Annotated in this window: 58 protein-coding genes (1 of these 58 running past the window's edge); 42 read left to right on the plus strand and 16 right to left on the minus strand. The window is 27.0% G+C overall.

Annotation, left to right across the window (positions count from 1 at the left end; genetic code table 11):
- Positions 1–196: 196 nt before the first annotated feature.
- Positions 197–2572, minus strand: coding sequence for an endopeptidase La (lon, locus tag GQV94_RS03395; protein ID WP_200169555.1), 2376 nt, complete (start codon positions 2570–2572; stop codon positions 197–199).
- Positions 2573–2581: 9 nt separating this feature from the next.
- The gene (bamD, locus tag GQV94_RS03400; RefSeq protein ID WP_200169556.1) at positions 2582–3232 is read right to left on the minus strand and encodes an outer membrane protein assembly factor BamD; all 651 of its coding nucleotides are present in this window, start codon (positions 3230–3232) and stop codon (positions 2582–2584) included.
- 165 nt (positions 3233–3397) lie between these two features.
- Here bamD and fliW point away from each other — a divergent pair, with 165 nt between their 5' ends.
- Genes fliW through GQV94_RS03425 form a run of 5 tightly spaced genes read left to right on the plus strand, consistent with a single transcriptional unit; the run spans position 3398 to position 5978 of the window.
- On the plus strand, positions 3398–3787 hold the full coding sequence (gene fliW / locus GQV94_RS03405; protein WP_200169557.1) for a flagellar assembly protein FliW: 390 nt from the start codon (positions 3398–3400) through the stop codon (positions 3785–3787).
- 15 nt (positions 3788–3802) lie between these two features.
- Complete coding sequence (locus GQV94_RS03410) at positions 3803–4537, plus strand: pyrroline-5-carboxylate reductase (RefSeq protein ID WP_200169558.1); 735 nt, start codon at positions 3803–3805, stop codon at positions 4535–4537.
- On the plus strand, positions 4538–4837 hold the full coding sequence (locus GQV94_RS03415; protein WP_200169559.1) for a hypothetical protein: 300 nt from the start codon (positions 4538–4540) through the stop codon (positions 4835–4837).
- Entirely contained in the window at positions 4834–5526 is a 693-nt protein-coding gene (locus tag GQV94_RS03420) for a type II secretion system protein (protein ID WP_200169560.1), read from the plus strand. The genes GQV94_RS03415 and GQV94_RS03420 overlap by 4 nt, the downstream gene beginning before the upstream one ends.
- Entirely contained in the window at positions 5523–5978 is a 456-nt protein-coding gene (locus GQV94_RS03425) for a hypothetical protein (RefSeq protein WP_200169732.1), read from the plus strand. The genes GQV94_RS03420 and GQV94_RS03425 overlap by 4 nt, the downstream gene beginning before the upstream one ends.
- Before the next feature lie 3 nt (positions 5979–5981).
- Here GQV94_RS03425 and rpsR read toward each other — a convergent pair whose 3' ends face one another.
- From rpsR to rpsF, 3 genes are read right to left on the minus strand one after another with little or no spacing between them, the layout of a single operon-like run.
- On the minus strand, positions 5982–6242 hold the full coding sequence (gene rpsR / locus GQV94_RS03430) for a 30S ribosomal protein S18 (RefSeq protein WP_131162951.1): 261 nt from the start codon (positions 6240–6242) through the stop codon (positions 5982–5984).
- An 11-nt stretch (positions 6243–6253) separates the two neighbouring features.
- Positions 6254–6796, minus strand: coding sequence for a single-stranded DNA-binding protein (locus tag GQV94_RS03435; RefSeq protein ID WP_200169561.1), 543 nt, complete (start codon positions 6794–6796; stop codon positions 6254–6256).
- 8 nt (positions 6797–6804) lie between these two features.
- Entirely contained in the window at positions 6805–7182 is a 378-nt protein-coding gene (rpsF, locus tag GQV94_RS03440; RefSeq protein ID WP_200169562.1) for a 30S ribosomal protein S6, read from the minus strand.
- Between the two features lie 211 nt (positions 7183–7393).
- Here rpsF and GQV94_RS03445 point away from each other — a divergent pair, with 211 nt between their 5' ends.
- Positions 7394–8668, plus strand: coding sequence for an MFS transporter (locus GQV94_RS03445; protein WP_200169563.1), 1275 nt, complete (start codon positions 7394–7396; stop codon positions 8666–8668).
- Positions 8665–9666 carry a sugar phosphate isomerase/epimerase family protein gene (locus tag GQV94_RS03450; protein WP_200169564.1) on the plus strand — a complete coding sequence of 334 codons (1002 nt, stop codon included), beginning with the start codon at positions 8665–8667 and terminating at the stop codon, positions 9664–9666. Before GQV94_RS03445 ends, GQV94_RS03450 begins: the two co-directional genes overlap by 4 nt.
- Here the strand turns inward: GQV94_RS03450 and GQV94_RS03455 are convergent.
- The 4 genes from GQV94_RS03455 to GQV94_RS03470 all read right to left on the minus strand — a co-directional run bounded on the left by GQV94_RS03455 (position 9659) and on the right by GQV94_RS03470 (position 13441).
- Positions 9659–10513 (minus strand): VirK family antimicrobial peptide resistance protein, encoded by an 855-nt coding sequence (locus GQV94_RS03455; RefSeq protein WP_200169565.1) that lies wholly within the window; start codon positions 10511–10513, stop codon positions 9659–9661. The two genes, GQV94_RS03450 and GQV94_RS03455, sit on opposite strands and share 8 nt — an antisense overlap.
- Positions 10510–11613, minus strand: coding sequence for an RIP metalloprotease RseP (gene rseP / locus GQV94_RS03460; protein ID WP_200169566.1), 1104 nt, complete (start codon positions 11611–11613; stop codon positions 10510–10512). The genes GQV94_RS03455 and rseP overlap by 4 nt, the downstream gene beginning before the upstream one ends.
- The gene (gene pgsA / locus GQV94_RS03465; RefSeq protein ID WP_200169567.1) at positions 11610–12134 is read right to left on the minus strand and encodes a CDP-diacylglycerol--glycerol-3-phosphate 3-phosphatidyltransferase; all 525 of its coding nucleotides are present in this window, start codon (positions 12132–12134) and stop codon (positions 11610–11612) included. The genes rseP and pgsA overlap by 4 nt, the downstream gene beginning before the upstream one ends.
- Before the next feature lie 218 nt (positions 12135–12352).
- Positions 12353–13441, minus strand: a complete 1089-nt coding sequence (locus GQV94_RS03470) for a CinA family protein (protein ID WP_200169568.1) — start codon at positions 13439–13441, stop codon at positions 12353–12355.
- Between the two features lie 103 nt (positions 13442–13544).
- Here GQV94_RS03470 and ileS point away from each other — a divergent pair, with 103 nt between their 5' ends.
- The 21 genes from ileS to feoB all read left to right on the plus strand — a co-directional run bounded on the left by ileS (position 13545) and on the right by feoB (position 37873).
- Positions 13545–16301 carry an isoleucine--tRNA ligase gene (gene ileS, locus GQV94_RS03475; RefSeq protein WP_200169569.1) on the plus strand — a complete coding sequence of 919 codons (2757 nt, stop codon included), beginning with the start codon at positions 13545–13547 and terminating at the stop codon, positions 16299–16301.
- Between the two features lie 106 nt (positions 16302–16407).
- Positions 16408–17772 carry an Asp-tRNA(Asn)/Glu-tRNA(Gln) amidotransferase subunit GatA gene (gene gatA, locus GQV94_RS03480; protein ID WP_200169570.1) on the plus strand — a complete coding sequence of 455 codons (1365 nt, stop codon included), beginning with the start codon at positions 16408–16410 and terminating at the stop codon, positions 17770–17772.
- Between the two features lie 8 nt (positions 17773–17780).
- Entirely contained in the window at positions 17781–19238 is a 1458-nt protein-coding gene (guaB, locus tag GQV94_RS03485; RefSeq protein ID WP_200169571.1) for an IMP dehydrogenase, read from the plus strand.
- Positions 19235–19408, plus strand: a complete 174-nt coding sequence (gene xseB, locus GQV94_RS03490) for an exodeoxyribonuclease VII small subunit (protein ID WP_200169572.1) — start codon at positions 19235–19237, stop codon at positions 19406–19408. The genes guaB and xseB overlap by 4 nt, the downstream gene beginning before the upstream one ends.
- Positions 19401–20186: a carbon-nitrogen hydrolase family protein gene (locus GQV94_RS03495; protein ID WP_200169573.1), complete on the plus strand. Its 786-nt coding sequence runs from the start codon at positions 19401–19403 to the stop codon at positions 20184–20186. The genes xseB and GQV94_RS03495 overlap by 8 nt, the downstream gene beginning before the upstream one ends.
- Before the next feature lie 18 nt (positions 20187–20204).
- Positions 20205–22025, plus strand: a complete 1821-nt coding sequence (locus tag GQV94_RS03500; RefSeq protein WP_200169574.1) for a motility associated factor glycosyltransferase family protein — start codon at positions 20205–20207, stop codon at positions 22023–22025.
- Positions 22026–22163: 138 nt separating this feature from the next.
- Positions 22164–23459: a UDP-N-acetylmuramate--L-alanine ligase gene (gene murC / locus GQV94_RS03505; protein ID WP_200169575.1), complete on the plus strand. Its 1296-nt coding sequence runs from the start codon at positions 22164–22166 to the stop codon at positions 23457–23459.
- The gene (locus GQV94_RS03510) at positions 23452–23802 is read left to right on the plus strand and encodes a hypothetical protein (protein WP_200169576.1); all 351 of its coding nucleotides are present in this window, start codon (positions 23452–23454) and stop codon (positions 23800–23802) included. Before murC ends, GQV94_RS03510 begins: the two co-directional genes overlap by 8 nt.
- Positions 23795–26002, plus strand: coding sequence for an endonuclease MutS2 (locus GQV94_RS03515; RefSeq protein ID WP_200169577.1), 2208 nt, complete (start codon positions 23795–23797; stop codon positions 26000–26002). Before GQV94_RS03510 ends, GQV94_RS03515 begins: the two co-directional genes overlap by 8 nt.
- Positions 26003–26405: 403 nt before the next feature.
- Positions 26406–27962 (plus strand): HsdM family class I SAM-dependent methyltransferase, encoded by a 1557-nt coding sequence (locus tag GQV94_RS03520; RefSeq protein WP_234126357.1) that lies wholly within the window; start codon positions 26406–26408, stop codon positions 27960–27962.
- A complete protein-coding gene (locus tag GQV94_RS03525; RefSeq protein WP_200169578.1) occupies positions 27952–29619 on the plus strand; it encodes a restriction endonuclease subunit S in 1668 nt (555 codons plus the stop codon). Before GQV94_RS03520 ends, GQV94_RS03525 begins: the two co-directional genes overlap by 11 nt.
- A gap of 61 nt (positions 29620–29680) precedes the next feature.
- On the plus strand, positions 29681–30376 hold the full coding sequence (locus GQV94_RS03530) for an SIR2 family NAD-dependent protein deacylase (protein ID WP_200169579.1): 696 nt from the start codon (positions 29681–29683) through the stop codon (positions 30374–30376).
- On the plus strand, positions 30376–30975 hold the full coding sequence (locus GQV94_RS03535; protein WP_200169580.1) for a LysE family transporter: 600 nt from the start codon (positions 30376–30378) through the stop codon (positions 30973–30975). The genes GQV94_RS03530 and GQV94_RS03535 overlap by 1 nt, the downstream gene beginning before the upstream one ends.
- A 3-nt stretch (positions 30976–30978) precedes the next feature.
- Positions 30979–32076 carry a succinyl-diaminopimelate desuccinylase gene (dapE, locus tag GQV94_RS03540; RefSeq protein WP_200169581.1) on the plus strand — a complete coding sequence of 366 codons (1098 nt, stop codon included), beginning with the start codon at positions 30979–30981 and terminating at the stop codon, positions 32074–32076.
- 55 nt (positions 32077–32131) lie between these two features.
- Positions 32132–32323 (plus strand): sulfur carrier protein ThiS, encoded by a 192-nt coding sequence (gene thiS / locus GQV94_RS03545; protein ID WP_200169582.1) that lies wholly within the window; start codon positions 32132–32134, stop codon positions 32321–32323.
- Positions 32320–33129, plus strand: a complete 810-nt coding sequence (gene thiF / locus GQV94_RS03550; RefSeq protein WP_200169583.1) for a thiamine biosynthesis protein ThiF — start codon at positions 32320–32322, stop codon at positions 33127–33129. The genes thiS and thiF overlap by 4 nt, the downstream gene beginning before the upstream one ends.
- On the plus strand, positions 33119–33883 hold the full coding sequence (locus GQV94_RS03555; protein ID WP_200169584.1) for a thiazole synthase: 765 nt from the start codon (positions 33119–33121) through the stop codon (positions 33881–33883). The genes thiF and GQV94_RS03555 overlap by 11 nt, the downstream gene beginning before the upstream one ends.
- A gap of 3 nt (positions 33884–33886) precedes the next feature.
- Positions 33887–35032: a 2-iminoacetate synthase ThiH gene (gene thiH / locus GQV94_RS03560; RefSeq protein ID WP_200169585.1), complete on the plus strand. Its 1146-nt coding sequence runs from the start codon at positions 33887–33889 to the stop codon at positions 35030–35032.
- Complete coding sequence (locus tag GQV94_RS03565) at positions 35022–35633, plus strand: thiamine phosphate synthase (protein WP_200169586.1); 612 nt, start codon at positions 35022–35024, stop codon at positions 35631–35633. Before thiH ends, GQV94_RS03565 begins: the two co-directional genes overlap by 11 nt.
- Before the next feature lie 183 nt (positions 35634–35816).
- Positions 35817–36041 carry a FeoA family protein gene (locus GQV94_RS03570; RefSeq protein WP_200169587.1) on the plus strand — a complete coding sequence of 75 codons (225 nt, stop codon included), beginning with the start codon at positions 35817–35819 and terminating at the stop codon, positions 36039–36041.
- Positions 36038–37873 (plus strand): ferrous iron transport protein B, encoded by a 1836-nt coding sequence (gene feoB / locus GQV94_RS03575; protein WP_200169588.1) that lies wholly within the window; start codon positions 36038–36040, stop codon positions 37871–37873. The genes GQV94_RS03570 and feoB overlap by 4 nt, the downstream gene beginning before the upstream one ends.
- A gap of 34 nt (positions 37874–37907) precedes the next feature.
- Here feoB and GQV94_RS03580 read toward each other — a convergent pair whose 3' ends face one another.
- Together GQV94_RS03580 and GQV94_RS03585 are read right to left on the minus strand one after the other, a co-directional pair.
- The gene (locus GQV94_RS03580; RefSeq protein ID WP_200169589.1) at positions 37908–38393 is read right to left on the minus strand and encodes a peptidylprolyl isomerase; all 486 of its coding nucleotides are present in this window, start codon (positions 38391–38393) and stop codon (positions 37908–37910) included.
- Positions 38394–38402: 9 nt separating this feature from the next.
- Positions 38403–39110, minus strand: coding sequence for a YebC/PmpR family DNA-binding transcriptional regulator (locus GQV94_RS03585; RefSeq protein WP_200169590.1), 708 nt, complete (start codon positions 39108–39110; stop codon positions 38403–38405).
- A gap of 77 nt (positions 39111–39187) precedes the next feature.
- On the opposite strand from GQV94_RS03585, the gene GQV94_RS03590 reads away from it, so the two are divergent.
- The 4 genes from GQV94_RS03590 to GQV94_RS03605 are packed head-to-tail and all read left to right on the plus strand — an operon-like array spanning position 39188 to position 42990.
- Entirely contained in the window at positions 39188–39721 is a 534-nt protein-coding gene (locus GQV94_RS03590) for a GNAT family N-acetyltransferase (RefSeq protein WP_200169591.1), read from the plus strand.
- Between the two features lie 8 nt (positions 39722–39729).
- Positions 39730–40668 carry a cation diffusion facilitator family transporter gene (locus GQV94_RS03595; RefSeq protein ID WP_200169592.1) on the plus strand — a complete coding sequence of 313 codons (939 nt, stop codon included), beginning with the start codon at positions 39730–39732 and terminating at the stop codon, positions 40666–40668.
- Position 40669: 1 nt separating this feature from the next.
- Positions 40670–40870 carry a heavy-metal-associated domain-containing protein gene (locus GQV94_RS03600; RefSeq protein ID WP_200169593.1) on the plus strand — a complete coding sequence of 67 codons (201 nt, stop codon included), beginning with the start codon at positions 40670–40672 and terminating at the stop codon, positions 40868–40870.
- Entirely contained in the window at positions 40870–42990 is a 2121-nt protein-coding gene (locus GQV94_RS03605; RefSeq protein ID WP_200169595.1) for a heavy metal translocating P-type ATPase, read from the plus strand. Before GQV94_RS03600 ends, GQV94_RS03605 begins: the two co-directional genes overlap by 1 nt.
- An 86-nt stretch (positions 42991–43076) precedes the next feature.
- Here the strand turns inward: GQV94_RS03605 and GQV94_RS03610 are convergent, their stop codons facing one another.
- Positions 43077–44615 carry a DNA polymerase III subunit gamma/tau gene (locus GQV94_RS03610; RefSeq protein ID WP_200169597.1) on the minus strand — a complete coding sequence of 513 codons (1539 nt, stop codon included), beginning with the start codon at positions 44613–44615 and terminating at the stop codon, positions 43077–43079.
- 199 nt (positions 44616–44814) lie between these two features.
- On the minus strand, positions 44815–46113 hold the full coding sequence (gene rho, locus GQV94_RS03615) for a transcription termination factor Rho (protein WP_200169599.1): 1299 nt from the start codon (positions 46111–46113) through the stop codon (positions 44815–44817).
- 113 nt (positions 46114–46226) lie between these two features.
- Here rho and GQV94_RS03620 point away from each other — a divergent pair, with 113 nt between their 5' ends.
- Positions 46227–48575 (plus strand): heavy metal translocating P-type ATPase, encoded by a 2349-nt coding sequence (locus GQV94_RS03620; protein WP_200169601.1) that lies wholly within the window; start codon positions 46227–46229, stop codon positions 48573–48575.
- Positions 48575–48784 (plus strand): cbb3-type cytochrome oxidase assembly protein CcoS, encoded by a 210-nt coding sequence (gene ccoS, locus GQV94_RS03625; protein ID WP_200169603.1) that lies wholly within the window; start codon positions 48575–48577, stop codon positions 48782–48784. The genes GQV94_RS03620 and ccoS overlap by 1 nt, the downstream gene beginning before the upstream one ends.
- Positions 48785–48797: 13 nt before the next feature.
- Here the strand turns inward: ccoS and GQV94_RS03630 are convergent, their stop codons facing one another.
- A complete protein-coding gene (locus GQV94_RS03630) occupies positions 48798–49100 on the minus strand; it encodes a c-type cytochrome (RefSeq protein WP_200169605.1) in 303 nt (100 codons plus the stop codon).
- 106 nt (positions 49101–49206) lie between these two features.
- Here GQV94_RS03630 and GQV94_RS03635 point away from each other — a divergent pair, with 106 nt between their 5' ends.
- From GQV94_RS03635 to rfaE1, 3 genes are read left to right on the plus strand one after another with little or no spacing between them, the layout of a single operon-like run.
- Positions 49207–49731, plus strand: a complete 525-nt coding sequence (locus tag GQV94_RS03635) for a D-glycero-alpha-D-manno-heptose-1,7-bisphosphate 7-phosphatase (RefSeq protein WP_325099557.1) — start codon at positions 49207–49209, stop codon at positions 49729–49731.
- A 10-nt stretch (positions 49732–49741) separates the two neighbouring features.
- Positions 49742–50695 (plus strand): ADP-glyceromanno-heptose 6-epimerase, encoded by a 954-nt coding sequence (gene rfaD, locus GQV94_RS03640; protein ID WP_200169607.1) that lies wholly within the window; start codon positions 49742–49744, stop codon positions 50693–50695.
- Positions 50688–52079: a D-glycero-beta-D-manno-heptose-7-phosphate kinase gene (gene rfaE1 / locus GQV94_RS03645; protein ID WP_200169608.1), complete on the plus strand. Its 1392-nt coding sequence runs from the start codon at positions 50688–50690 to the stop codon at positions 52077–52079. The genes rfaD and rfaE1 overlap by 8 nt, the downstream gene beginning before the upstream one ends.
- On the opposite strand, the gene truD is transcribed toward rfaE1, so the two are convergent.
- Together truD and GQV94_RS03655 are read right to left on the minus strand one after the other, a co-directional pair.
- A complete protein-coding gene (gene truD / locus GQV94_RS03650) occupies positions 52057–53178 on the minus strand; it encodes a tRNA pseudouridine(13) synthase TruD (RefSeq protein WP_200169609.1) in 1122 nt (373 codons plus the stop codon). The genes rfaE1 and truD overlap by 23 nt on opposite strands.
- Entirely contained in the window at positions 53147–53968 is an 822-nt protein-coding gene (locus GQV94_RS03655) for a thiamine-phosphate kinase (protein WP_200169611.1), read from the minus strand. The genes truD and GQV94_RS03655 overlap by 32 nt, the downstream gene beginning before the upstream one ends.
- Before the next feature lie 91 nt (positions 53969–54059).
- Here GQV94_RS03655 and GQV94_RS03660 point away from each other — a divergent pair, with 91 nt between their 5' ends.
- The 5 genes from GQV94_RS03660 to GQV94_RS03680 form a co-directional block, all read left to right on the plus strand.
- Positions 54060–55130: a DUF5644 domain-containing protein gene (locus GQV94_RS03660; protein ID WP_200169613.1), complete on the plus strand. Its 1071-nt coding sequence runs from the start codon at positions 54060–54062 to the stop codon at positions 55128–55130.
- Positions 55127–55510, plus strand: a complete 384-nt coding sequence (locus GQV94_RS03665) for an ornithine carbamoyltransferase (RefSeq protein ID WP_200169615.1) — start codon at positions 55127–55129, stop codon at positions 55508–55510. Before GQV94_RS03660 ends, GQV94_RS03665 begins: the two co-directional genes overlap by 4 nt.
- A complete protein-coding gene (locus tag GQV94_RS03670) occupies positions 55500–56123 on the plus strand; it encodes an RsmD family RNA methyltransferase (RefSeq protein ID WP_200169617.1) in 624 nt (207 codons plus the stop codon). The genes GQV94_RS03665 and GQV94_RS03670 overlap by 11 nt, the downstream gene beginning before the upstream one ends.
- A gap of 190 nt (positions 56124–56313) precedes the next feature.
- Positions 56314–56955, plus strand: a complete 642-nt coding sequence (locus GQV94_RS03675; RefSeq protein ID WP_200169619.1) for a carbonic anhydrase family protein — start codon at positions 56314–56316, stop codon at positions 56953–56955.
- A gap of 132 nt (positions 56956–57087) precedes the next feature.
- Positions 57088–57671, plus strand: partial view of a flagellar basal body P-ring protein FlgI gene (locus GQV94_RS03680; protein ID WP_200169621.1) — the 5' portion only. The gene runs 463 nt beyond the window's last position; the window shows 584 of its 1047 coding nt (coding positions 1–584); it begins with the start codon at positions 57088–57090; its stop codon lies off the right edge, out of view.

The following is a 57671-nucleotide window of genomic DNA, read 5'->3' on the forward strand; positions in this document are numbered from 1 at the left end:
TAAAAGAATTATCATTTTCTTGAAATAAGATAGACATTTTAAGATTTTTATTTTAGATAGAAATATAAATTTATAGGTTTTAAAATCTATTTAAGCTTTTTACTAGGGTATTTAGCTGTGTAATTTTTATTAAAATTGATAAAAATATATAAAATATTATAAATAAAAAATTTTTTTATTTATAATAAAATTGATTTTAAATTAAGGCGTATTTTAAAACTTCATCAAAACTATCAACAGCGATAATTTGCATGTTGTTAAGAACTTCTTCAGGTATATCTTTTAAATCTCTTTCGTAATTTTTCTTAGGGATTAAAGCGGTTTTAATTTCTGCTTTATAAGCTGCTATTAATTTTTCTTTAAGTCCTCCTATAGGCAAGACTTTTCCACTAAGATCAATTTCTCCTGTCATAGCAACATCGCATTTTACTTTTTTTCCACTAAATATAGAAGCAATTGCTGTGCTAATTGTTATACCTGCACTTGGTCCATCTTTTGGAGTGGCACCATCTGGAACGTGAATGTGTAAATTATATTGATTGTAAATACTTTCTTTTGTGTTATAAAACATTTTTTGAGGGATTTTTAATTTTTTTTCATCAATTAAAACTTTTATTACACTAAATGCTATTTTAGCGGATTCTTTCATCACATCTCCTAAACTTCCTGTTAGGATGAGTTCTCCTTTGCCTTTAATTTTAATGATTTCAACTTTTAAGACATCTCCACCTACTGGAGTCCAAGCAAGTCCATTAACTTGACCAATTTGATCTTTTTGTTCTCGTTTTTGAATTTCATATACTTTTTTATCTAAAAATTCTTTAAGATTCTTTTGATTGATATTTACTTTTTTAATATTTTCTAAGAGAAGTTTTTTTGCACTTTTGCGACAAAGTTCAGCGATTTTGCGTCTTAAATTCCTTACGCCTGATTCTCTGGTATATTCATTGATTATGAGTTCTATTGTGCTATCATTGATATTTAGTTCATTACTTTTAAGACCGTGTTTTTTGATTTCACTAGGTATAAGGTATTTTTTAGCAATTTGGAATTTTTCATTAGGTGTATACGAACTTAATTCTATAAATTCCATTCTATCTCTTAAAGGACCAGGAATATTGCTAATATCATTAGCAGTTGCAATAAAAATGATTTTACTTAAATCTATATTAAAATTAAGATAATAATCTCTAAATTTGGTATTTTGCTCAGGATCTAAAATTTCAAGTAAAACAGCACTTGGATCGCCTCTAAAATTTCTATTTAACTTATCAATTTCATCTAAAACAACTATAGGGTTGATCTGTTTAGCTTCTATAAGTCCTTGAACAATGCGTCCTGGCATTGCTCCTATATAAGTTCTTCTATGTCCTCTTAACTCATTAACATCTTCAAGCCCCCCTAGTGCAATACGCACTAATTCTCTTTTTAAAGCTCTTGCAACTGAATTAGCCAAAGAAGTCTTTCCAACACCTGGAGGACCATAGAGGCAAAGAATCACTTTAGCTCCGTCTTTATCAGCAATTTTACGTTTTTCTAAGAGTTCTCTTACGGCAAAATACTCTTCAATTCTTTCTTTAGGTTTGTTAAGAGCATAATGATCAAGGTTTAATTGCTTGGAAACTTCTTTAATATCAAGTTTTCTTTTTGATATTTTTTCAAAAGGTATATCAAGGGCAGTTTCAATATAGGTTTGTATCATAGAAGCTTCTGAATTATCTTGATGAATTCTTTCAAATTTTTCTATTTGTTTTTTAATTTCTTTGTAGCTATCTTCATAAATGTATTTCTTTTTAAGCTCTAGTTTTTTGTAATATTCTTTTATTTCATCTTCTTTTTGCGTATCGCTACCGAGTTCTTTTTGAATTTGTCTTAGTTGTTCTTTTAAAAAATATTCTTTATTGACTTTATCAATGCGTGAATGAACTTTATTTTTAATTTCTTTTTGAATTTTATTTGTTTCAATTTCTTGAGCTATAAGATCTATTAATTGTAAAAGTTTATTTTCAAGACTAGTTTGAATAAAAAATTCATATGCTTTTTGTTTTTTGATGCGTATAGTATTTAAAATCAAATCACAAATTCTTGATGCATCAGTCCCTTCTTCTATAGTTCTTAAAAGATCGGGAGAAAAATAATGACTAATATTAGTTAAAATTTTAATTTTTTCTTTTAAAACATTAAGCAGAGCTTCTTGTTTCGCTTCTTCTAAAAAATCTTCTCGTATAAGATCTATCTCAGCTTCCAAAGGTTTATTTGAGATTTGTTTTATTATTCTTCCTTTAGCATAGCCTTGAAATAATATTTTAACGCGTCCATCTGGTAAAGGAACCTTTCTCATAATCGTTCCAATTACCCCGCAATCAAAAATTTCATCAAAATTTCTTCCATTACCAAATTTTGATGGAGCGACAAAAAGCATTGTTTCATTTTTTATTGCTAATTCTAAAGCTTTCATATTTTGGGAGTCATTTATAAAAATAGGTGTAATCATAAAAGGATATAAAAATAATTCATCTTCAACTAAAACAGGAAGTATAGCTGGATAATTTTGAATTTCTTCAATTTGCATTTTCTTTCCTTAAAAACTTTCAAATATACTTCTATACCAAGGAAGTTCTGGTTTTATGATACTTTTATGGAAAAATTCAGAATGTTCGATACGATCTTTGTAAATTTCATAACTTTGTTTTCTATCTAATCTTTTGTAAAGATCTTTTATCGTATCATCTAGATAAAAAATAGCAAGATTAAATTTTGTAAGCATGGTTTGCACTAGTGGTTTGTATTCTGTATAAGGATATTTTTTAAGAAAATTATCTATTTCTTTTTGACTTTCCAACATTAAAGCTTGATTTCTATTTGGTTGAGAAAAAGCATCAAATTTTGCTTTAATTTTTAAATAATGAATGTAATCGATATTTTGAGAAGTACCAAATTTTTTATTGTACTCGTCAAGATAAAAATCTGCTAATTGATATTCTTCTTCATCAATATGAGCTTGTGCAAGAATGATAAGTACGGTTTCAAGTAAAGGATCTGAGATATGTTCGCTTGCCATACCATTATAATGAGTATCAGCTTTTTCTAAATCCTTATCTTTTAAATCTTTAATAATCAGATCATACCATTCTTTGGCATTTAGATTATAAAGCTCATTGGAATTTTTGACACTACAAGCACTAAAAAAAAGGCTTAAAATAAAAACTAATAATAAAATATTTTTTTTCATCATAATATAAATTCTATATCCTGTTAAATTTTTGCTATAATTCTAATCATTTTATAATTATTTTTTTATTAATTATAATAAAATTAGATAAACAATTTTAATTTTTTTGGAATTATTATTGCTTATTTATGTTAGAATATCCGAAGTTAAACTTGAGGAGAAAAAATGACCCTGGCTGTTAAATGTCCTATATTAGGTTTTGAAGAAACTAAAAATATGGAATTTTCAACTATCGATGAAGTATTTGTAAGATTAAAAAGTCTTGATGGTAAAGAATTTTCTTTTGTTCTTATTAATCCTTATTTAATTCGTCCTGATTATGAATTTGATATTCCAACCTATTACCAAGAATTACTTGCGTTAAATCCCCAATCAAACATGAAAGTTTATAATATAGTAGCTATAAGTGATACTATAGAAGATTCAACTGTTAATTTTTTAGCCCCAGTGGTGATGAATTTAGATAATAATAGTATGGTTCAAGTTATTTTAGATTCTACAAACTATCCTAGTTTTTTTCAAGCAGAAAAAATTTCTGATTATATAAAAAAATAATATTAACTAATAAAAATGCTAGATATTTATATTCTAGGAAATGGAGCTATGGCAAGCGCATTAGCTCAAGGTTTATATGGAAAATATCAAGTTAATATTGTAGGAAGAAGCAAAGAAAAACTTATCAATTTAGAAAAACAAGGTTTTAAAACTTTACTTTATAAAGATTTTAATCCAGAGAATAAAAATATTATTTTAGCTTTTAAACCCTACGCTTTAAAAGATATGGCAAATATTTTAAAATATAAGGCTAGGATTGTTATTTCTGTTTTAGCAAATATTTCTTTTGATGATTTAAAATGTATTAAAGCGCAAAATTATGTTAGAATTATGCCTAATATTGCAGCAAAATATAAAGCTTCTGCTACCCCGTATTTAATTAAAAATTCACATTTTAAAGATGAAATTCTTCAAATTTTGCAAACTTTTGGAAATATTTACGAATTAAACGATGAAAAGCAAATGAATGCTGCAATGGCAATTAGCGGTTGCGCCCCAGCTTTTTTAGCTTTGGTGGCTGAAAGTATTGCCGATGGAGGTGTTTGTGAGGGTTTGAGTAGGGATTTAAGTATAAAACTTACACAAGGTCTTTTTGAAAGTTTTACACAATTATTGTTACATAAACATACGGCTTTAATTAAAGAAAAAATTTGCTCCCCTGCTGGTGTTACTATTAAAGGTATTAAGACCTTAGAAAAATATGCCATTAGATCTGCTTTTATGGAAGCTTTAAATTCTAGTTCATCTTAGATGAAAAAGGCTTTTTCTTTTATCGAGCTTATATTTTGTATAATAATTTTATCTTTTATTTTTATTTCCTTGCATTTAGTTTATATACAAATTTATAAAAATTATGAATTTTTAAGTTTTTTTCAAAGACTTTATAATTTAGAAGAAAAATTATATGATAATCCAAAAGTTAAAAATATATTAATTAATACTTCAAATTTAGGTTCTTTAAATTTATTAGAGGAGTATGAAAGCGATGGTTTATTTGAATTAAAAAAAATAAATATTAAAGATAAAAATTATACTAGTTATTTTCAATGAAAAAAGCTTTTACTCTTTTAGAAGTTATTTTAGGTTTAATTATTTTTTCTGTTTTATCTGTAATTATTTTAAAAATTTTATCTCAGATTTATTTTTATCATTTTGAAACTTTAAAAAATCAAAATACAATTTTAAATCTAAAATATGCTTTACTTAATATAGATAGAATAACTCAAAAATGCTTAAAAACAAAAATACAAGATAATATTTTAACTTGTTTTTTATTTGATAAAGAAAATCTTTTATCTTTAAAAGATAATCAAGCTATTATAATAAATTCTACTCTTATTTTAAAAGATCAAAATAAAAGATATTATTCTCCAAAAAGTAATTTGTTAATTCAATATCAAAATAATAAAGATTTATTTGATTTAAATGATAATTTTTTTTATGCTCTTTTTCAAAATGATATTGACAAATTTTTAATTATAGATAATGAAAATTTATTTTTAGATAAAAATATTACAGGACATTATTTGCCTTTGCAAGCAAAATTAACTCTTTTTTTAGAAAATCAAGAATTAAAATATGAACTTAATCCTTTTTCTAAAAACAATGTTTTAAAAGGAATATTAGTGCAAAATATTAGTGATTTTATTATAAAAGATAATGATAAAGGATTTAAAGTAAAGCTTTGTTCATCGCAAGATGATAAGAATTTATGTTTGGAAAAATTTTTATATCAATGAAAAAAGCTTATATATTAATCAGTGTTGTTTTTTTAATTACTTTAGTTTCTTTTCTTATAAATTTAAGTTTTAATATTTCAAGTTATATACCAAGAATGTTAAGAGATGAATATTATTATATTCAAGCTAGAATTTTAAGTCTTAATGCAAAAGAACTTTCTAAATATTTTTTATATAAAGCTAAGCAAGAAGGTAAAGAATGTATTGATTTTGTAAAATTTAATTATCCAAAATATAATGACATAGTAAGAATTGATTATTTTTATCCTATTGCTGAGTGTGATAATTTTAAATTTAAAAATATCAATCAAGATGCCAATCTATCAAAAGATGGAGTTATTATTATAAATATTAGTATTCTTTTAAATTCAAATCAAGCAGTTAATGAGGAAATTTTTATCAATAAAAAAGAGTTAATTTATACAAACCAAGACTTTTGGAAGTCTTGGTAAATATTATAAACCTTCAAAAGGGTTTTCTTTAACTTGTTTTCTATCTACTATATAAGGGATAAGAGCCACGTGTCTTGCACGTTTAATTGCAACTTCAACCATTTCTTGGTATTTTTTGCTTGTTCCAGTTAAACGACGTGGCATAATTTTAAATCTTTCAGATAAAGCGTGTTTTAACATTGCAGTATCTTTATAGTCGATAAATTCAACTTTTGCTTCTGTATATTTACAATATTTACGTGAGTATTTTCTTTTTTCTGCCATAATTTTTTCCTTTAAAATGGTAAATCTGTATCATCGCTTTCGTAAGCGTCAATATCTATTTCTTTAATTTTTTCTTGGTTTTGGCTAGGACTTTGTTTTTGTGGAGCATTTTGTGGAGCATTTTTTCTAAAATTATCACTCATATAAGGATCATAGCTTTGACTCTCATAATTGTTGTTATAATTTCCATTATAGTTACTTGTATTATTGAAATTTCCATTTTGCTGTGGAGCATTTCCACCTAGCATTTCCATATTTTCAACCTGAACACTATGTTTAGAGCGATTTTGACCATTTTGATCACTCCATTGTTCAAATCTCAAACGACCTTCTATAAGAATTTTGCTACCTTTAGAGAGATATTGATTAGCTATTTCAGCCATTCTTCCATAGAAGGTAATATCAATAAAACAAGTTTCTTCTCTTTTTTCTCCATTTGTTGTAAATCTTCTAGTTACAGCAATAGCTGAAGCTCCTATAGCATTACCACTTTGTGCATAACGCATATCTATATCTCTAGTAAGATTTCCTACCAAAACAACTTTATTAAACATTTTTTTCCTTATTGAATTTCTGGAGCCTCTATAGGTTTAATTTCTTTTTTTGATTGCTTAATACCTTGGCTAAGCTTTTCCCATGCTGCAATTTCTTTTTTATTTTCATATTTTACAATTAAAAATCTTATCACTTCTTCAGTAATTCTTAAAACCCTTTCAAGTTCTTTGATTAAATTTGTAGGAGCTTTAAAATAAATTACAAAATAAGTTCCTCTTTCATATTTTTTAATTTTATATGCAAGTTTTCTAGTTCCCATTGGAACAGTTGTTTCGATGCTTGCACCATTTTTTGTAAGGACTTCTTTAATGAATTCCAACTTAGTATTTACTTCCTCTTCTGTTAAAGTAGGCTTTAAAATAAATAAAACCTCATAATGTTTCATTGTTTTCTCCTTGTGGATATTAAGCCTTAAAGATTATCTCTTGTAGGCAAGGAACTTAACATTATATCAAAAAATACTTAATATATACTTTTTAAAATTATTACAAAAAGTTACAAAATTTTAAACATTGATAATAAATTTTTAATATATGATTAATATTGATTTATTTTTAGTTATTATTTATTTCAAATTAATTAAAAAAGGTTTTATTATGTCAAATAATAAACAGCCTATTCGTTGGCTTACTTTTATTGTTTTGGTTATGGGTGGAGGGACTGTATTTAAACTTTCTTCATTAAAAGATGCTTTTTATGTACCTATGCAAGAATTTATGAGTCTTAGTAATACTCAAATTGGTCTTGCTCTATCTGTTTATGGTATAGTTCAAACAATCGGAAATTTTGCTTCTATTTATATTGCTGATAGATTTTCTAAAAAAATTCTTATCCCTTTATCGTTAATTTGTGTTGGACTTATTGGAATTTATATTTCAACCTTTCCTTCTTTTTATGGAATTTTAATTGCTTGGGGATTACTTTCTTTATTTGGAGAAGTGATTTATTGGCCTGTGTTATTAAAAGCTATCCGTTTGCTTGGAGACTCTACACAACAAGGAAGACTTTTTGGATTTTTAGAAGCAGGACGCGGAGTTATTGATACTATAGTTGCTTTTAGTGCTTTAGGAATTTTCTTATTTTTGGGTTCAGGCGCTGGTGGTTTAAGAGCTGCTATACTTTTTTATAGTGCTTGTGTAATTGTAGCTGGAATTTTGGCTTATTTTTTACTTGAAGATGATAAAATAAATACCAAAGATGAAAAAGGTAATGAGATTAGTAAAAATAAAGCTGCTTGGAATGGAGTATTAAAAGCGGTTAAAACACTAGAAATTTGGGTAGTATCATTAACTATTTTTACCATTTATTCAGTTTATTGCGGGCTTACTTATTTTATCCCTTTTTTAAAAGATATTTATGGTATGCCAGTAGCTTTAGTAGGTGCTTATGGAATCATTAATCAATATACTTTAAAATTGGTTGGCGGACCTATTGGGGGATATTTAGCAGATAAAAAATTTCACTCATCTACTAAATATTTACGTTTTGCTCTTATTTTGGCCGTTATTGCAATTTTGATTTTTATTTTTATGCCTCATCACAGTTTAAATATCTATTTTGGAATGAGCTTAACTCTAGGTTTTGCAGCTTTAGTTTTTACAATGAGAGCAACATTTTTTGCTCCAGTAGATGAAATTCAAATCCCAAGAGAAATTAGCGGGGCAGCTATGAGTATAGCTTGTATATTTGGATATTCTCCGCAACTTTTTTGCTTTGCACTTTATGGTTTTATTATTGATAAATTTCAAGGTTTGTTTGGATATCAAATTGTTTTTGGGCTTATGGGATTTTTTGCAATTTGTGGAGTTATTGTAACTTCGATTTTACTTAAAATGATAGCTAAGAAAAAATTACAAGGAGTAATTCAATGAAAATAGGTTTAGAGACAGAAAGTATGCATCTTTGGTTTCAAAATGGTAAAATGGATATATTTTCTTATATAGATTTTGCTAAAAATTTAGGATGCGATGGTGTTATTATAAATATTATTAAAGATTTTGGATTAGATGAAGAGTGGGGATGTTTAGGAAGTGATGATGAAAAACATCTTTTAAAGATAAAGGCTAAGCTTGATGAATATAAAATGTATTGTGAAATTGATGCTAAAGGTTTTGATTTAAACAAATTTGAAAAAATCAGTAAAGTTTGTAAAATTTTAAATGCAGATATTATAAGATCTTATGTGCCTTTAACTGATAACACCAAAAAGGTAAAAAATGCAAGTGATGGGGCTTTTGATGATTCTAAAATTACTGCAAGATTTAATAAAGAAGAATTTTTAAGCGTAGACAGTGAGATTAAAGCTTTAATTCCACTTCTAGAAAAAAATAACTTAAAACTTGCAATTGAAAATCACGAGTATCAAACATCTACTGAATTGCTTGAGCTTTTAAATTTAATCAATCATCCTAATATCGGCTTTTTGTATGATTTTGGAAATTCGATGATGGCTTATGAAGATCCAATTGTTGCTTGTAAAAATATGGCTAAATATACTTTTAGTACTCATTGTAAAGATCATATTGTTTTTATAGAAGATGATACTGCATATGTTTGTGGAGTTCCTTTGGGTGATGGTAATTTAGATATAAAAACTTGTATTAAGATTTTAAAAGATCAAGGTTTAGAAAGGATAAATATAGAGCAATGTTTTCCATATTGTGCTACTTTTAAAAGAGAAAAAGGTACAGGTGGAGTAAAAGAATTAGGTAGTGGAGCTTTTAAAATAGAACAACCTTTGTTTAATGATTTAAAAGCGATGCAGTATTATTATCCTCAAGAAGTTTCAAATGAATATTTAGAAAAACTTTTAAAACTTCAAAAACAAGGTTGTGAAAAAAGTATTAAATATTTAAAAAGCATTATTTAGACAAAATTTGATTTAAATTTTGTCCAATTTCTTTAAACATAATAAAACGTTTTTTATACATAGAGCGTTTATTGCTAGGTATTTCTTCTAGACTTTTTTGTTCGTGTGAAAGCTCATAATATTTGTGATTATTTATTTTAACGAGCTTTCCTCCATTTTCAAGCCAAATTTTTTTATAATTAACAAAATAACCTTTATCATATCCCTTTTGAGATCTGATTTGGTTTTTTTCATAAACTCCAAGTGTAACGTTAAGTTTTAAACATTTGCAAAGTATTTTAACACATTCTATAAGTAAAGCTATAGGACGTGATCCATGACATTTTTTGGTAAAGATTTTATTTATATCTAAAGCATTAAAATTAGCGTGTTTATAACCTTGAATGCAAGAAATTAAAAGATTGTTTTCCAAAGTAAAACAAAAACAACATTGTTCAATAATATGCTTTTGATATTTAAGAGAAAAAGCCCAAAAACCTTCTTCGTGGACATGATGATTTTTTCCTAAATAAAGTTCAAAATCTTCACCAAAATTAAAGATAAGTTGATCTTTGGGTAAAAATTTAAAATTTTTAAGTCCTTGATTTGCGTCATAGATTAAAGTTTTGACACGCTCATTTGCATTAAAACTTTTATCACAAAATCTTCTTATGGCGTTATAGCAAATTTCTGGTTTATTAAAAAAATTTTTTAAATGTTTGTTTTCTTCTATATTTAGTGTTTTTTCGAGAAATCTAATTTGAGGATAATATAAAAGTTTTCTTAAATAAAAACGTATGCGACGTCTAAAGCTAATCATTTTACTTTTATCATCAAATTTTGGCGTAGGGAATTTAAATTGATTCATTGTATTATTCTTTTAATATCATTAAATGTTGCAAAAAGCATTAAGGCTAATAAAATAGCCATACCACCATAGCTTAAATATTCAAAAACTTTTTGTGGAACCTTACGTTTAAAAATCATTTCATATAAATTAAAAAGTATGTGCCCTCCATCAAGCATAGGTATAGGCAAGAGATTTAAAATTCCAAGATTAATGGAGATTAAAGCTGTAATAATTAAAAGCATCGAAATACCATTATGCGCTGCTTTAGAAGTTATATCGACCATAGTGATAATGCCACCTAAATTTTTTGCATCAATTTCAGAACTTAAAAGTTTTGCTATACCTTTTATGATAAGTGTTGAAGCATTTAAACTTTCATCATAGGCATATTTTAAAGCACTAAAACCTTTATAATATATAGTACTTAGCTCTCCATTTGGTGAAATTCCAATCAATGGCTTTTGAACTGGCTGTAAAAATTCATTATAAGAAGATGCTATTTTTGGTGTTAGTTCTATTTGTAATTTTTCATTATTTCTTTGGATTAAAATTTGTAATTTTTCATTTTTAACTAGTTTAGAAATTTCATCAAAACTTTTAATTTTATGATTATTGATCTCTAAAATTGTATCATTTTTTTGGATTCCTGCGTGAAAAGCAGCAGAATCTAAAGCTACATTTCCAACTATAGGAGAAAATTTTTGTATGCCTAAATTTGCGATTATGATATAAAGTAAAAAAGCTAAAAATATATTAAAAAATGGTCCTGCAAAAAGTATGTAAATTTTTTTTATAGGATTTAAAACACTATAGCTATCCTTATCTAAATTTTCAACCCCTGGTCTCATATCATCTTGTCCTTTGAGTTTTACATAACCTCCAAGTGGCAAGGTGCTTAATCTATAAATTGTTCCTTTAAAGTTATATTCTAAAAGACTTTTTCCAAATCCTATGCTAAAAATTTCAACCTTTACTCCTAAAGATTTTGCTGCCAAAAAATGTCCAAGTTCGTGGAAAAAAATTAAAAATGAAATAACCAATAAAGTAACAAGAAAATTAATAGAATAAAATTTAAATCCTATTATAAGAATTAAAGCTAAAAATAATAAAGATCTCATTTTCTTCCTTTTATATAAGCATAAATATATTCATAGCCAGAATAAAGAGTAAGGATTAAAGCAATATAAAGCAAAATTTGTGCGAAGGGCCACTGCATTATTAAAAACCCAATAGCTACCATTTGAAATCCGGTTTTTAATTTTCCAGCAAATGATGCGCTAATATCTAAATTTTCACTTACCATAACGACGCGAAATCCTGTGATAAAAAATTCTCTTACCAAGATAATATAAATAATCCACTCATTAGCTCTACCCATCATTAAAAGTCCAATAAATGCTGCTAAAATGAGCATTTTATCAGCTAAAGGATCTAGAATTGATCCAAGTTTTGTTATTTGTCCCCAAGTCCTAGCAATATATCCATCAAAAAAATCACTTAAAGCAGCTAAAGAAAAAGTTAAAGCCGCAAAATAATTAATCCAACTTTGATGAATTTCTTCAAAAGAATGAGTAAGTAGAAAAAATAATAAGGGTGCAAATATAATTCTTAAAGATGCTAAAGCATTTGGCAAATTCATAAAAAACCTTAAAATAATAAAATTAATTATATTTTATAAAAATAAGACAAAAACTTGGTAAAAATTTTTAAAAAATAAGAATAAAATTTTTATAACAATTAAAATTTTCTCAATATTATATATTTTAATTTATTATTTAAAGTAATTTAAATCTTTGTCAATTCTTTTTTAAATACTAGTTAGATTTAATTATAACATACTATGAAAGTAAAAAAATATTAAAATTCAAAGATTTCTGGTTTTAATTTAAGCATTAAACAAAAGGCCCCTAAAACTGCTTGTTCTTTTACAAATTCCCTATCTCCTTTAAGATAGAGTATTTCTTGTATATAGGTTCCATCTTTAAACATTGCTCCAATGTAAATTGTTCCTGCTTTATGTTCTTTAATATCTTCTTTATCTGCTATACCACTGATTGCTAAAGCAAAATCTGGTTTAGCAGTTTTAAAAATACCTTTTAACATAAAATAAATACATTTTTCACTATATGCTCCATTATTTTCTAAAATATCTTCGCTTATCCCAAGCCATTCGTGTTTAATACGATTAGAATAGCTTACAATAGAACCTTCAAAGATTTGACTAATTCCTGGAATTTGAGTAATTGTTGATGCACAAAGCCCTCCAGTACAACTTTCAGCGAAAGAAATTTTCATATTTTTTTCTAAGAGTTTTTTACTTATAAATTCAATAGGATCTTTTCCTAGGAAAAATTTTTGTCCGAATAAATTTTGAACACTTTTTAAAAAACTTTCAAGTTTTCCATATTGAGAACTTGAGACTCTAATAAGATTTATATGTTCTAAAAGCTGAGTAACTTTGATTTTTACTTCATAAGATTTTGTTAGAGTTTCAAGTAGTAAGCTTGCACTTTGGCTATCTATACCAAAAAGACAAAAATATTTAAAATTTAGTGTTATTTCTCCGATTAAATTTGGGATTGTATGATTTGTTTGAATTTTTAAAACATTAATTTTACAATTTGCAAATTTAATCATAAAGCTATCTTTTTCGTAAAGAGATTTACTTGGAACAAGAGTATTTTCTTCTAAAACAAGATTATCTTCATTTAAAGTTGCAAGAATTTTTGCTACAGTAGGATAATATTCAAAGCTAGAAAATATAGTAATAAAATCGTATTTTTGCATTAAATTTTCAAGTAAAAATGGTAAATCTTTATCAGTTTTATTTTGGATCTTAATTTCATTTATCTCTTTAAATTTTTTTTCATAAACTCTATAAATATAATTTTTATAATTTGTATTGGCAATAATCTCATCTCCTAAAATAAAAAGCAAATGTTTCATTATATATTTCCTTGATATTTATACTAATTTAATATTATATCTAAAAACAAAGGCTAAATTAAAGCTATTTAGAGTAAAATTACATTATTTTTTAGGTGGATTTATGGATTATAAAAATACTTTACTTTTGCCAGATACAAGTTTTCCCATGAGGGCTAATTTAGGTGAAAATGAAAAGCAACGTTTTTATAAATGGTTTGATAAAAATTATGCTTATGAAAAAATAAAACAAAAACGTAAAAATGCAAATAAAAGTTTTACTTTACACGATGGCCCTCCTTATGCAAATGGTCATATTCATATAGGACACGCTTTAAATAAAATTTTAAAAGAAACTATTATAAAACTTCATTATTTTCAAGGCGAAAAAGTTCGTTTTACTCCAGGTTGGGATTGTCACGGGCTTCCTATAGAACAACAAGTAGAGATAAAAATTCAAGATAAAAAACATTTGCTTAGTAAAAATCAAATTAGAGAATTATGTCGTGAGCACGCTAAGGAATTTGTTAATATTCAAAAGCAAGAATTTAAAGACTTAGGCATCATTGCTGATTGGGATAAGCCTTATCTTACAATGGATTTTACTTTTGAGGCAAATATCTATAGAACTTTATGTCAGATTGCTAAAAAAGGTCTTTTGCTAGAAAGATCTAAGCCTGTTTTTTGGAGTTGGGCTGCAAAGTCTGCTTTAGCGGAAGCTGAGGTAGAGTATCAAGATAAAGAAGATTATTCTGTTTTTGTAAGTTTTGATTTGGATCAAATTTCTTGTGAAAAATTAGGGGTAAAAAAAGCTAGTGCAGTAATTTGGACTACCACACCTTGGACTTTGCTTGCAAATCAAGCTATTGCCTTAAATCCTGATGAAATTTATGTTTTAACAAAAGAAGGATTTATTTTTGCCAAAGCTTTGCTTAAAAACATGGTAGAAAAAAATCTTACAACAGGAGAGATAGAAAAAGAATTTCAGGCCAAAGATTTAGAAAAACTAGAAGCAATCAATCCTTTAAATTCAAGAAAGTCTATTTTAATTCTTGCAAATCATGTTTTAATGGAAGGTGGAAGCGGGCTTGTGCATACAGCTCCAGGACACGGAGAAGATGATTATTATGCTTGTTTGAAATATGATATTGAAACCATAATGCCGGTAGATGATAGTGGTTGTTATGATGAAACTTTAAGACTTAAAAAACTTTTACCACAAGATTTATTAGATGAATTTATCGGACTTCACGTTTTTAAAGCAAATGAAAGAATTTTAGAACTTTTAGGAGAGCATCTTTTGCATTCTTCTAAATTTATACATTCTTATCCATTTTGCTGGAGAACACATAAGCCAGTAATTTATAGAGCAACTAAGCAGTGGTTTATAGTAATGGATGAACTTAAAAATGGAAATACTTTAAGAGAGTGTGCTAAAGAGCAAATTGCTAAAGTAAAATTTTACCCTCAAAGCGGTATTAAAAGAATTGGTTCTATGATTGAAAATCGTCCTGATTGGTGTATATCAAGACAAAGGGTTTGGGGAACCCCTATAGCCTTTTTTAGAGATAAAAATTCAAAAAAAGTGATTTTGGATGATGAAATTTTAGAATTTATTGCAGATATTTTTGAAAAACAGGGTTCTGATGCTTGGTGGAGTCTTGAAATAAAAGATTTATTACCGCCTAATTCAAAATATGAAGCACAAAATTTAGAAAAGATCAATGATATACTTGATGTTTGGTTTGATAGTGGAAGTACTTGGAATGCTGTTTTAAAATCTTGTAATTATGATGCAGGAGAATTGCCTGCTGATATGTTTTTAGAAGGAAGTGATCAGCATAGAGGATGGTTTCAAAGTTCTTTACTTACAAGTGTTGCTATTAATAATCAAAGTCCATTTAAGAGTATTTTAACACACGGATTTAGCATTGATGAAAAGGGGCAAAAAATGTCTAAGTCCAAAGGTAATGTAATAGCTCCAAATTATGTTGCTAAAACTTATGGAGTAGAGATTTTAAGATTATGGGTTTTATTAAGTGATTATTCAAGTGATTTAAAAATTTCAGATAATATTTTAAAACAAGTTAGCGAACAATATAGAAAAATTAGAAATACCATAAGATTTTTACTTGCAAATATTAATGATTTAAATGATTTAAATGTTAAAGAATTTTCTTTTATAGATCAATGGATACTTTCTAAAGCTAAAATGGTATTTAAAAATACTAAAGAATCTTTTAGAAATTATGAATTTGCAAAAGGTTTTAACTATCTTCTAAATTTTTTAAGCTCTTATTTAAGTGGAATTTATTTAGATATTAGCAAAGATAGACTTTATTGTGAGCAAAAAGATAGCTTAAAAAGAAGAAGTACTCAGGTAGCTATGGCTTTAATTACTAAAGAATTATTTAATATTTTAGCACCTTTTTTCACTTATACCATTGATGAAGCTTTAGAGCATAGTAATAAAATTATAAAAAATAATGATATAGCAGATGTATTTGATCTTAGTTTTAATGAAGAATTAAATATAGCTTTTGATATAGAAGATAAATTTTTGCTAGAAGCAAGAGAAAAATTCTTTGAAAAAATAGATATTTTGAAAAAAGATAAAATTATTAGATCTACTTTAGAACTTAAGCTTTATACCACTTCATCTTTTATTTTAAATTTAGATAAAGATGAAATGATTGATTGGTTTATGGTAAGTGATATAAGCATAGATGAAAATAATGAAATTCTAAGCGAATTTGAAGTTAATAATGAAAAATTTATTATTTCAAAAGCTAAAGAGTATAAATGCCCAAGATGTTGGAGATTTAAAGCTATAAAAGAAGAATGTTTATGTGATCGTTGCTCTAAGGTATTGGACTTATGATGTTTTTAGAACCTATGCCTTTTAGTATTATAATTGTAACGATTGTTATTGTTTTGCTTTTAAGTGCCTTGGCTGTATTTTTTATAAAATTAACAAAGGATAAGAAATGATTACTTTAAAAGAAGCTTTGACATATTCTAAAGAAGAACTTGCAAATTTAAAAAAAGAATTAAATGAAAAAGCAAAAAAGCAAAAGCAAATTGGTGCCTTTGTTGAACAATTTCTAGATAAAGATTTAACAGATAGTATAGAAGGTATTCCAGTTGCTATTAAAGATAATATTTGTGTAAAAGATTGGGAGCTTACTTGTGCTTCTAAAATTTTACAAGGTTATGTTTCTCCTTATGATGCAAGTGCTATAAAAAAATTAAAAGAAAATGGTTTTTCACCTTTTGGACGCACCAATATGGATGAATTTGCTATGGGAAGTTCTACTGCAAATTCTTATTATGGTAAAACTTTAAATCCTTTAGATTTTAGCAAGGTTCCAGGTGGAAGTAGTGGCGGAAGTGCTGCTGCAGTTTCTAGTGGTTTAGCTTTGGCAAGCTTAGGAACAGATACAGGTGGATCAGTAAGGCAACCCGCTGCTTTTTGTGGATGTGTAGGTTTTAAGCCAAGTTATGGCCGCATTAGTCGTTATGGTTTGGTAACTTATTCTTCAAGTCTTGATCAAATTGGTGTTTTAACTCAAAATGTAGAAGATGCTGCTTTACTTTATGATGCGATCGCAGGATATGATGAATTAGATAGCACGAGTGCTAAAATAGAATTTGCCAAAACAGCACCAAATTTAAATTCTGATAAAAAATTAACTATAGCTGTTATACAAAATTATATTGATGAGGCAAGTACTGAAGTAAAACAAACTCTTTTAAAAACTATAGAATTATTAAAATCATATGGGCATAATATTATTTATAAAAATTTACTTGATTCTAAATTTGATATAGCAGCATATTATATTATTGCTGCAGCTGAAGCAAGCACAAATTTAAGTCGTTATGATGGAGTTAGATTTGGACGAAGAAGTGAAAAACAAGATAGCTTAAATGAAATGTATATTAATACAAGAAATGAAGGATTTGGAGATGAGGTTAAGCGTCGTATTTTATTAGGAACTTTTGTTTTAAGTAGCGGGTATTATGATGCTTATTATATAAAAGCTTTAAAAGCAAGAACTTTTATCAAAAATAAATACAAAGATATTTTACAAGATTGTGATCTTATTTTTATGCCAGTTACCCCAACTACTGCTTTTTCTTTTGATACTCAAAAAACTCCTATGCAAAATTATTTAGAAGATGTTTATACTATTTCAGTGAATTTAGCAGGACTTGGAGGTATTAGTATCCCTGTAGGAAAAGATAAAAATAATCTTAATATTTCAGCTCAGCTAATATGTAAGCAATTTGATGAGCAAACTCTTTTAGATGGTGCATTAAATTTAGAAAAAATTATAAAAAATAAATAGGGATTATTATGAAAATCATTAAACGTGCCTTAACTTTTGAAGATGTGCTTTTGTGTCCAGGATATTCTGAGGTTTTACCTAAAGAGGTAAAAATTGATACAAAATTAACCAAAAATATCACTTTAAATATTCCTTTAGTATCTGCAGCTATGGATACAGTAACTGAACATAGAGCAGCTATTATGATGGCAAGACTTGGTGGAATTGGTGTAATTCATAAAAATATGGATATAGCTTCACAAGCTAGAGAAGTTAAAAGGGTAAAAAAAAGTGAAAGTGGAGTAATTTATGATCCTATTTATATAGGTGCTAAAGCTAGTGTTAAAGAAGCTTTAGAACTTATGGCAGAGTATAGAATTTCTGGCGTTCCTGTTGTTGATGAAAATAAAAAATTAATAGGAATTTTAACTAATCGTGATTTAAGATTTGAAAGTAATTTAAATAATTTAGTTGAAAATGTAATGACTAAACCACCTTTAATCACAGCTCCAAAAGGTTGTACTTTGGATGATGCAGAGAAAATTTTTAGCACTAATAAGGTTGAAAAACTTCCTATAGTAGATGAGAAAGGATATCTTGAAGGTCTTATTACTATAAAAGATCTTAAAAAGAGAAAAGAATATCCTAATGCAAATAAAGATAATTTAGGAAGATTGTGTGTAGCAGCTGCAATTGGAGTGGGTCAAATGGATAGGGCTAAAGCTTTAATTGAAGCAGGTGTTGATGCTATAGTCCTTGATTCAGCTCATGGGCATTCAAAAGGAATTATGGATACTATAAAAGAACTTAAAAAAACTTATTCTAATGTAGATATAATAGCTGGTAATATAGCTACTGCAAAAGCTGCTAAAGCTTTATGTGAATTAGGTGTTGATGCTATTAAAGTAGGTATTGGACCTGGGAGTATTTGTACAACAAGGATTGTTTCAGGAGTTGGAGTTCCTCAAATTTCAGCTATTGATGAGTGTGCTTTAGAAGCTGCTAAATTTAATGTTCCTGTTATAGCAGATGGTGGGATAAAATATTCTGGAGATATTGCCAAAGCTTTAGCTGCTGGGGCAAGTTCTGTGATGATAGGTTCATTGCTTGCTGGAACAAATGAAAGCCCAGGAGAGCTTTTTACTTATCAAGGAAGACAATACAAAACTTATAGAGGTATGGGTTCTCTTGGTGCTATGCAAAAAGGGAGCTCTGATAGATACTTTCAAGAAGGAACAGCACAAGAGAAATTAGTTCCAGAAGGCATAGAAGGACGTGTGCCTTATGTTGGAAGCATTAAAGATGTGGTTCATCAGCTTTTAGGGGGCTTGAGATCTTCTATGGGTTATGTAGGAGCAAAGGATATACAAGAATTTAAAGAAAAAGCTGAATTCGTAGAAATTACTAGTGCAGGTTTAAAAGAAAGTCACGTTCATGATGTAACTATTACACACGAAGCACCAAATTATAAGGTAAATAATCAATGAGTTTTGAGGAAAAATTAGAAAAAGCTAATGAAGCTTTAGAGAAATTAAACAATGATGAATTAACTTTAAATGAAAGTATTAAAATTTATAAAATTGGTTTAGAAAATATCAAAAAAGCTAGAATGGAATTAGATAAAGCAAAATTAGAGGTGGAAAAAATCAATGAGTAAAATAGCTGCTTTACAATTTCCTACTTTGGCTTTGAGTGAGTCAAGACTTGATTATTATTTACAAGCTTCAAAAGAAAGTGGTGCAAATTTAGTTGTACTTGGAGAATATGTTATCAATAGCTTTTTTACAGAATTACTTTCTATGCCAAAAAGTATGATTAAAGAACAAAGCGAAGTTAAAAAAGAAAGTCTTATAAAACTTTCTAAAAAATATGATTTAGAAATTATTGCACCTTTTATTAGCGTGGAAACTAAAGGATATAAAAAAACCTGTCTTAAAGTTTCACCTAAGATGATTAAAATTTATGAACAACAAATTTTAATACCCTATACTCATTGGAATGAAAAGGCTTTTTTTAACAATAAAGAACAAGATGAACTTAAACTTTTTCATTTTAGCTATGAAGGATTAAAGTGTGCATTAATTTTTGGTTTTGAGGCTCATTTTGATATTTTTTGGAAAAAAATTATGGAAAAAAAGATTGATCTTGTTATTATTCCTACTGCCTCCACATTTGAAAGTAAAAAACGTTGGGAAGAGCTTTTAAAAATAAGAGCCTTTTTAAATCATACTAGTGTTTTAAGGGTTAATCGTATAGGGACTTCAAAACATAGTGAAGAATGGAATTTTTATGGCGATACTATGTTTATTAATGCTTTTGGGGAGATAGAAGAAAAGCTTGGAAATGAAGAAGAAATGCTTATTGTAGAACCAAAAAAAGCTAACGAAGCAAGAAATTTATGGGGATTTGATAAAATTATAAAAAATAAAATTTGATATTTCTTAGGATTAAATGTGGATATTTTTTTTAAAAATATAGAAAGTTTAAAGATCTCAAATTATGATCTTGCTTTAAAAATCTTAAGCTTTTTAAATCAGTCAAAATTAAGCTTTAGAATAGATGAAAATTTAAATATTTATGACTCTCAAAAAAGGTATTTATATGAAAATAAGGAGCAAATGAATCAATTTATTGATTCTATTTCTAATGGAAGTAAAAATTATCCTTTTATTTTTATCTATGGTATAGCTAATGGGGAATTGATTAAAAATTTAAGTTATAAATATAAACATATTTTTGTTTTTGAAAGTGAAATTGAACTTTTAATTTTAGCTTTAAATATTGTAGATATCAGCGAAGAATTAAAAAATTATAAAATTATTTTATTTGATCCTAATGCTTTTGATTTTGAAATTCAAGTTGCTATGTTTTTCGATCATCAAGATATACTTGAATATTTAAGTTTATATAAGCTTTTTATTAGTTCTTTATATTATAAAGATTTTTTTAATAATGAGATATTAAAAGTTAATGAGATATGTATAAAAACAGCTGATGTAGCTATAAGAAATGCTGATAGAACTTGTTATCTTCCTCTTTTAACTTATAAACAATTTCTTTGTAATATCCCTACAATGTTAGAAAATATTCCTTTTCAAAGACTTATAGCTCAAAGAAAAAATGCTTTTGATACAGCCATAGTAGTTTCAGCAGGACCTTCACTTACTAAACAACTTCCTTTACTTAAAAAATATCAAAATAAAGCTTTTATTTTTTGTGCTGATGGAGCTTTAAACATCTTGCTTAAAGAAGATATCAAGCCTGATTATGTAACAAATTTAGATTTTTCTGATTGGGCAATTAATTTTTTTGAAAAAATATCTAATTTAAATAATACTTTAATAATGCTCGAATGTGCAACATCACCAAATGTTGTTGATTTTTTAAAAAAAGAAAAAATTATTCTTTGTATTAGAAATAAACCTTTGTATATGCGTTATCATTTAAATGATTTTGGCTATATAGATACAGGAACTCATGTAAGTCATTTCTCTTATACTCTAGCTCTTGCTTTAGGATTTAAAAATATTATTATGATAGGACAAGATTTAGCTTATGATGAGAAAGGAAATTCGCATTCAAAAGGTTATTATTACACAGAAAAATCTAAAGAAGAATATCTTAGCGATACATTAGAAATTGAAGCGTATGGCGGAAATAAACAGATTAAAACACATATATTTTGGAATGATTATCGTATCAAATTAGAATACCTTTTTGCTTGCAATAAAGAAGTAAATTTTTATAATGCCACAGAAGGTGGAGCAAGGATAAATTTTACAAAAGAAGTATCTTTTAAAAATGCTTGCGAAACTTTACTTCATAAAGAAAAACCTAAATTTGAAAATTTAAAACCCTTAACTAAAAATAGAAGTGCTAAACTCATTGCTAAATTCTTTGAAAAATTAAAACAAGATAAGCAAACTTGTGAAAATTTATTAAATGATGCTAAAACTTTAAAAGAAGCATTAGATAATATCTTAAGCAAAGATATTATTTTACCTTTAGAATTTTTACAAAATGTTTATCAAAATATAAGTAGTTTTAATAATACTTTAGCAAATGATGAGTTTGTGCAAGATGAAGCTTTAAGAGGTAATTTTGTTTATCGTGGCTATTTGATTTCTTGCGCTATAAGAGATAAGAATGATGAGAGAGAATATTTGTTTGCTTATATAAAAGCTTATAAAGAATGGTTGCAAGAATTTTTAGAAAAATTAAACACTAAGTATGAAAATATCCTTGAAGCTTTAAGTATAGGACAATATAAATAAATTTTAATTTTATAAAGTGATTTTTATCTAAGAAATTTAAAATTTTTTAGATATTTTTTATCAAGATTTTTTAGGGGTATTTTAGTGAAAAAGTGTTAGAATTTTTACTTTTGATTTCTTAAGATATTTGAGGCAAAGATGCAAAAAATTCATTTTATAGGTATAGGTGGCATAGGTATTTCAGCATTAGCAAGATTTTTAAAAGAGAAAGGTTTTATAATCAGCGGGAGTGATTTAAAAGAGAGTAAAATCACTAAAAAGCTTGAGAGTGAAGGCGTATGCGTATCAATCCCACACAATAAAGAAAATATTATCGGAAAAGATTTAATAATCTATTCAGCTGCTATAAAAGAAGAAAATCCTGAATTTAAATATGCTAAAGAATTAGGTATAAAAACTCTTTCGCGTAAAGAAGCTCTACCTTTAATTTTGCAAGATAAACGTGTTTTTGCAGTTGCTGGAGCGCATGGAAAAAGCACTACTTCAAGTATTTTAGCTTCTTTGATACCAAATTCATCGGTTATTATCGGTGCTATTTTAAAAGAATTTGGATCAAATATGATTTATAAAGAAAGCGAGAATCTTATTTTTGAGGCTGATGAAAGCGATAGTTCATTTTTAAATTCAAACCCTCATTTAGCTATAGTTACAAATGCAGAAGCAGAGCATTTAGATCATTATGGTAATGAAATTTCAAGGCTTCATCACGCTTATACTAGTTTTTTAGAAAATGCCAAGATTCGCGTTATTAATGCAGAAGATGAATTTTTAAAAGATTATAAAGGTGAAGCTTTGCGTTTTTATCCTAGCAAAGATATTAAAAATTGTGTTATGGAGCTTGAAAATTTTAAACCTAAAACAAGTTTTGAGCTTAAAAATCTAGGTCGTTTTAGTGTATTTGGTATGGGTTATCATTTAGCCATTGATGCTTCTTTAGCAATTTTAGCGGCATTAAATTATGAAAATATAGAGCAAGTTAGATTGAATTTAAAAAAATATCAAGGTATTAAAAAAAGATTTGATATTTTATATGCTGATGAAGATTTAGCTTTAATTGATGATTATGGTCATCATCCAACAGAGATTAAAGCTACTTTAAATGCTGCCAAAGAATATGCAAAATTAGCAGGATATAAAAAAATAATTGCTATTTTTGAGCCTCATCGTTATACACGTTTATTTGCAAATTTAAAAGAATTTGTTTTAGCATTTAAAGATGTTGATGAACTAATAATTTTACCTGTTTATGCTGCAGGAGAAGAAAAAATAGAAATTGATTTAAAAAAACATTTTGATAATGCCTTATTTGTTGATGATATTAAAAGAGAGGGTAAATTTTTAGTTACAGATAAAGGAAGAGTACTTGATAAAGGTTTGATTATAGGATTTGGAGCAGGAGATATTAGCAATAAATTAAGGCAGAATAATGAGTAAAATTTTATTTTATCTTTTAATTATTTTAATTTTATTTTTAATTACTCTTATTCTACGTAAAAAATTAGGTTCTAAGACTAAGCCTTTTTTTATATTTTTGCTTTTATTTTTTATTATTTTTTCTGTATTTTTTGAAATACAAAATATAAAAAAAGCGAAGAAAAATCGTGAAGTTCTTATAGCTTTTAACCAAGGTAAAAATATCATTTGCAATGATTTGAATATTTCAAATGATTATTTTAATTATGAATTTGGCACAGCAAGTTTTATTTCTAAAGATAATAATCTTAGTTTTAAATCTTTAATTATTGATATCAATCATTGCAGGTTAAAAAATGATTGAAAGCAAAGAAGAGCTTATATCAAAACTTGATTTAGGTAGTTATTTAGAAGAATTTAAAGCTCTTTTTTCAAGAGATAAAGATATATTTTTACAAGGTGATTCTTCGCTTCATCTAAAACGAATCGATGAGCTTTGTAAAATCAACTTTCCACAAATTCCAGAAGTTTTAAATTTGGATAAAGCTTTAATGCATTTAAGTAAGCAAGGAATTTTGCATTTAGATGAAATTTATGAGTTTGTAAAAATTGTTTGCTATTTTGAAAAACTTAAAAAAATTAATTTTGGATCTAATCTAAACTCTTGGCTTGAAAAAATTCAACTTTCAAAAGAAATTTTAGAACTTACTTTAAAATTTAACGATAAAGGAGAGCTAAAAGAAAGTTTAGATGAAAGACTTATAAATTTAAATACAGCTTTAAAACTTAAAAATGAAGCCATAAGAGCTGAATTTAAAAAGCTTATTTATACTAAATCGCTTAGTCCTTATTTAATCGATACACAAATTCATTTTATAAATGGCTTTGAAGCATTACTTGTAAGAGGAGGGTTTAATCACACTTTAAAAGCTAAAATTATAGCTAGAAGTAGTGGTGGGGGTTTTTATATCATTCCTTTAAATGTTGAAAATTTGCAAAATGATATAGAAAAAATTAAAAATCAAAAAGAAGAGATTTACTATGAATATGCTAAAAATTTTTCTATTTTTTTAGCTAAAAATATACCTTTTTTAAAATTTATTAATAATGCTTTTGATTTATTTGATCATTATAGTGCTAGGGTTTTGCTCGCAAAAAAGAAAGATTATGAATTTATTTTATGTGAGAATTCAAATGAAATTATACTTAAAGATTTTGCTCATCCAGCTCTTGATAATCCAAAAAGTATTTCTCTTGATTTTAAAAAGCAAGTTTTAATCATCACAGGAGTAAATGCGGGTGGAAAATCTATGCTATTAAAATCTTTACTCGCTGCTGCTTTTTTAGCCAAACATCTTTTACCTATGAAAATAAAAGCAAATGAAAGTAAAATAGGCTCTTTTAAAGAATTTGATGCTATTATTGAAGATCCGCAAAATGTTAAAAACAATATCTCAACCTTTGCAGGTAGGATGCTTCAAATCTCCAAACTTTTTACTAAAAAGAATTTATTATTAGGAATTGATGAGATAGAACTTGGAACAGATTTTGAAGAAGCTGCTTGTTTATATAGTGTTATTATTTCTCATCTTATAAAAAATAAACTTAAAATTATTATTACAACACATCATAAGCGTCTTGCTATGCTTTTGGCACAAAACGAAGAAGTCGAACTTATCGCTGCTTTATATGATGAAGAAATTTCAAAACCAAAGTATGAATTTCTAAAAGGCACCATAGGAAAATCTTATGCTTTTGAAACAGCTTTGCGTTATCAAATTCCAGCCAATTTAGTAGGAGAAGCCAAAAAGCTTTATGGCGAAGATAAAGAGAATTTAGAAGTAATGGTGAGTAAAAATATCAATCTTGAACTAGAGCTTAAATCTAAGCTTCAAAATATACATAAAAAAGAGCAAATTGCTGATGAGATTTTACAAAATCTAAAAGAACAAAGGCAAAAACAAGAAGAAAAATTTAAAAATACTCTAAGAGAATTAGAATTTAAATTTTATAAAGCCATAGAAGAAGCTAAAAAAACTATAAATTTAAAAGATATTAAAGAAAAACAAAGAAGTTTAAATAAAGCCAATGAGCTAAAAAAAGAAATTATCTTGCCAAGTATGAAGCAAAATGAAGAGCTAAGGGTAGGGGATTTTGTAAAATATGAAAAAATTAAAGGAGTGATTAAAGCTATTTCTAAAAATGAAGCTTTAATAGAATGTGAAGGTCTTAATCTAAGAGTAGGACTTAATTTGCTTAAAAAAAGCGTAGCGCTTCCTAAAAAAAGTCCTAAAACAAATATAAGTATTACTAAGCCAAGCAATTTAAATATCACTTTAGATTTACACGGACTTAGAAGCGATGAAGCCATTTCTAGGCTTGATAAATTTATTTCAGATGCCTTGCTTGCTGGATTTGATGAAGTTTTAGTATATCATGGCATAGGAACAGGAAAGCTTGCTTTTGCGGTAAAAGAATTTTTAAAAGCACATAAAAGTGTAAAAAGTTTTAGTGATGCACCGATCAATCAAGGTGGTTTTGGCGCTAAGGTAGTGAGGTTTTAAGAAAGGTTAAATTATGGCAAAAAAAGAAGCACAAACAGATTTATTTGTATATAAGCTTTTAGAAGAAGCAAAGATAAATTTAACTTATCATGGTTCAGATATTAAAGAATGAAATGAAGCTTTAAAAAACGCTTCAAAAAAAGGAACAAATAAACAAGGATATCCTGAATATTGTGGAGTAGTAAAAGATTTTGTAATTGTGATTGAAAATAAAGCAGATCTTAGCAAACACATTAAAAGAAATGAAAATAATCTTATCTCACAAGAGTAAAAAGATATAGAGAATTATGCATTAAATGGTGCTTTATGGTATGCAAAGCAAATTATTAATAATCAAAATACTTATAAAAAAGTTTTTGCTATAGCTGTAAGTGGTGATAGTAAAAAACATAAGATTACCCCAATGTTTATTGATAATGGAGCATTTATTAGAGAACCTTTAGAAGATATAGAAACTTTTATGCTTTTAAATGAGAAAAAGATAGAAGATTACTATAGAAGGGAAGTATTAAAAGAAGAGTCAAGTAAGCAAAAAACAAAAGAGGAGATAGAAAAAATTGCAAGCATTTTGCACGAAGACTTGCGTAATTATGGAGCATTAGATGATAGAAATAAGCCTTTAGTGGTAGCTGGAATTTTATTAGCATTAGATGAGATGAAAGTAAAAAATTTAGATTTAGATTATTTAAATAATGACTCTATAGATACAGATGGCTTTAAAATTTATGAACTCATTAAGTCAAATTTAAAAAGATCGGATTTAGCTCCACAGGTAAAATTTGATAAAGTTTTAACTCAATTTTCAGTGATTAAAGATACAAAAAAGATTAATGAGATATGTGAGATTGTAGATAAAAAAGGTCTTAGGATAAATTCTACTCCTTTAAAACACTATGCTAAATTTATCAAAGAAAATATTTTTGATTCTATTGATAGAATTAAAAATTCTAATGATTATTTAGGGATTTTTTATAGTGAATTTATGCGTTTTAGTGGAGGCGATGGACAAACTTTAGGTATAGTTTTAACCCCGCATCACATTACAGAGCTTTTTTGTGATTTGATTAATTTAAAACCTAGCGATAGAGTGCTTGATCCTTGTTGTGGGACAGCAGGATTTTTAATCACAGCTATGGATTATATGCTCTTACAAGCTAAAAATGAAAGGCAAAAAGAAGAGATAAAGAAAAATCAACTTTTTGGCTTTGAACTTCAATCTTTTATGTTTGCTGTTGCTACTGCTAATATGGTTTTAAGGGGCGATGGTAAAAGCAATTTAGATGATGAAGATTTTTTAAAGCAAAATCCACTTAGACTTCAAGAAGACTTTAGGGCTAATGTAGGCTTTATGAATCCACCTTATTCTCAAGGTAAGATTGATAAAAATTTAACAGAAATTGCTTTTAGTGAACATTTGTTAAATTCCATACTAAAAGATGGAAAAGTTGTAGTAATCGTTCCACAATCTGCAATGACTGGAAAAAGCAAAGAAGAAAAGATAATCAAAGAAAGCATTCTTAAAAATCATACCTTAGAAGGAGTGATTACTTTAAATAAAAATACTTTTTATGGAGTAGGGACAAATCCTTGTGTAGCAGTTTTTACAGCAGGAATTCCGCACTATAAAGATAAGATAGTTAAATTTATCAATTTTGAAGATGATGGTTATGAAGTGCAAAAGCATAAGGGTTTAGTTGAAAGCATACATGCACAAGATAAAAAAGCTTATCTTTTAAAGGTATGGCGTGATGAGATAGAAGCTCCAAGTAAATTTTGCGTTAAAACTACTATAGAGCCAAATGATGAGTGGCTACATAGTTTTTATTATTTTAACGATGAGATTCCAACGCATGAAGAATTTGAAAAAACAATGGCAGATTATTTAACTTTTGAGTTTAATATGATAACACATGGCAGAGGCTATCTTTTTGGTTTAGAGGATAAAAAAGATGAAAAATGATTTAGCTAGTGTTGAGTGGAAAGAATTTAAGATAAGTGAAGCGTTTGAAAATTTTCATGGAAAAAGATTAGTTGAAAAACAAAGAATAAAAGGAAAAATTCCGCTACTTACAGCTGGTGAAAATAATAATGCAATTGCTTCGTTTATTAATAATGCAAGTGTAATTTATGAAGATTTTATTTCTATAGATATGTTTGGCAATGCTTTTTATCATCCATACAAAGCTTCAGGAGATGATAATATTTATTTTTTTCTTAATCAAAAACTTTCAAAATATGTAAAATTGTTCATTGTATGTTGTATAAATATGCAAAAGAGTAAATATTCTTATGGAAAGCAATTTAGGCAGACAAATGCTGATAATTGTAAAATAATGCTCCCGATAGACTCTAAAGGCAATCCAAATTATAGCTTTATGGAAGGCTATATGAAAGAAATAGAACAGAACTATATAAAAAGCATCTTAAGTTATTACAATAAAAAACTATTAAGTTACGGGGGGGGGGTATTACCTAATTGTAATAACACCTTTAGAGAACAAAGCATTTTCATTGAGGATGGCCTCATGAAAATTGCAGGAGAAAAATTAAAATTAGAAAATATAGAGTGGAAAGAATTTACTTTAGAGCAAATTTTTAGTGAAATTAAAAGGGGTAAAAGGTTAATTGAAAAAGATAGGATAAAAGGTAATATACCTTATTATTCAGCAAGTAAAGAAAATAATGGATTAACGGATTTGATCAGCAATCCTTTATTTGTAGAGAAAGATAAAATTATTATTACGACATTTTGTGATTGTTATTACATAGAAGGAAATTTTACTGCTAGTGATGAGATTACAATGCTTGGAAATGAAAAATTAAATAAATATAATGGTTTATTTTTAGCAAATATTATTAAAAATAATGCTTCAAAATTTGCTTTTGGATATAAAGCTTTTACAGAAAGATTAAAAAGACAAATCATACAACTCCCAAAAGATGAAATGGATAATCCAAATTGGCAATTTATGGAAGATTATATGAAAGCTATAGAAAAAGAACATTTGGAAAAAATTACAGCTTATTATAATGCTAAATTAAATGAAAACAACTGGGGGGGGGGATTTGATTTAGATGAATATAAAAAATTTATCCAAAATCAAAAGCAGTTAGAAAATGTTGAGTGGAGAGAATTTAAAATAAATGAAATTTTTAATGTTTATACAGGAGGAGATTTAATATTATCCAAAATTAAAAAAGGGAATATTCCTATAATTAGCCATAGTGTGCTAAATAATGGAATTAGCTCATGGAGTTCGCAGATTAAAGATAGAAAAATTTTTAATTATAAGACAACAATTTCATTAGCTGATAGAGGTAATTTTTTTGCATTTACGCAAATGCAGAATTTTTATATAGGCACACGAGTAAAAGCCTTAGAGATAAAATATAATGTTGATTTTGATGTGCTAAAATTTATTTGCGTATGTATTAATAAACAATCTGATAGATTTTCATACGGAAGAAATTGCTGCGCAAATATAGAATTTTTAAATATTATTCTTCCCATAGATTCTAAAGGTAGTCCCAACTGGCAATTTATGGAAGATTATATAAAACATATAGAATATAAAAAGATAAAAGATATTGTAGTTTATTATCAAAGAAAATCATAAATCCACAAATATTTCTTAAAGCATTTTTCGCTAAACTTCATAAATTTTATAAGGTTTAGCGATGAAAAACATTATGATATTAAGTGGAGCTGGACTTAGTGCTCCAAGTGGGCTTAAAACTTTTAGAGATAATGGCGGGCTTTGGGATGAGTATGATGTGATGGAAATTTGCTCTGCAACAGGCTTTAGAAAAAATCCCAAAAAAGTGCTTGATTTTTATGATGCAAGACGTCTAGAGCTTGCAAATGTAAAGCCAAATTATGCTCATAAACAAATTGCTAAATTAAAAGAAAAATGGGGTAAAAATCTTTTTGTTTTAACGCAAAATGTTGATGATTTACTAGAGCGTGCAGGGTGTAAAGAAGTCATTCATTTACATGGCTTTTTGCCTGAACTTCGTTGTTTAAAATGTGGTGAAATTTTTAATATAGCTTATAATTTAATGGCAAATAAAAAATGCCCTAAATGCAAAAGTGAAAATTTAAGACACAATATCGTTATGTTTGAGGAAGCAGCCCCAGCTTATAACACACTTTATTCTCTTTTAAGTCAAACTTCACTTTTTATAAGCATAGGGACAAGTGGAGCTGTTTTGCCCGTGGGTGAGTATGCAAGAATGTGTGAAAAAAGTATTTTAAATATCTATGAAAAGGATGAAAATTTAGAGTTATTTTTTGATAAAATTTATATAGAAAATATTTTAAGTGCCATTGAGAAAATAGCACAAGATATAGATGAATTTATGAAAGATAGCTAATGTTTGATTCTTTGTTAAATGGGATGATTTTGGGTTTTGGGGTAAGTGTTCCTTTTGGACCTGTAAATATTTTGATCTTAACTTATGCTCTTAGAGTTTTTAAAAATTCTTTAGCTGTAGGCCTTGGTGCTTTTAGTGTTGATATGCTTTATTTCTTTCTTTTAAAATTTGGACTTATTGGCTTTTTAGATAATGCAATATTTATGAAGGTTTTAGCTGTATTTGGATTTGTTTTTTTAAGCTATATGGCTTTTTTGATGCTTGTGAAAAAAAATAAAGATTTAAATTTAAAAAATGTAGAATTTAAAGAAAATTTGTTTAAAAGTTATTTAAAGGGTGTATTTTTAAATGGTTTAAATCCTTTTGTAATAGGATTTTGGCTTAGTGTTGCAGGTATTGCCATAAAAGAAAGTCATCCTAATGCTATGGTAATTGGTCTTATTGTGGCTATACTTTCTTGGATCTTTGCTCTATCTTTTTTTGTGGCAAGATATAAGGATTTTTTTAGTGCAAAGATTATTAAAATTATTAATATTATTTCAGCTCTAATCATAGAGTATTTTGCTATAAATTTACTTTATAAAACTTTTATAGGATAAAAAATGAATGCAAAAGAATTTTTAATAGAACTTTTAAAATTTAAATCTATTACACCAAAAGATGATGGAGCTTTAAATTTTATCGCTTTGGAGTTAAGCGAGTTTGAAGCTTTTTTTATAGAAAAAGAAGGCATCAAAAATCTTTTGCTTACAAAAAAATTTAAAGATGAAGGTGAGCATTTAGCTTTTTGTGGGCATATAGATGTAGTTCCTGCAGGAGAAGGTTGGCAAAGCGATCCTTTTAAACCTATAGAAAAAGATGATTTTATCTATGCAAGAGGAGCACAAGATATGAAAAGTGGCGTGGCTGCTTTTGTATATGCTTTAAAAGAAGCTAGATTTAATGGTTCAAGACTTTCTTTAATGCTTACAAGCGATGAAGAAGGTGAAGCAAAATATGGCACTTTAGAGCTTCTTAACTTTATGAAGGAGAAAAATCTTTTGCCTGATTTTGCTTTAGTGGGTGAGCCAACAAGTGATAAACATTTTGGCGATACTATTAAAATAGGGCGTCGTGGATCCATTAATGCGACACTTATTATAAAAGGCAAACAAGGACATGTAGCTTACCCTGAAAAATGTATTAATCCTATACACGATTTTGCTCCAGTTTTAAAATTTTTAGCCGGATTTGATCTGGATCCTGGAAGCGCTGAATTTGATCCTTCAAAGATTGTTATTACAGATATTAGAGGGGGGCTAGAAGTTAGTAATGTAACGGCTAATGATTTAAAAATTATGTTTAATGTTAGAAATTCATTAGATACAAGCATAGATGATGTTAAAGCTTATGTAGAAAAAATTTGTGAAGGGTTAAACTATGAGCTTAAGATAAGTCAAAGCTCTAAACCTTTTTTAACCAAAAGTGATAATAAAATAGTTCAAAAAATTAATCAAAGCGTTCAAAAAATCACTTCTCAAGTTCCAAAATTTAATACCAAAGGTGGCACAAGTGATGCAAGATTTTTAGCTGAGTTTGGTGTAAGCGTATGTGAATTTGGTGTGCGTAATGATACAATCCACGCTGTAAATGAAAGAGTAAGCGTAGAAGAATTTGAAAAGCTTTGTTTAATTTATAAAGATTTTGTAGAGAATTTTTAAAAATAATATTTATTTGTTAAGTTAAAGATTATTTATAAGGATTAAAAGAGTTAAAATGATTATCAATGGACAAAAATTTGATCTTAAAGAGCTTAAATTTATGGATTTTCTCAAAGAAAAAGGCTTAAAAGCTGAATTTATTGCCTTAGAATTAAATGGAGAAATCGTGTCTAAAAGCGAATTTGAAAATTTGATTTTAAAAGAAAATGATAAAGCTGAAATCGTAAGTTTTGTAGGGGGAGGTTGATGAGAGTTAAATTCAATGGTGAGTTTTTAGAAACAGAGCATAAAAACACTTTAGATTTTTTTCAAAGCGTGAGTAAAAATGAAAGTGATGTATGGATAGTAAATGGCTTTGCGACAAAGGAAAATTTAAATTTAAATGAAAATGATGAGCTTTTTTGCATAGAAAAAAATATTATGCCGCCCAAAGATGCCTTAGATGCTATGATGAGATCGCGTCATACTCCAAAGCTTCATGATAAACTTAAAAAAGCAAGTGTAGCAGTATGTGGGCTTGGCGGACTTGGATCACATATAGCTATAATGCTTGCACGTAGTGGTATAGGGCATTTAAAACTTATAGATTTTGATGTAGTTGAACCTAGTAATCTTAATCGTCAAGCTTATCGTGTAAGTGATCTGGGTAAATTTAAGACCGAAGCTTTAAAAGAGCAAATTAATGAGATAAATCCTTATATTAGTATTGAAATTTGCACTTTGAAGATAGATGAAAATAATTTAAAGCTTTTATTTAAAGATATAAATATAGTTTGTGAGGCTTTTGATACTGCACTTGCAAAAGCTATGATAGCACAAAATTTTCATAAATATTTTCCAGATAAAACTTTAATTTGTGCTTCAGGTCTTGCAGGATACGGAGATAGTAATAGCATACAAACAAGAAAGATAGCACAAAATTTCTATGTTTGTGGAGATTTGATAAATGGGGCTAAAGTAGGCAATGGACTTATGGCTCCACGTGTAAATATTTGTGCAGCTCATCAGGCTAATTTAGTTTTAGAACTTCTAGCGAGAAATAATGATGAATGATATTTTAAAGATAGGAAAATATGAATTTCAAAGTCGTTTTATATTAGGTTCAGGTAAATTTTCACTCGATCTTATAAAATCAGCTATTGATGAGGCAAAAGTAGAAATTATTACCTTAGCTTTAAGAAGAGCTTATACTGGAAATGTTGAAAATATACTTGATTTTATTCCTAAAAATATCACGCTTTTACCCAATACCTCAGGCGCAAGAAACGCTAATGAAGCTTTGCGTATAGCAAGACTTTCAAGAGAACTTGGTTGTGGAGAGCTTATAAAGATAGAAGTAATAAGTGATAGTAAGTATTTATTGCCTGATAATTATGAAACAATTAAAGCTTGCGAGCTTTTAGCTAAAGAGGGTTTTACACCTTTACCTTATATGCATGCTGATCTTTATGCGGCTAGAGCTATGAGAGATGCAGGAGCTGCGGCTATTATGCCTTTAGCTGCACCTATTGGGAGTAATAAAGGCCTATGTGCTAAGGAATTTATACAAATTTTACTTAATGAGATTGATTTACCAATTATTGTTGATGCAGGCATTGGAACCCCTGCACAAGCTTGTGAAGCCATGCAAATGGGAGTAAGTGCAGTGATGATAAATACAGCCATAGCTGAAGCAAAAGATATTGCTTTAATGGCAAAAGCTTTTTCTTTGGCAACTCAGGCAGGAAGAGTGGGATATTTAGCAGGCTTAGCAAGTGTAAGTGAAGCTAAAGCAAGTTCTCCATTAACAGGCTTTTTAAGGGATTGATTGATGCAAGATTGTATGGAGTACTTACCTCATATGCGAAAGATAGAAAGTGAAATTTTAACCAAGGTTTTAAGCGAGGTTCAAGCTTATGATGAGAATAAATATAGTGCTAAAGATGTTAAAAATGCATTAAATTCCGTGCATTTAAGCATAGAAAATCTAAAAGCCTTGCTTTCAAGTGCAGCAGAAGACTTTATAGAGGAGCTTGCTTTAAAATCTGCCAAAATTAAGCAAAAATATTTTGGAAATGCGATTTTGCTTTTTACTCCACTTTATTTGTCAAATTATTGTAATTCAAAATGTGTTTATTGTGGTTTTCAAAAAGGAAATAAAATTACAAGAGCAAAACTTAATGAAGATGAAATTCATAAAGAAATGCAAGCAATTGCTAAAAGTGGATTACAAGAAATTTTATTATTAACAGGTGAAGGCAGAGAATTTGCAAGCGTAGAATATATTGCTCGTGCTTGTAAAATAGCTAGAGAATATTTTAAGGTTGTAGGAGTTGAAATTTATGCTTTAAATGAAGATGAGTATAAAATTTTACATGAAAATGGCTGTGATTATGTAACTATTTTTCAAGAAACTTATAATCCTTTAAAATATTCTAAAATTCATTTAGATGGTGAAAAACGTATTTTTCCTTATCGTTTTAATGCGCAAGAAAGAGCTTTAAGAGCAGGTATGAGAGGAGTTGCTTTTGGGGCACTTTTAGGGATTGATGATTTTAGAAAAGATGCACTTGCTACAGCTCTCCATGCACATTTTTTACAACAAAGATATCCGTGGGCTGAAATTTCTCTTTCGATTCCGCGTTTAAGACCCATAATTAATAATGCTAAAATAGATTCAAAAGATGTGAGTGAAAAAAGACTTTTTCAAGTTCTTTGTGCTTATAGGATTTTTTTACCTTATGCAACAATTGTTATTTCAAGTCGTGAAAGAAAAGGCTTTAGAGATGAGGTAGTGAAATTTGGAGCAAACAAAATGAGCGCTGGAGTAAGTGTGGGGATAGGTGAGCATCAGGGTAATAAAAAAGGAGATGAGCAATTTGAAATTTCAGATAAAAGAAGTATAAATGAAATTTTAACTATGCTTAAAAAATCAAATTTACAGGCTGTGATGAGTGATAGTATCTATGTGGGATAAAAAAATTATTACTATTAGTGATAGAAAATGTATTGAGGGTGATTTTTTAAAATATATCGAAAAACTTGCAAAAGCTAAAGTTGATGCTATAGTTTTAAGAGAAAAAGATCTTAGTGAATTTGAGTATTACGATTTAGCTAAAGAAGTTTTAGCTATTTGTGCTAAAGAAAAAGTTACTTGTTTTTTGCATTTTTTTGATAGAGAGTGTTTAAAATTAGGGCATAGATATTTTCATACCCCGCTTAGCTTATTAAGAAAAGATCCAAAAATTGTAAGATATTTTCATATTTTAGGAACTTCTGTGCATAGTAAAGAAGAACTTTTAGAGGCTATGAATTTTAAAGTAAATTATGCCTTTGTAGGACATATTTTTGAAAGTTCTTGTAAAATCGAACTTGCTCCTAGGGGCTTGGAATTTTTAAAAGATTTGCTTGAATTTAGCAAAATTCCTCTTTATGCTATAGGAGGTATTAATCTTAATAATATTTCTGAATTTAAGAATTTAAATATAGCTGGTATTTGTATGAGAGAAGCTCTTATAAAAGAAGATAATCTTAAAAAATATATAAAAGAATGTAGAGAAAAACTATCAATTAGATAAATGATTTTATTTGATTTATAAAAATAAAATGAAGTTAAAATTAATCTTTATATTTAGATATTAAAATACTTATTTTATAGTTTATTTTTTAAAAATTTATTTTATATTTTTTAAAAATTTAACTTTATTTAAGCATTATTACTATAATATTGATATCAATTATCATTTATATAGGAAGTCATTATGAATCTTAATGAGTTAAAAGATGGTCAAAAGGCTATTGTCAAAAATATAAATGCCGATAAAGAGTTATTAAATAGACTTTTGAGTTTTGGATTTACAAAAAATAAGAATCTTACTAAGATACGATCTTCTTTGAAGAATGCTACTATTATGATAGAACTTGAAACAACTTGTGTAATTTTACGTTCAAGTGAAGCAGAAACAATCGAGGTACAATTAACATGAAACAAATAAAAGTTGCTTTGGTAGGACAACCAAATGTTGGAAAAAGTTTGCTTATTAATAAGCTTTGTAAAGCAAATATGAAGGTGGCAAATTTTAGTGGAGTTACTATAGAAAAGGCGAGTGCAAAAACTTTCTATAAAGATTATGAAATTGAAATTATAGATTTGCCTGGTACTTATGCTCTTGATGGTTATAGTGAAGAAGAAAAAATTACACGCTATTTTTTAGATCATGAGCAATATGATATTATAATAAATGTTTTAGATGCTACAAATTTGGAAAGAAATCTTATTTTAAGTTCTGAGCTTTTATTGTTAAATAAAAAAATGCTTCTTGCATTAAATATGTGCGATGAAGCAAAAAAAGAAGGCATTGAGATTGATATTAAAAAACTTAATTTATTATTTAAAATACCAGCTTTACAAGTAAGTGCTAAAACTAAGGAAAATTTAGATCTTTTACTTGAAAAAGTTGTATTGCTTTATGAGAGTAAATTTAGAGTTAAGAGTGATTTTTATTCACATTTTTGTCAAAATGGCATACAAAAAGAAAATTTAATACAATATGCAAGTAATGTATATTCTCAAATTATAGTAAAATCTTCAAATTTTAGCCCTTTGAGTAAAAAAATAGATAAAATTTTAATTCATCACTTTTTTGGATTACCTATATTTTTATTTTTAATGTGGTTTTTATTTCAACTTACATTTACTTTAGGGCAAATTCCTATGGATTATATTGAAGAAGGTTTTGGTATGTTGGGTGATTTTTGTAAAGAACATATATCCAATCCTTTACTCGCTTCAGCTTTAAGTGATGGAGTTATAAATGGAGTAGGCGCTGTTGTATTATTTTTACCTAATATTATTATTTTATTTTTAGGAATTGCACTTTTAGAAACAACTGGTTATATGGCTAGAGTTGCTTTTTTACTTGATGGTATTTTGTATAAATTTGGCTTACATGGAAAAAGTTTTATTCCGCTTATCACAGGTTTTGGTTGTTCTGTACCCGCTTTTATGGCAACTAGAACATTAAAAAATAAAAAAGATAGACTTTTAACTCTTTTTGTTATTAATTTTATGAGTTGCGGGGCACGTTTGCCTGTATATGTTTTATTTATAGGAGCCTTTTTTTCAAGTGATAAGGCTGGAAATTATTTATTTGGAATTTATATTTTGGGTGCTATTTTAGGTCTTTTTGCAGCAAAACTTTTAAGAATTACCGCTTTTAAAGGATTAAATGAACCTTTTGTTATGGAAGTACCAAAATATCGTATGCCAAATTGGAGTTTAGTTGCTTTTATGGTTATTAATAAAGCTAAAGCTTATCTTAAAAAAGCAGGAACCTTTATACTTTTGGCATCTTTATTTATATGGTTTGCTAGTAATTTTCCAAGAGAAAGGGTTCAAGGTTTAGATGAAGAACGAAATGAAGCAGTTGTTGAGCAAAGTTATCTTGGTCAATTTGGTAAAGCAATAGAGCCTGTTTTTACTCCTTTAGATTTTGATTGGAGACTTAGTGTTGCTCTAGTGAGTGGTTTAGCTGCTAAAGAAACTATGATTTCTACAATGGGAGTTCTTTATTCTTTAGGGAATGATATTGATGAAAATAGTCAAGATTTAAGAAGTATTATTTCTAAAAGTGTCTCTTTTCCTAGTGCTGTAGCTTTTATTTTATTTGTAATGATTTACAATCCTTGTTTTGCTGCAACTATAGTATTTTCAAAAGAAAGTGGAAAAACAAAATATACAATTTATTTATTTCTCTTTACTTGTATAAGTGCTTATATAGTAGCTTTAACAGGATTAAATATAGCAAAACTATTATGAAATTTTATCTTTGCTTAAAATAAGCAAAGATAAATTATTTTATTTCTTTTAAAATTTTAATATTTATAATCTTATCTCCTTGTTTAATAGAATCTAAGACTTTTAAGCTTTCTTTATCATCTTTATCAATTTGTCCAAAAATAGTATGTACTCCATCTAAATGAGGTTGTGGGCTATGGCAAATAAAAAATTGTGATCCACCTGTATCACGCCCAGCGTGAGCCATAGATAAGCTCCCTCTTTCGTGTTTATGTTTTTGATTATCGCATTCGCAAGCTATCTCATATCCAGGTCCGCCTGTACCTGTACCATTAGGACAACCCCCCTGTATAACAAAATCTGATATTACGCGATGAAAAGTTAAATCTTTATAAAAATTTTCATTTGCTAAATTTGCAAAATTACAAACTGTTTGAGGAGTCTCATCTCCAAAAAGCTTAAGTTTCATTACCCCTTTTTCGGTTTTTATAAGAGCAAATTTATATTCTTCAACTTTGCTTGTATCTATTGTTTTAAGCATTTTCTCTCCTTATTCTATATTTGTATATACAGCTTGAACATCATCATCATCATCAAGTTTATCAAGAAGTTTTTCTATATCTAAAAGTTGTTCTTCGCTAAAAGCTATAGGATTATTTGGGATATACTCAAGTCCTGCTTTTTTAAGAGTTAAACCTTTAGCTTCTATAGCAGTACTTAACTCTCCAAAAGAGGTGTAATCTCCACTGATTACTAATTCTTCATCATTTTGTTCAAGTTCTTCAAGTCCAGAATCTATTAAATCAAGTTCAAGTTCTTCCAAATCACCACTAAATTTTTCAAGATGAAATACTGCTTTTCTAGAAAACATAAAACCTAAAGACCCATTTTGTAAAATTTCTCCACCATTTTTGCTAAAAATTGCTTTAACATTTGCAACCGTTCTAGTAGGATTATCACTCATACATTCAACTATAACTAAAGCCCCGTGAGGAGCTTTGCCTTCATAGTGGATATTTTTAATATCAGCGCTATCTTTACCGCTCGCTCTTTTAATTGCTGCATCAATATTATCTTTTGGCATATTATTGGCTTTTGCTGTAGCAATAGCACTTCTTAATTTAGGATTCATATCAGGATCTATTCCACCTTCTTTTGCGGCAACTTGTATTGCTTTTGCTAACTTAGGAAAAAGTTTGCTCATTTTATCCCATCTTGCTTCTTTTGAAGCTCTGCGGTATTCAAATGCTCGTCCCATAATTCTCGCTTTCTTATATTTTTTTAAAGATAAAAGTATAAACTAATATCTCTAAATTTGTTTTTAAAAGGTTAAGAATGATCCGCAAGGCTAAAAAAGAAGAGGCAAGAAAAGTTATAATTTTATTAGCAAAAGCTATGGATGATATGATATATCATTTAAGCGGTTGTAATGATTATGATCAAGCCATTAATACGCTTTGTAAATTTTATGAGAAAGAAAATAATCGTTTAAGCTATAAAAATATTTATATATATGAGCTAAATAAAGAAATTTTAGCAGCACTTTGTTGCTATGATGGAGCCTTAGCTGATGAACTTGATAAACCTTTAAATGAGATTTTAAATCCTTTAAATAAAAAGGTCTTAAAAGAATGTGAAAATGAATTTTATCTTGATAGTATAAGCGTAGAAGAAAAAGCAAGAGGCAGGGGTATAGCTAAAGAACTTATAGGATACGCTTATAAGAAAGCTTTAGAAAAAAATAAAAAACTTTCTTTAATTGTTGAAGAACATAATAAAAAGGCAAAAAGTCTTTATGAAAAAATGGGTTTTAAGACTATAAAAGTTAAAACTTTATATGGTCATATTTATAATTATATGGAAAAATAAGGAGAAAAATGAAAGAATATCTTTTACATAAACCACTATTAAAAACGAATTTTTGTTCCCACTCACATGATCATGCTCACGAGCACAATCACTCTCATTTTGATGCAAGAAATACAGATAAAAAAATTTTAATGATTTCTTTGTTTATGACAGGTTCTATGATGATTGTGCAATTTATCTATTCATTGCTTTCAAATTCTTTAGCACTTTTAAGCGATACTTTGCATATGTTTTCTGATGTTTTTGCTTTATTTCTTAGTTATATAGCTATCATTGCTGTTCAAAATTTTAAAAACAAGCAAAAAACATTTGGATATTTTAGACTTGAAATTTTAGTAGCATTTATTAATGCTTTAAGTATTATTTTTTCAGCAATTTTTATTATATATGAAGCTATAAATAAACTTTTAAATCCAGTAGAAATTGATGCAAAAACTATGATTATAGTAGCATTTATTGGACTTTTGGTCAATGCGATTAATGGTTTTATGATGTTTAAATACGCAAATTTGGATAATATCAATATGAAATCAGCTTTTTTGCATATGCTAAGTGATTTATTTGGGTCTTTATGTGTTGTAATCGGTGGAATTATAGTTTATTTTACAGGGATTGTTTATATTGATACGATTTTGGCTATAATATTATCTTTATTGCTTTTAAAATGGTCTATTTCCTTATTAAAACAAAGTATTAATATTTTGCTTGAAAGCTCTCCTGTAGATATAAAAGATGTTGAAACAACTTTATTAGAATATAATGAAATTTTAGAAGTGGTAGATTTGCATATTATAGAAATTACAAATGAAATGTTTGTTGCTTTTATGCATTTAAAACTTTCTATAAATAATTTAGATGAATTTGAAGAAATTTATAAAAAAATATCTAAAATTCTTTTAGAAAAATTTAAAATAGGACATATTACTATACAACCATTAAGGAGTTAAAATGAAATTTAAAGTTGCTAATATCAATTGTCAAAATTGTGCAAATTTAATTAAAAATTCTTTAGAGGATGAATTTGGAAAAATAGAAGTTGATTTAAATGTTACACCAAGAGTTGTTGCAGTTAATATCAATAAAGAAAAAATAGAAGATTTTAAAAAAGAAATGAAAGATTTAGGTTTTGAGATTTTAGAGGAGCTTTAATGCAGGAATTAAAAATCAAAATAGGAAAAATGACTTGCGTTAATTGTGCTAATTCTATTGAAAAGATAAGTAAAAAAATCGAAGGCATTAAAGATGCAAGTATTTCTTATGTAAATTCAAGTGGTGTTTTTCTGATTGAAAATGAAAAAGTAAAAAATGAACTTTTTAAAAAAATAAAAAATTTAGGATATGAAATTTTAGATGAAGAACAAGATTTAGAGAAATATAAACTTAAGCAATTTTCCAAAATGAAACTTAATTTCTTTTTAAGTGCAATTTTGAGTATTTTGATTATGTATTTTGAAATGTTTGTAAAGAATTCTTTTTCTAAAGATATGCAATTGTTAATTAGTATTTTTGCTATTTTTTATTGCGGGAGAGTTTTTTTTATCAATGCCATTAAAGGATTAAAATATAAAAATTTAGATATGAATACTTTAGTAGCTTTGGGTTCTTTTATGGCATTTGTGTATTCTTTGCTCGTATATTTTAAGATTTTTGAAAAAGATGAACATCTGTATTTTAGTGGTGCAAGCATGATTATAAGTTTTGTTTTGTTTGGAAAACTTTTAGAAGAATATGTAAAATTTAAAGCTCAAGATTATCAAAAAAAAATTAATAGTCTCAGTATAAAAAAAGCTAAAATTTTAATTAATGATGAACTTAAAGAAATTCCAAGTTCTTTTGTTAAAGTTGATGATATTCTTATAGTAAAAGAAGGTGAAAGTATAGTTGCTGATGGTGTAGTTATAGAAGGTAAAGCTGAGCTTGATACAAGTTTTTTAACGGGAGAATTTTTACCAGTTTTAAAACAAAAAGATAGCATAGTTAGTGCAGGAAGTATTGTTTTAAATGGTTTTTTAAAAATTAGGGTAAGCAAAAAGGCTATGGATAGCACTTTAGAACAAATTAAAGATCTTATTTTTAAAGCAGGCAATATTAAAACACCTATTGCGACTTTAGTTGATAAAATTTCAGCTTATTTTGTGGGTTTTATTATAATTATCGCAAGTATAGTTTTTATTTTTTGGAGTTTAAAATCAGGTTTTAATGAAGCTTTTTTATATGCTTGTGCTGTTATTTTAATCTCTTGTCCTTGTGCTTTAGGACTTGCAACACCTATTGCTATAGTGGTAGCTTTAGCAAATGCTGCTAAAAAATCTATTTTGATTAAAAATCCTAGTGCTTTAGAGAATTTAAATCAAATTAAAGAGATAGTTTTTGATAAAACAGGCACCTTAACTGAAGATAAACTTAAAATTTATAAGCATAATCTTAGTGAAGAAAATTTCAATTTACTTGCACAAATAGAAAGTTTTAGTTCTCATCCTATAGCAAAAGCTATTTCTAAAAATTTAAATTTAAACACTTGCTTAAAAGGTGAAGTTAAAATGCATATTGGAAAAGGTTTAGAGTATCAAGGAGAAGATGCTATTTATTTCGCAGGAAATGAAGAATTTTTACAAGAAAAGGGCGTTGATATATCTAAAACTAAAGAATTTTTTGAAAAATTTTTAGATAAAGCACCTGTTTATGTGTATTTTGCTAAAGATAAAGAATGTTTAGGCGGAGTGTGTTTAAGCAACACTTTAAAACAGGAGGCAAAAGAACTTATATTATCTTTAAAACAGAAAAAAATTCATAGCATTATTTTAAGTGGGGATAATGAAAAAAGTGTTAAACAAATAGCTAAAGAATTAAGCATTGACGAATTTTATGCAAGTTTAAAACCAGATGAAAAGCTTAATTTTATACAAAAAAAACAAAACAAAAATCCTATAGTTTTTGTTGGAGATGGTATAAATGATGCTCCATCTTTAAATTTAGCGGATATTGGCATTAGTTTTGCTAAAGCAAATGATTTGGCAAAAGAATCAGGAGATTTTATTTTAATAAAAGATGATTTAAGATTAATTGATTATTGTTTTAAAATTTCTTATAAAACTAGAAATATAATCAAACTTAATCTTTTTTGGGCCTTTTTTTATAATTCTCTTTGTATTCCTATAGCAGCTGGTTTTGTGCCTTATATCACTTTAAACCCTCATCTTGCAGCTCTTGCTATGTGCTTTAGTTCTATAGCTGTTGTTTTAAACTCTTTAAGATTAAAAAATATTTAGCTTTAAGGCTAAATATAAATTTTATTATTTTTTATTTTTGAGAAAATTTAAATAATATAAGAGATTTTTTTATTGTAAAATATAAATTAATTCTCTATTTTAGGTTCTCCAAAACAATCTCTTAAAGCATTTTTAGTATCCTCTAAAGGATCAAATTTTTTAGCGTCTTTTTTAAATTCATCAAATTGCGAATTAATATCTATTTTTTTATTTTGTGAATTTGATAAATCTTGAGTAATAGGTTGAAGCTTGCTCTCATCTATAAAAATTTCTTTTTGTACAGAAATCTTAGCATTTGCTCCAAATTTAGTTTTAAAAAGCTCTTGTATAAGTTTAAAACCCTTATTAAGCTTATCTCTATCTTCTCCTTGTGCGTTTGAAGTAATGGCTAAAATTTCATTTTCATAATTTATAAATTTCGTATTTTTTTTAAAGCATTCTCCAAGATCATAATCTCTATCATAGATAAGATCGGTTAATATTTCATAAGGGTTTTTATGATTGTTGTCTTGTTCTATAGAGCTTTTATTTTCTTGCATGGAACTTGTTAAGTAATTATTTTCTTCTTTTTTATTATCAATTTTAAATTCATTAATTTTTTCATCAATTTCTTTTAAATAGCTTGCTTCCATCATCATAAAAGCCATAACACAAAGTGTAAATCCATCATCATCACTAGTTATACTTTTAGCACGTGAGAGTATCCTAAAGAATCTTTCATAAATTAAAGTAGAAAATTCAGTGCTTTTTGAAAAAAAACTTTCCTTAAGATAAAAAAGCATTTCATCAATAACATTTGAGGCTTCATAATCTTGAAATTCTTTTAAAAATTCAAAAACTTTTCCTTCATCTTTTTTCAAAATGCTATTATAAAATTCTTTTATTTTTAAAGGATCCAAAAGACCTAGCATATCAGTAATTTTAGTAACACTGATATTATTTTCACAAAAGATAATAGCTTGATCAAGTAAAGTTAAAGTATCTCTCAAAGAACCATTACCACTTCTTGCTATAAATTTTAAAGCTTCATCTTCGTAATTTACATTTTCCTTCATAAGAATTTCTTTAAGATGATTAAAGATATCATTTTGAGAAATTTGTTTAAAGCGAAAATGTTGAGTTCTTGAAAGAACAGTTGCTGGTAATTTTAAAGGATCCGTTGTTGCTAAAATAAATTTTATATAGCTTGGAGGTTCTTCTAGGGTTTTTAGTAGTGCATTTGCAGCTTGAGAAGTAAGCATATGAACTTCATCGATAATGAAAATCTTAAACCTTGCCATTGACGGGGTGTATTTAGTTTGTTCAATTAAAGCTTGAATATCTTCTAAGCCACGATTGCTTGCTGCATCCATTTCTATAATATCAATATGCTTACCCTCAAGTGCAGCTAGACATTGTTTGCAATTTCCACAAGGATTTGAACTTGGCCCTTGATCACAAACTAAAGCACGCGAAAAAATTCTTGCACTTGAAGTTTTTCCACTTCCACGCAAGCCAGAAAATAGATAAGCGTGAGCAAGTCTTTGATTGTCAAGTGCGTATTTTAAACTAGTGCTAACAGTTTTTTGCCCTATAAGTTCATCAAAAGTTTTTGGTCTATATTTAATAGCTAAAGCTTGAAGCATTTTTCTCTCTTTATAAAACCTTTTTTTGCTATCATATTATGTATTATTTTTTGATTTATAATAAAATTTTGTTTCTTTTTTAAAGCTAAAAATTTATAATTTATTTTAATATTAAATAAAAAAATAAGATAGGCATATAATAAATACATATTTGACTTAAAAAATACCTATTTTTTTCATTACTTGTTTTTCTTTTAAACTATTCATTCATTATAGATAAAAGTTCAATGTTGTTTTTTGTTTTTAACATTTTAGAATATAAAAATTTAAGAGCTTCAATATCATCCATTTGTGAAATAGCGGAACGAATAGCCCAAATTTTTTGTAAATCACTTGGATTTTGTAGTAATTCTTCTTTTCTTGTTCCTGATTTTATAATATTAATTGCTGGATAAATTCTTCTATCTGAAATATTTCTATCTAATACAATTTCACTATTTCCTGTTCCTTTAAATTCTTCAAAAATTACATCATCCATTCTTGAACCCGTATCGATTAAAGCAGTAGCTACTATAGTTAAAGATCCTCCTTTTTCTATATTTCTAGCTGCTCCAAAAAAACGTTTTGGTTTATGTAAAGCATTGGCATCAACTCCTCCGCTTAAAACTTTTCCTGAGCTAGGAGTAGCAGTATTGTAAGCTCTTGCAAGTCTTGTAATGCTATCAAGTAAAATGATCACATCCTTACCCATTTCAACCATTCTTTTAGCTTTTTCTATCACAAGTTCAGCTACGCGTACGTGATTATAAGCAGGTAAATCAAAAGTAGAGCTAAAAACTTCTCCTTTTACGCATCTTTGCATATCAGTTACTTCTTCAGGTCTTTCATCAACTAGTAAAACAATTAAATGCATATCGGGATGATTTTTAGCAATAGCTGCTGCTAATTCTTTCATAAGTTCTGTTTTACCTGTTCTAGGGGGTGCTACTATAAGTCCGCGTTGTCCTTTTCCTATTGGGGTAAAAAGATCTAAAACACGCCCTGTTAATTTCATACTATCGTATTCTAATTTTATTTTTTCTGTTGGAAAAATAGGAGTAAGATTATCAAAAAGAGGTCTTTCTTTAGCCTCTTGTAAAGGCATATAGTTTATAGCTTCAATTTTTAATAAAGCATAATACTTTTCTTGATCTTTAGGTTCTCTTACCTGTCCTGTAACTATATCTCCAACACGAAGAGCGAATTTGCGAATTTGCGAATTTGAAACATAAGCATCATTAACACTATCACTTAGATCTCCATCCATTCCACGTAAAAAACCATAACCTTCAGAAGATATTTCTAAAATACCTGTAAAAAGAATAAAACCACCTTTTTTGGTTTGTGCTTTTAAAATTTCAAACATAAGTTCTTGACGACGAAATTCGCGTGGATTTTCTATTTCGCATTCATTGGCTATTTTAACAAGACTTTCAAGATCAAGTAGTTTTAGATCTTCAATTTTATATCCTTCTACAGGAATATGCGTTCTTTGATGCTGTTTTTTTTCTTTTTCCATAAGCCCTCGTAGATTTTAAGAAGAATTTTTGTAAAGCATGATTTTAATAAAAAAATATACTTTTTGTCAAATTTGTTTATAATAACAAAACTAAATTTTATGAAAGAATAGCTATGAAATGTGCACATTGTAGATTAAATTTTCAAGAAAATCAAATGATAAAAAAAAACGATCTCTTTTTTTGCTGCAAAGGTTGTCAAAGTGTTTATGAAATTTTATATGAGAATAGTTTAGATGAATTTTATAAAAAATTAGGAGATAAAACTTTAAAACCAGTTTCAAATCAAAATGGCTTTAAAAGTTATGATGAATTTATTAATAAAACCAAAGAAGGTTTTAGCGAGGTTTATCTTATATTATATGGAATAGAATGTGCAGCTTGCATTTGGCTTAATGAAAAAATTTTAATTAAGCAACAAGGAATTTTAGAACTTGATATTAATCATTTTACTCATAAGGCTAGAATTGTTTTTGATCAAGATATTATTAATTTAAAAGATATTTTAAATTTAATAGAAAGTATAGGTTATAAAGCAAGTGCTTACGATCCTACTAAAACAGAACAAAAAGCAAATTTAATAAAGAGGGAATTTTATTCTAAACTTATTGTGGCTATTGCTTGTGTTATGAATATTATGTGGATAGCTATAGCAAAATATGCAGGATTTTTTACAGGAATGGATAAGGATATAAAAGATATTTTAAATTTTGCTGAGTTTATTCTTTGTTTTCCTGTTCTTTTTTATACAGGTTCAAGTTTTTATCAAAATGCTTTTAGAGCAATTAAAAATAAAAAAGTTAATATGGATACTTTAGTAATTAGTGGAGCAAGTTTAGCTTTTTTGTATTCATTGTGGGCTATGTTTTTTAGAGTGGGCGAGGTTTATTTTGATTCTGTTGCTATGATTGTTTGTTTTGTTTTTATTGGGAAATATCTTCAAGTATTGAGTAAAAAAATAGCCTTAGATACTATAGATGGTTTAAATGCATTTTTGAAAAATGAAGTTTTAGTTTTTAATGGTAAAGAGTTTAAACCAAAATCAGCCAATGAGGTTAAACTTAATGATATTATTTTGCTTAGAAGCGGTGATAAAATTTTAATTGATGGTGTTTGCATTAGAGGTGAAGCAAGTCTTGATACTTCTTCTTTAAATGGTGAAAATACTCCTTTGCTAATAAGACAAAATGATGAGTTAAATTCTGCTTGTATAGTGCTTGATGGTAGCATAGAATATAGAGCAACTAAACTTTATAAAGATTCTAAGCTCGCAATTATTATAAAACTTCTTGAATTAGCTAGTACTAAAAAGGCTAAACTTGAAAGCTTAGTGTCTAAAATTTCTGGATATTTTTCACCTGTTATTTTGTTTTTTTCTTTTGCTTGTTTTTGTTTTTGGTTTTTTTTAAAAGATACTAATATAGAGTTAAGCCTTGTAAATGCTATATCAGTTTTAATTATAGCTTGCCCTTGTGCTTTGGCTTTAGCAACTCCTGTTAGCACACTTGTTGCTTTAGGAAAATCTTTAAAAGATCATATTATTTTTAAACATTCTAGCACTATTGAAGATCTTAGTAAAATTAATATGGCTGTTTTTGATAAAACAGGAACTTTAACAAATAATGAATTAAAAATTAGTAATTTTTATTTAGATGATAAAATAGATAAAGAGGAATTTTATAGCTTTATAAAGCTTTCTAATCATCCTGTATCAAAAAGTATTGCTAAATTTTTTGAAGCTCAAGGTATTGTTTATAAAAAATTAGATTTTAAAGAACTTTTTAATATCCAAGCAAGAGGATTAAAAGCAAATTTGAATAATGATTTATTTTTAGGAGGAAATTATTATTTTTTAAGAGAAAATGGTATTGAAGTTAAAGAGTTTCAAAATACTCATTTTATTTTTGCTAAAAATCAAAAAATATTTGCTTATTTTGAATTTGAAAATATTTTAAGAGAAGGGACTAAAGAACTTATAGCTTATTTATATGATCATAAGATTGAAACGATGATATTAAGTGGAGATAATTATTATGCAGTGGAAAAAATCGCCAAAGAGCTTAAAATAACTAATTACAAAGCTTCTTGTTTGCCTGAAGATAAAATGAAAGTTATTGAAAATTTAAATCAAAAATATAAAGTTTTATTTGTTGGAGATGGTATTAACGATGCTTTAGCATTAAAAAATGCTAGTGTTTCTATTGCTTTAAAACAAGGAAGTGATTTAGCAATTCAAAGCAGTGATGTGCTTTTATTAAAAAATGATTTATTTTCCTTAATAAAAGTCTTAAAGCTTTCTAAAAATACCTATAAAATTATAAAACAAAATCTATTTTTTTCTTTATTTTATAATGCTTTAACTATTCCTTTGGCTTTTTTAGGGCTTATTAATCCTTTAATCGCAGCACTTTCTATGTCTTTTAGTAGTATAATAGTTATATTAAATGCTTTAAGGATTAAATAATGAGTAATGTAATAACAATAATGATAGGAGTCTCTTTGCTAACCTTTTTTATAATTCTTGCCACTTTTTTATGGGCAATAAAAAATAAACAATTTGACGATGAATATAAATTTATTACTTTAAACGATGATGAAGAAGCTTTAAACGATATAATAAATTTACAAAAAAGAAAAGAAGAAGCTTTAAGAAAGCAAAAAAAGCTTTCTTAAAAAATTATGCAGATTATTTTAAAGTATCAATATATTTATCAATAGCTTCAAGATCAGCTTCACTTAAACCTTTTAATTGAAGCTTCATAATAGCACCTTGTCCAAATTTATTTCTTGTTCCTGCTTGATATTCTTTTAAAGCTTGTGATCTTTCCTCATAGCTTAAAGATGTAAGAGCTGGAACTTTTCCTAAGTAAACTTTATCAGCTTTTGCTCCGTGACAAACAGCACATTTTTTAAAGAGTGTAGCACCATCAGCTGCATAAGCAGAAACCCCAAGACACACTAAAGTAGAAATTGCTAGCAATTTTTTCATTTTAACTCCTTGTTATTTTAGGTAAGGAATATTATATCTTTAATTTTTAATAAATTTCTTAAAGATTTTATAAAATAAATGTTTATTTTAAAAAAGCTATATTATAATGCTTTTTATGAAAAGAAAAGCGTTGTTTTTAGATAGAGATGGTGTTATTAATGTAGATAAAAAATATGTTTATAAGATAGAAGATTTTGAATTTTATAATGAAATTTTTGATCTTTGTAAGTATTTTTTTTTAAAGGATTATTTAATTTTTATAATAACTAATCAATCAGGTATTGCAAGGGGTTATTATAAGGAAGAAGATTTTTCAAAGCTTTGTAATTTTGTTTTAGAGGAATTCATTAAGCAAGATATAAAAATTTCAAAAATATATTATTGTCCACATTTGGAAAATTGTGAATGTAGAAAACCAAAACCAGGTATGCTTTTAAAAGCTAAAGATGAATTTGATATAGATATGGAAAATTCCATTTTTATAGGAGATAATCTTAGCGATATGCAAGCGGGAGTAAATGCAGGAGTTAAAAATTTATTTCTTGTAAATGAACATATATTAAAACAAGATTATTTTAAAAGTTTTTTTTCTTTAAAAGAACTTTTAAATTTTTTAAAACAAAATTTCTAAGGATAAATTAATGAAAATAGTTATTACAGGTGGAGCAGGATTTATTGGTTCAGCATTGGCCCTTTTTTTACAAGAAAATCACGAAGTTTTAATTATAGATAAAATGAGAAGTAATGCTGTTTTTGAAAATGGAAATTTAGAATGTTTGGGACATTTTAAAAATTTGTTAGGTTTTAAGGGCGAGTTATATGTCACAGATATAAATGAAGAAAAAACTTTAAAAATAATAAAAGATTTTAAACCAGAAGTTATATTTCATAAAGCAGCTATTTCTGATACTACAATTTATGATCAAAATAAGGTTTTAAGTGTAAATTTAAATACTTTTAAAGAATTTATAAAACTTAGTATTGAACTTAATGCAAAACTAATTTATGCAAGTTCTGCTTCTGTTTATGGTGATGCTCCTAGTCCTCAGATTGTAGGAGTTAATGAAAATCCTAAGAATCCTTATGCTTTTTCAAAACTTATGATGGATAATTTAGCACAAAAATACTACAATAAAGCTCATTTAATAGGACTTAGGTACTTCAATGTTTATGGAAAAGGTGAATTTTATAAAGGTAAAACTTCTTCTATGATTATACAATTTGCTCATCAAATTTTAGCAGGGAAAAATCCTTGTTTATTTGAAGGAAGTGATAAAATTTATAGAGATTTTGTTTATATAAAAGATTGTTTGGAAGCTAATATTAAAGCTATAGAAGCAAAAAATGGGGTTTATAATGTAGGTAGCGGAAAAGCAAGAACTTTTCAAGATATTGTAGATATATTACAAAAAGAACTAAATACAAATTTATCTTGCAAATATATTAAAAATCCTTATGAAAAATTTTATCAATTTCATACACAAGCAAAATTAGATGAAAATTTTGCCTATTGTCCAAAGTATAGTCTTGAAGAAGGTATAAAAGATTATTTGCCAGAAATTTTAAGACTATTTGAAAAGGAAGTAAATGTTTAATTTTTTAGCAAAACAAAAGCCTAAAATTCTTGTCATAGGTGATTTTATGGTAGATTGTTATATTTGGTGCAATAGTACACGTATTAGTCCTGAAGCACCTGTTATGATAATGAAATCTAATGAACAAGAAAAACGTTTAGGCGGTGGTGCTAATGTTTATGCAAATTTAAAAGCTTTAGGAGCAGATGTTTTTGCGCTTGGCGTTGTTGGAGATGATGAAAATGGAATTTTCTTAAAAGAAAAATTAAATTCTTGTTTTTTAGTGCAAAAAGGGCGCAAAACTTCTCTTAAAAGTCGTATTATTGCTCATAATCAACAAGTTTTAAGATTAGATGATGAAGATGATGAAGATATTAAACTTGAGCAAGAATTAATCACAGAATTTAAAAAAATTTTTAGGAATTTTAATGCTATTTTACTCAGTGATTATGCAAAAGGAGTTTTAACTCCAAAAATTTGTCAAAATATTATTCAAAGTGCAAATGAATTTAATATACCTGTTTTAGTGGATCCTAAAGGAGATGATTTTAGTAAGTATAAGGGTGCTACTTTATTAACTCCAAATAAGCAAGAGGCTTTAAAAGCTTTAAAAATTAATAATTTAGAAGGAGAAAATCTTCAATATGGTATAGAGAAACTTAAAAATGATTTTAATTTAAAATATTCTATTATCACTCTTTCTGAAGATGGTATAGCACTTTTTGATGAAAAATTGCATATTATTCCTGCTAAAGCATTAGAGGTTTATGATGTAACGGGAGCAGGGGATAGTGTAATTGCAACTTTAGCCTTTTCTTTAGCTTGTAATATACCTATTTTAAAAGCTTGTGAATTAGCTAATGAAGCTGCAGCTGTAGTTGTAGGAAAAATAGGAAGTGTGAGTGTTAGCTTAGATGAGATTAAAAATTTTAATAAAAACAATTTTGAAAATAAGATAAAAAGCAAAGAAGAACTTTTAAAGATACTTAAAATGAAAAATAAAAAAATAGTTTTTACTAATGGCTGTTTTGATATAGTGCATTTTGGACATATTAAGTATCTAGAAAAAGCTAAAAAATTAGGTGATATTTTAATCGTTGGATTAAATTCTGACGCGAGTGTAAAAAGACTTAAAGGTAAAAATCGTCCTATAAATTCAGAATTTCATAGAGCTTGTATGTTAGCAGCTTTTTATTTTGTAGATTTTGTTGTGATTTTTGATGAGGATACACCTTTAGAATTGATATCATTTTTAAAGCCTGATGTTTTAGTTAAGGGGGCTGATTATCAAAATAAAGAAGTTATAGGAGAAAAATTAGTTTCAAAAGTTGAGTTAATTGATTTTGAAGAAGGTTTTAGCACAAGCAATATAATAAATAAAATCAACAATCAAGCTTTAAATTAGTATGCAAAAGCTCTTCTAAAACAGTTGTAGCATAAGATCCTTTTTGAAGAAAAAATTCTAAAACAATATGAGCTTTTTCTTCATTGTAATGAAATTTTGCATTTTCCATATAACTCCACATAAAACGTCTAGATCCTTGCAATTGCTGTTTAAATTCTAAAAGTTCTTTGAAAATTTCATCTTCTAATTCTTTAACAAAACCTAAGCTTTCAAAAGCTTTTTTACCTACTAATAAACCTAAAGCAGAAATATCTCTTTTTAAAAATCTTTCCTGCTCTTGAATTAAATCTTCGCAAATAAAGCATTTTCCATAAGGATAATGTCCCAGTACATCTCCTTTTAAAATTTTAAAAAAATTTTTTTGTTTTTTAAGAATTTGCAATTCTTTTTTACTTAAAGGATAAAGTTGCATTAATTCTTTAATATTAAAATCTTTAATAAAATGAGAGAATTCTATTCTTTTGCTAAGATAACGATTGAAAAATTCACTTTGAAGAGCTGAAATTAAAAAATTTTTAAGTTTTGGATTTTTTACTTTTTTGCCTTTTAAAATTTCAATTCCTTCTAAATAATTATCTCCAAATTTTCCAAAGCGTTGATAACCAAAATAATTTGCAAAACCTTGTGAATTTAGTGTAGTAAAAACTTCTTTGAGTTTTAAAGCATTGCTAGGAGAAACTTTTTTTAAACGTATAAAAAAAGAATTACCTTTTAAATGACCTATTTTTAATTTATTATGATGAGTGAAATATTCTAAAATTTTTAATTTTGGATGAGAAAAATTATTAAAGCGTTCTTGAAATTTTTTAAGTACAGAAACATATTGAAAAGTAAAGCCTTGTTTATCCTTAAGGCCTGCGTAGCCGAAATCTCTTATTTTAATCCCGCTTGTTTCACTTAAAATTTGCAAAGCCTCATTTGTGCTTAAATCTTTTTTGCAAATGTGCATAATTAAATGTTCGCCTTGATTGGAAAATTCATAAAGAGGTTTTTCTCTTACAACAAAATCATCGCTATTTTTACTAAAATAAACATTAATTGCACTATGTTTTAAACTATAAAGAGGTTTAAAAGTGGTGTTCTTTTCCAATAAATTCATATTTTCCTTTCACAGCTTTACCAAAAATATTAAGCTTTACTTTATGTTTTTTAGCGCTTTGTTTTATAAAGTTTTCATCTTTTGGATTAAAGGCAAATAAAATTTCATACTCTTCTCCACTATATAACTCATAAAAATTAAGATTTTTATACCAAGAAATTCCTAGATTATTGATCTTAAGCAAGCGTGATAAATCTTTGCTTAATCCATCTGAAATATCCATAGCACAACTAAGCTTTTGAGCAATTTCATAAAAAAAATCTTTTCTTATTTTAGGCTTAATAAAGCGATGATTAGGGCTTAATTTTTTACCTTGTTTTAAAAGTTCTAAGCCTTTTAAGCTTTGGCCTAAATTTCCACTAAAGGCTATCAAATCCCCTAATTTTAAACCTTTTCTTAAAACAGGTTTTTTATAAATTTTAGAAATAAGAGTAATGCTTATATCAATTTTATGATTGCTTATTGTATCGCCACCTATAATTTTTATATTAAATTTTTTAGCAGTATTTAAAAATCCTTTTTGCAAAGCTTTAATTTCAATATCACTTAAATTTTTTGGTAAAGCAAGTCCTAAAAGAGCATATTTTGGTTTAGCATTCATTACTATAGCATCAGAAATATTTACAAGCATAGCTTTGCTAGCAATTTGCTCTAGACTCATCCAAGATCTTTTAAAATGAATATCTTCAAAAAATAAATCTTTACTAAAACACCAATTATCAATTATAGCGCCATCATCACCATTTATAGAATTTAAAAAGGCTTTGATGATAAATTGCTCTTTATCCATAAAATTATTTTATAAAATTTCATTTTAAATAACACTTTGTTTTATAGATATTTTTAAGAAATTTTTATATAATTTAAAAAAGGAAATTAAAATGAAAGATTTAGAACTTAGAATTTTTAGATTTGACAATAGACAAGATTATGAGGCATATTATAAACCTTATGTTTATAATAATTATGAAAATTTTGCTTCTCTTTATGATTTGCTTTTACAAGTTAATGATGATGATATATATTTTGAATTTGAAAAAAATGAGAATGCTTTTGTATTAATTAACAATAAACCTTTTAGATTGAACACTTCTTTAAGTCAAATTTTACAAGATGAAGGTTATGAGCTAAAGATAGAACCATTAAGCACCAAAAGGGCTATAAAAGATCTTATTATTAATAAAGATGATTTTTATGATCGTTTTAAGCTCATTTCACATTTAGTTAGTGAAGAGGATAAAAAAATTTATGAAAAATATGATTATTTGTATTATACAAGTAAAATTTTAAAGTATTTACCTAATTATCTTGGAGATTCTTTTTTTTATTTTGTAGGTCAAATGATAGAAAAATATCCTAATAAAAAAGAAAATTTTTTAAAAATTATTAAAGATGAAAGCAGGGGAATTTTCTATCATATAAAAACTAAAAATTTACTTTTGGAACAGACAATTGATTTTTTAAAACAAGAAATTTTAAAAGCAAAACTTTTTAATGAAACTTTATTAAATGATAAAAATCCAATTTTAGAATCTTTTCGTAATGAATTCAAAGAACCAAGCGATATTAAATATAATTTTAAAGATTTTAATATAGGGCTATTTACGCGTAAGGATATTAAATTTAGTGATAAACTTGAGGCAAAATTTGTATCCTTTTTAGGTAGTGAAAAAAGTACAGGTTTTGAATTTTTAAATTTAGATGAAAAGCTTTCTTATAGAATGGCAGCAGATATTATACTTCAAGCTTATGATGCTGGTTGTGATTTTTTAATAGTTGATACTCCAAGTGATTTTTATATGCTTGATTCTTGTTCTAAGAAGTTAATGCAAATAAGTGGTAGAGAATTTGATGATTTTTATATTTTAAGTCATTATGAATTTTTTGCTCTTATGGCTGGTATTAAGATGGAATCTTTGAAAAACCATTCTTTACAGGTTACTTTAATATGAAAATTTCTCTTGAATGTAAAGATCTTATTATAGAAAAAGCTTTAGAGCTTTTTTTAAAAGATTATTTGGTTATGAAAAAAGATTGTGATTTTATTATTTGCGATGAAAAAATTCCAAGTTCTAAACCTCTGTTTATCATTAGCGAGAATTCTCCTTTTTTAACTATCCCTTTTAGTAAAGAGGAGCTTTTTGCTTCTTTAAAAGAATTTGATGAGGCATTAAAACTTGCAGCACAAAAAATTGCAGATGAACAAAGAAGAATTTTAGAAGCTAAAATTGATTCAATAGCTAATGAATTTAAAAAAAGTTATCAATTAGAAATTGATAAATCTATTATAAATTTAAAAAATAAGTTAATCCAAGTTTTAAATGATGGATAGTATTTATTTAAAAAAAGGAAATTTCAAAATAAAAAATTCTAAAAAACTTTATACTCTCATTGAGAGTGGTAAATTTAAAGGTAAAAAAATTCTTTTACCAAGTTTTGATACTACAAGAAGTACAAAAAGCATAGTAAAAGCTTGTGTATTTAATGTTTTAAGAGATATTTTAAGAGAAAAAATTTTTATAGAAGTTTTTGGAGGAAGTGCCTTAATGGCTGCTGAAGCCTTAAGCAATGAAGCTTTAAAAGCTTATGCTATAGAACTTGATAATAAAGCTTATCAAATAGCTTTACAAAATGCTAAAAATATAAGCAATGAAATGATAATTTTGCAAGGTGATAGTTTTAAAATTTTACCGCGCTTGGTTTGTGATTTAAATAAGGAAGAATTAATACTTTATTTTGATCCTCCTTTTAATATCAGAGATGGTTTTGATGGAATTTATGAAAAAGTTTATAAATTAATTGAAAACTTAAATGACTTAAATATTATTTATATTGTAATTGAGCATTATTCTTTAATTAAAACTCCACAAAATTTAGGTATTTTTGATTTAAGAAAAGTGAAGAAATTTGGTTCTACAAGCCTTAGTTTTTATCAGAAAAATTAAAAATTTTTTACATTATTGTTTAATTTAAATATTTTTTATAATTATAAAATTTTTGTATTTAAAATTATCAAAGTTGTTATTTTTAAAAAATTGAGCAAAGTTTTAAATCTTAATAATCTTTAATTATTAGTTTGTTTATTTAATTTTTAAGAAATATATTATAATTTTAAAAACTTAAAAAGGATTTGATGTGTTTAAAATAATTATTTTTTTAATTTTTTTTAGTTTAAGTTTTTTAAATGCTTTTAATCAAAATCAAAGCCCTATAAATATTGATAAAAATTTGACCAAAAGAACATACAATGCTTTAGATATTATTTATAATGGTGGAATTAAAAATATTGTTAATAATAAAAATATGTTAAAAATTTATACTTTAAATTCAAATAAAGTACTTTTTAATAATTTAGAATTTACTTTGAAAGAATTTCATTTTCATACTCCCTCTGAAAATGCTATAAATAATATTAAATATCCCTTAGAACTTCATTTTGTGCATAAAAATTCTTTAAATCAAATTTTAGTTATAGGAGTTTTATTTAAAGAGGGAAAAGAAAATTTAACTTTAAAACAAATTTTAAAAAATGTAAAAGAGACTAAAAAGAATCAAAAATTAGATTTAAAAACTTTATTGCCTAAAAATAAATCTTATTTTAATTTTGAAGGTTCTTTAACAACCAAACCTTATACAGAAGGCGTAGAATGGATAGTTATGGAGCATCCTTTAGAATTATCAAAAGCTCAAGTTTTAGAATTTCAAAAATTATTAAAAAATAATGCAAGAGCTTTACAAACTTTAAATAATAGAATAATTAAATATTATAAAGAATGATTTTTTTACTGATCAGCTAATCAATAGTTTATAAAATTTTATTTATTGATTGCTTAATCTATTTTACTAAATATAAAACTTGGAACACTTCTTGCTTTTTGTATAGTAAGTTATAGATTAAAGGAATAATCAATGAGAGTTTTGGCACTTTTTTTACTCTTTATCGCTAGTGCTTTTGCGGTTCAAATTAAGGATATTGCTAATACCGTTGGAGTAAGAGATAATCAACTTATAGGTTATGGTTTGGTTGTTGGACTTAATGGGAGTGGAGATGGAACAAGTTCTAAATTTACTCTTCAATCTGTTTCAAATCTTTTGCAAGGTATGAATATAAAAGTTGATCCAAATAATATTAAATCAAAAAATATAGCAGCAGTTATGGTAACTGCTAAGCTTCCTGCTTTTGCAAAAAGTGGAGATAAACTTGATGTAACTGTCTCATCGTTAGGAGATGCTAAATCCTTGCAAGGTGGAACTCTTTTACTCACGGCTTTAAGAGGAATTGATGGAGAAATTTATGCTATAGCACAAGGTTCTTTATCTGTAGGTGGTTTAGCTCCAAGACCTGGAGCAGCAGGATCTCATTCTACTGCTGCTACAGTTATAGGTGGAGCTAATGTTGAAAGAGAAATTCCTCAAAATTTTAATGAAAGTAATAATTTAACTCTAAGCTTAAAAACAGCAGATTTTAAAACAGCTAATGATATAGAAAGAGT

The organism is Campylobacter sp. TTU_617, assembly GCF_016599045.1.
GTDB lineage: Bacteria > Campylobacterota > Campylobacteria > Campylobacterales > Campylobacteraceae > Campylobacter_D.

What these genes read in the sequence shown, in the direction of transcription:
- gatA (WP_200169570.1), top strand. Translation starts at nt 16,408, where the DNA reads ATGATTACTTTAAAAGAAGCTTTGACATATTCTAAAGAAGAACTTGCA.
- GQV94_RS03535 (WP_200169580.1), top strand. Translation starts at nt 30,376, where the DNA reads ATGTTTGATTCTTTGTTAAATGGGATGATTTTGGGTTTTGGGGTAAGT.
- GQV94_RS03605 (WP_200169595.1), top strand. Translation starts at nt 40,870, where the DNA reads ATGCAGGAATTAAAAATCAAAATAGGAAAAATGACTTGCGTTAATTGT.
- bamD (WP_200169556.1), bottom strand. Translation starts at nt 3,232, where the DNA reads ATGAAAAAAAATATTTTATTATTAGTTTTTATTTTAAGCCTTTTTTTT.
- GQV94_RS03525 (WP_200169578.1), top strand. Translation starts at nt 27,952, where the DNA reads ATGAAAAATGATTTAGCTAGTGTTGAGTGGAAAGAATTTAAGATAAGT.
- GQV94_RS03530 (WP_200169579.1), top strand. Translation starts at nt 29,681, where the DNA reads ATGAAAAACATTATGATATTAAGTGGAGCTGGACTTAGTGCTCCAAGT.
- GQV94_RS03510 (WP_200169576.1), top strand. Translation starts at nt 23,452, where the DNA reads ATGAGTAAAATTTTATTTTATCTTTTAATTATTTTAATTTTATTTTTA.
- lon (WP_200169555.1), bottom strand. Translation starts at nt 2,572, where the DNA reads ATGCAAATTGAAGAAATTCAAAATTATCCAGCTATACTTCCTGTTTTA.
- xseB (WP_200169572.1), top strand. Translation starts at nt 19,235, where the DNA reads ATGAGTTTTGAGGAAAAATTAGAAAAAGCTAATGAAGCTTTAGAGAAA.
- GQV94_RS03590 (WP_200169591.1), top strand. Translation starts at nt 39,188, where the DNA reads ATGATCCGCAAGGCTAAAAAAGAAGAGGCAAGAAAAGTTATAATTTTA.
- guaB (WP_200169571.1), top strand. Translation starts at nt 17,781, where the DNA reads ATGAAAATCATTAAACGTGCCTTAACTTTTGAAGATGTGCTTTTGTGT.
- GQV94_RS03630 (WP_200169605.1), bottom strand. Translation starts at nt 49,100, where the DNA reads ATGAAAAAATTGCTAGCAATTTCTACTTTAGTGTGTCTTGGGGTTTCT.
- GQV94_RS03565 (WP_200169586.1), top strand. Translation starts at nt 35,022, where the DNA reads ATGTGGGATAAAAAAATTATTACTATTAGTGATAGAAAATGTATTGAG.
- rpsR (WP_131162951.1), bottom strand. Translation starts at nt 6,242, where the DNA reads ATGGCAGAAAAAAGAAAATACTCACGTAAATATTGTAAATATACAGAA.
- GQV94_RS03600 (WP_200169593.1), top strand. Translation starts at nt 40,670, where the DNA reads ATGAAATTTAAAGTTGCTAATATCAATTGTCAAAATTGTGCAAATTTA.
- pgsA (WP_200169567.1), bottom strand. Translation starts at nt 12,134, where the DNA reads ATGAATTTGCCAAATGCTTTAGCATCTTTAAGAATTATATTTGCACCC.
- GQV94_RS03585 (WP_200169590.1), bottom strand. Translation starts at nt 39,110, where the DNA reads ATGGGACGAGCATTTGAATACCGCAGAGCTTCAAAAGAAGCAAGATGG.
- GQV94_RS03425 (WP_200169732.1), top strand. Translation starts at nt 5,523, where the DNA reads ATGAAAAAAGCTTATATATTAATCAGTGTTGTTTTTTTAATTACTTTA.
- rseP (WP_200169566.1), bottom strand. Translation starts at nt 11,613, where the DNA reads ATGAGATCTTTATTATTTTTAGCTTTAATTCTTATAATAGGATTTAAA.
- GQV94_RS03555 (WP_200169584.1), top strand. Translation starts at nt 33,119, where the DNA reads ATGATGAATGATATTTTAAAGATAGGAAAATATGAATTTCAAAGTCGT.
- GQV94_RS03520 (WP_234126357.1), top strand. Translation starts at nt 26,406, where the DNA reads ATGTTTATTGATAATGGAGCATTTATTAGAGAACCTTTAGAAGATATA.
- GQV94_RS03455 (WP_200169565.1), bottom strand. Translation starts at nt 10,513, where the DNA reads ATGAATCAATTTAAATTCCCTACGCCAAAATTTGATGATAAAAGTAAA.
- feoB (WP_200169588.1), top strand. Translation starts at nt 36,038, where the DNA reads ATGAAACAAATAAAAGTTGCTTTGGTAGGACAACCAAATGTTGGAAAA.
- ileS (WP_200169569.1), top strand. Translation starts at nt 13,545, where the DNA reads ATGGATTATAAAAATACTTTACTTTTGCCAGATACAAGTTTTCCCATG.
- GQV94_RS03570 (WP_200169587.1), top strand. Translation starts at nt 35,817, where the DNA reads ATGAATCTTAATGAGTTAAAAGATGGTCAAAAGGCTATTGTCAAAAAT.
- dapE (WP_200169581.1), top strand. Translation starts at nt 30,979, where the DNA reads ATGAATGCAAAAGAATTTTTAATAGAACTTTTAAAATTTAAATCTATT.
- truD (WP_200169609.1), bottom strand. Translation starts at nt 53,178, where the DNA reads ATGAATTTATTGGAAAAGAACACCACTTTTAAACCTCTTTATAGTTTA.
- GQV94_RS03515 (WP_200169577.1), top strand. Translation starts at nt 23,795, where the DNA reads ATGATTGAAAGCAAAGAAGAGCTTATATCAAAACTTGATTTAGGTAGT.
- GQV94_RS03495 (WP_200169573.1), top strand. Translation starts at nt 19,401, where the DNA reads ATGAGTAAAATAGCTGCTTTACAATTTCCTACTTTGGCTTTGAGTGAG.
- GQV94_RS03620 (WP_200169601.1), top strand. Translation starts at nt 46,227, where the DNA reads ATGAAATGTGCACATTGTAGATTAAATTTTCAAGAAAATCAAATGATA.
- rfaE1 (WP_200169608.1), top strand. Translation starts at nt 50,688, where the DNA reads ATGTTTAATTTTTTAGCAAAACAAAAGCCTAAAATTCTTGTCATAGGT.
- GQV94_RS03635 (WP_325099557.1), top strand. Translation starts at nt 49,207, where the DNA reads ATGCTTTTTATGAAAAGAAAAGCGTTGTTTTTAGATAGAGATGGTGTT.
- GQV94_RS03415 (WP_200169559.1), top strand. Translation starts at nt 4,538, where the DNA reads ATGAAAAAGGCTTTTTCTTTTATCGAGCTTATATTTTGTATAATAATT.
- thiH (WP_200169585.1), top strand. Translation starts at nt 33,887, where the DNA reads ATGCAAGATTGTATGGAGTACTTACCTCATATGCGAAAGATAGAAAGT.
- GQV94_RS03670 (WP_200169617.1), top strand. Translation starts at nt 55,500, where the DNA reads ATGATGGATAGTATTTATTTAAAAAAAGGAAATTTCAAAATAAAAAAT.
- ccoS (WP_200169603.1), top strand. Translation starts at nt 48,575, where the DNA reads ATGAGTAATGTAATAACAATAATGATAGGAGTCTCTTTGCTAACCTTT.
- GQV94_RS03665 (WP_200169615.1), top strand. Translation starts at nt 55,127, where the DNA reads ATGAAAATTTCTCTTGAATGTAAAGATCTTATTATAGAAAAAGCTTTA.
- GQV94_RS03450 (WP_200169564.1), top strand. Translation starts at nt 8,665, where the DNA reads ATGAAAATAGGTTTAGAGACAGAAAGTATGCATCTTTGGTTTCAAAAT.
- rpsF (WP_200169562.1), bottom strand. Translation starts at nt 7,182, where the DNA reads ATGAAACATTATGAGGTTTTATTTATTTTAAAGCCTACTTTAACAGAA.
- GQV94_RS03420 (WP_200169560.1), top strand. Translation starts at nt 4,834, where the DNA reads ATGAAAAAAGCTTTTACTCTTTTAGAAGTTATTTTAGGTTTAATTATT.
- rho (WP_200169599.1), bottom strand. Translation starts at nt 46,113, where the DNA reads ATGGAAAAAGAAAAAAAACAGCATCAAAGAACGCATATTCCTGTAGAA.
- GQV94_RS03435 (WP_200169561.1), bottom strand. Translation starts at nt 6,796, where the DNA reads ATGTTTAATAAAGTTGTTTTGGTAGGAAATCTTACTAGAGATATAGAT.
- fliW (WP_200169557.1), top strand. Translation starts at nt 3,398, where the DNA reads ATGACCCTGGCTGTTAAATGTCCTATATTAGGTTTTGAAGAAACTAAA.
- GQV94_RS03610 (WP_200169597.1), bottom strand. Translation starts at nt 44,615, where the DNA reads ATGCTTCAAGCTTTAGCTATTAAATATAGACCAAAAACTTTTGATGAA.
- GQV94_RS03580 (WP_200169589.1), bottom strand. Translation starts at nt 38,393, where the DNA reads ATGCTTAAAACAATAGATACAAGCAAAGTTGAAGAATATAAATTTGCT.
- thiS (WP_200169582.1), top strand. Translation starts at nt 32,132, where the DNA reads ATGATTATCAATGGACAAAAATTTGATCTTAAAGAGCTTAAATTTATG.
- GQV94_RS03470 (WP_200169568.1), bottom strand. Translation starts at nt 13,441, where the DNA reads ATGAAACATTTGCTTTTTATTTTAGGAGATGAGATTATTGCCAATACA.
- GQV94_RS03410 (WP_200169558.1), top strand. Translation starts at nt 3,803, where the DNA reads ATGCTAGATATTTATATTCTAGGAAATGGAGCTATGGCAAGCGCATTA.
- murC (WP_200169575.1), top strand. Translation starts at nt 22,164, where the DNA reads ATGCAAAAAATTCATTTTATAGGTATAGGTGGCATAGGTATTTCAGCA.
- GQV94_RS03595 (WP_200169592.1), top strand. Translation starts at nt 39,730, where the DNA reads ATGAAAGAATATCTTTTACATAAACCACTATTAAAAACGAATTTTTGT.
- GQV94_RS03655 (WP_200169611.1), bottom strand. Translation starts at nt 53,968, where the DNA reads ATGGATAAAGAGCAATTTATCATCAAAGCCTTTTTAAATTCTATAAAT.
- GQV94_RS03445 (WP_200169563.1), top strand. Translation starts at nt 7,394, where the DNA reads ATGTCAAATAATAAACAGCCTATTCGTTGGCTTACTTTTATTGTTTTG.
- GQV94_RS03660 (WP_200169613.1), top strand. Translation starts at nt 54,060, where the DNA reads ATGAAAGATTTAGAACTTAGAATTTTTAGATTTGACAATAGACAAGAT.
- rfaD (WP_200169607.1), top strand. Translation starts at nt 49,742, where the DNA reads ATGAAAATAGTTATTACAGGTGGAGCAGGATTTATTGGTTCAGCATTG.